The 54,655-nt window shown below is 42.5% G+C and carries 51 protein-coding genes and 1 pseudogene; 35 read left to right on the top strand and 17 right to left on the bottom strand.

Annotated elements, in window-relative coordinates; genetic code table 11:
* Positions 1–444 precede the first annotated feature (444 nt).
* From V7K38_RS11765 to V7K38_RS11755, 3 genes are all read left to right on the top strand, one after another.
* A complete protein-coding gene (locus V7K38_RS11765; RefSeq protein WP_334857938.1) occupies positions 445–1,290 on the top strand; it encodes a GNAT family N-acetyltransferase in 846 nt (281 codons plus the stop codon).
* 290 nt (positions 1,291–1,580) lie between these two features.
* On the top strand, positions 1,581–1,784 hold the full coding sequence (locus V7K38_RS11760) for a type II toxin-antitoxin system HicB family antitoxin (RefSeq protein WP_229494755.1): 204 nt from the start codon (positions 1,581–1,583) through the stop codon (positions 1,782–1,784).
* Positions 1,781–1,990 carry a type II toxin-antitoxin system HicA family toxin gene (locus V7K38_RS11755; protein ID WP_334857935.1) on the top strand — a complete coding sequence of 70 codons (210 nt, stop codon included), beginning with the start codon at positions 1,781–1,783 and terminating at the stop codon, positions 1,988–1,990. Before V7K38_RS11760 ends, V7K38_RS11755 begins: the two co-directional genes overlap by 4 nt.
* A gap of 7 nt (positions 1,991–1,997) precedes the next feature.
* On the opposite strand, the gene V7K38_RS11750 is transcribed toward V7K38_RS11755, so the two are convergent.
* The 4 genes from V7K38_RS11750 to V7K38_RS11735 all read right to left on the bottom strand — a co-directional run bounded on the left by V7K38_RS11750 (position 1,998) and on the right by V7K38_RS11735 (position 8,881).
* Positions 1,998–2,507 (bottom strand): DUF29 domain-containing protein, encoded by a 510-nt coding sequence (locus tag V7K38_RS11750; protein ID WP_334857934.1) that lies wholly within the window; start codon positions 2,505–2,507, stop codon positions 1,998–2,000.
* Between the two features lie 174 nt (positions 2,508–2,681).
* Positions 2,682–3,764, bottom strand: a complete 1,083-nt coding sequence (gene psbA, locus V7K38_RS11745; RefSeq protein WP_334857932.1) for a photosystem II q(b) protein — start codon at positions 3,762–3,764, stop codon at positions 2,682–2,684.
* Between the two features lie 458 nt (positions 3,765–4,222).
* Complete coding sequence (locus V7K38_RS11740; protein ID WP_334857931.1) at positions 4,223–5,722, bottom strand: MBOAT family O-acyltransferase; 1,500 nt, start codon at positions 5,720–5,722, stop codon at positions 4,223–4,225.
* Positions 5,723–5,869: 147 nt separating this feature from the next.
* Complete coding sequence (locus tag V7K38_RS11735; RefSeq protein WP_334857929.1) at positions 5,870–8,881, bottom strand: DUF1574 domain-containing protein; 3,012 nt, start codon at positions 8,879–8,881, stop codon at positions 5,870–5,872.
* Positions 8,882–9,317: 436 nt separating this feature from the next.
* Here V7K38_RS11735 and V7K38_RS11730 point away from each other — a divergent pair, with 436 nt between their 5' ends.
* From V7K38_RS11730 to V7K38_RS11705, 6 genes are all read left to right on the top strand, one after another.
* A complete protein-coding gene (locus tag V7K38_RS11730) occupies positions 9,318–9,554 on the top strand; it encodes a hypothetical protein (protein ID WP_334857928.1) in 237 nt (78 codons plus the stop codon).
* A 101-nt stretch (positions 9,555–9,655) separates the two neighbouring features.
* Positions 9,656–12,718 carry a phosphoenolpyruvate carboxylase gene (ppc, locus tag V7K38_RS11725; RefSeq protein ID WP_334857927.1) on the top strand — a complete coding sequence of 1,021 codons (3,063 nt, stop codon included), beginning with the start codon at positions 9,656–9,658 and terminating at the stop codon, positions 12,716–12,718.
* Between the two features lie 149 nt (positions 12,719–12,867).
* Positions 12,868–13,122 carry a hypothetical protein gene (locus V7K38_RS11720; protein ID WP_334857926.1) on the top strand — a complete coding sequence of 85 codons (255 nt, stop codon included), beginning with the start codon at positions 12,868–12,870 and terminating at the stop codon, positions 13,120–13,122.
* Positions 13,123–13,188: 66 nt separating this feature from the next.
* Positions 13,189–13,494 carry a small RNA NsiR4-regulated ssr1528 family protein gene (locus V7K38_RS11715; protein ID WP_334857925.1) on the top strand — a complete coding sequence of 102 codons (306 nt, stop codon included), beginning with the start codon at positions 13,189–13,191 and terminating at the stop codon, positions 13,492–13,494.
* Positions 13,495–13,772: 278 nt separating this feature from the next.
* Complete coding sequence (locus V7K38_RS11710; RefSeq protein WP_334857924.1) at positions 13,773–14,852, top strand: hypothetical protein; 1,080 nt, start codon at positions 13,773–13,775, stop codon at positions 14,850–14,852.
* A 730-nt stretch (positions 14,853–15,582) separates the two neighbouring features.
* On the top strand, positions 15,583–16,545 hold the full coding sequence (locus V7K38_RS11705) for an aldo/keto reductase (RefSeq protein WP_334857923.1): 963 nt from the start codon (positions 15,583–15,585) through the stop codon (positions 16,543–16,545).
* Here V7K38_RS11705 and V7K38_RS11700 read toward each other — a convergent pair.
* On the bottom strand, positions 16,537–16,785 hold the full coding sequence (locus V7K38_RS11700; protein WP_334857921.1) for a hypothetical protein: 249 nt from the start codon (positions 16,783–16,785) through the stop codon (positions 16,537–16,539). The two genes, V7K38_RS11705 and V7K38_RS11700, sit on opposite strands and share 9 nt — an antisense overlap.
* Positions 16,786–16,938: 153 nt before the next feature.
* Between V7K38_RS11700 and V7K38_RS11695 the strand changes: the two genes are divergently transcribed.
* The 4 genes from V7K38_RS11695 to mtnA all read left to right on the top strand — a co-directional run bounded on the left by V7K38_RS11695 (position 16,939) and on the right by mtnA (position 21,873).
* Entirely contained in the window at positions 16,939–17,310 is a 372-nt protein-coding gene (locus tag V7K38_RS11695; protein ID WP_334857920.1) for a hypothetical protein, read from the top strand.
* 265 nt (positions 17,311–17,575) lie between these two features.
* Entirely contained in the window at positions 17,576–18,022 is a 447-nt protein-coding gene (locus tag V7K38_RS11690) for a hypothetical protein (protein WP_334857918.1), read from the top strand.
* A 607-nt stretch (positions 18,023–18,629) separates the two neighbouring features.
* The gene (gene dxs / locus V7K38_RS11685; protein ID WP_334857916.1) at positions 18,630–20,537 is read left to right on the top strand and encodes a 1-deoxy-D-xylulose-5-phosphate synthase; all 1,908 of its coding nucleotides are present in this window, start codon (positions 18,630–18,632) and stop codon (positions 20,535–20,537) included.
* 250 nt (positions 20,538–20,787) lie between these two features.
* Positions 20,788–21,873 carry an S-methyl-5-thioribose-1-phosphate isomerase gene (mtnA, locus tag V7K38_RS11680; protein ID WP_334857914.1) on the top strand — a complete coding sequence of 362 codons (1,086 nt, stop codon included), beginning with the start codon at positions 20,788–20,790 and terminating at the stop codon, positions 21,871–21,873.
* 116 nt (positions 21,874–21,989) lie between these two features.
* On the opposite strand, the gene V7K38_RS11675 is transcribed toward mtnA, so the two are convergent.
* From V7K38_RS11675 to V7K38_RS11660, 4 genes are all read right to left on the bottom strand, one after another.
* Positions 21,990–22,328 carry a protein kinase domain-containing protein gene (locus tag V7K38_RS11675; protein WP_334857943.1) on the bottom strand — a complete coding sequence of 113 codons (339 nt, stop codon included), beginning with the start codon at positions 22,326–22,328 and terminating at the stop codon, positions 21,990–21,992.
* Positions 22,329–22,468: 140 nt separating this feature from the next.
* On the bottom strand, positions 22,469–23,599 hold the full coding sequence (locus V7K38_RS11670; RefSeq protein WP_334857913.1) for a CO2 hydration protein: 1,131 nt from the start codon (positions 23,597–23,599) through the stop codon (positions 22,469–22,471).
* 117 nt (positions 23,600–23,716) lie between these two features.
* A complete protein-coding gene (locus tag V7K38_RS11665; RefSeq protein WP_334857911.1) occupies positions 23,717–25,222 on the bottom strand; it encodes an NADH-quinone oxidoreductase subunit M in 1,506 nt (501 codons plus the stop codon).
* A 121-nt stretch (positions 25,223–25,343) separates the two neighbouring features.
* Entirely contained in the window at positions 25,344–27,200 is a 1,857-nt protein-coding gene (locus V7K38_RS11660) for an NAD(P)H-quinone oxidoreductase subunit F (RefSeq protein ID WP_334857909.1), read from the bottom strand.
* 659 nt (positions 27,201–27,859) lie between these two features.
* Here V7K38_RS11660 and V7K38_RS11655 point away from each other — a divergent pair.
* The 5 genes and pseudogenes from V7K38_RS11655 to V7K38_RS11635 all read left to right on the top strand — a co-directional run bounded on the left by V7K38_RS11655 (position 27,860) and on the right by V7K38_RS11635 (position 31,054).
* A complete protein-coding gene (locus V7K38_RS11655) occupies positions 27,860–28,168 on the top strand; it encodes a carbon dioxide-concentrating mechanism protein CcmK (protein ID WP_012410633.1) in 309 nt (102 codons plus the stop codon).
* A gap of 90 nt (positions 28,169–28,258) precedes the next feature.
* On the top strand, positions 28,259–28,603 hold the full coding sequence (locus V7K38_RS11650) for a carbon dioxide-concentrating mechanism protein CcmK (protein WP_010995041.1): 345 nt from the start codon (positions 28,259–28,261) through the stop codon (positions 28,601–28,603).
* Between the two features lie 6 nt (positions 28,604–28,609).
* The gene (locus V7K38_RS11645) at positions 28,610–28,912 is read left to right on the top strand and encodes a EutN/CcmL family microcompartment protein (RefSeq protein WP_265270762.1); all 303 of its coding nucleotides are present in this window, start codon (positions 28,610–28,612) and stop codon (positions 28,910–28,912) included.
* A 120-nt stretch (positions 28,913–29,032) separates the two neighbouring features.
* Positions 29,033–30,700: pseudogene (locus tag V7K38_RS11640) on the top strand (ribulose bisphosphate carboxylase small subunit); the annotation flags it as partial.
* A 96-nt stretch (positions 30,701–30,796) separates the two neighbouring features.
* Positions 30,797–31,054, top strand: a complete 258-nt coding sequence (locus V7K38_RS11635; protein ID WP_334857941.1) for a ribulose bisphosphate carboxylase small subunit — start codon at positions 30,797–30,799, stop codon at positions 31,052–31,054.
* Here the strand turns inward: V7K38_RS11635 and V7K38_RS11630 are convergent.
* Positions 31,038–31,172, bottom strand: a complete 135-nt coding sequence (locus tag V7K38_RS11630; protein ID WP_334857906.1) for a hypothetical protein — start codon at positions 31,170–31,172, stop codon at positions 31,038–31,040. The genes V7K38_RS11635 and V7K38_RS11630 overlap by 17 nt on opposite strands.
* On the opposite strand from V7K38_RS11630, the gene V7K38_RS11625 reads away from it, so the two are divergent.
* From V7K38_RS11625 to V7K38_RS11595, 7 genes are all read left to right on the top strand, one after another.
* Complete coding sequence (locus tag V7K38_RS11625) at positions 31,171–31,944, top strand: transferase (protein WP_334857904.1); 774 nt, start codon at positions 31,171–31,173, stop codon at positions 31,942–31,944. The two genes, V7K38_RS11630 and V7K38_RS11625, sit on opposite strands and share 2 nt — an antisense overlap.
* Positions 31,945–32,000: 56 nt before the next feature.
* Entirely contained in the window at positions 32,001–32,789 is a 789-nt protein-coding gene (locus V7K38_RS11620; RefSeq protein ID WP_334857903.1) for a BMC domain-containing protein, read from the top strand.
* 243 nt (positions 32,790–33,032) lie between these two features.
* Complete coding sequence (locus V7K38_RS11615; RefSeq protein WP_334857901.1) at positions 33,033–33,974, top strand: LysR family transcriptional regulator; 942 nt, start codon at positions 33,033–33,035, stop codon at positions 33,972–33,974.
* Between the two features lie 115 nt (positions 33,975–34,089).
* Positions 34,090–35,721, top strand: coding sequence for a mucoidy inhibitor MuiA family protein (locus V7K38_RS11610; RefSeq protein WP_334857899.1), 1,632 nt, complete (start codon positions 34,090–34,092; stop codon positions 35,719–35,721).
* A gap of 51 nt (positions 35,722–35,772) precedes the next feature.
* Positions 35,773–36,309, top strand: coding sequence for a hypothetical protein (locus tag V7K38_RS11605; RefSeq protein ID WP_334857897.1), 537 nt, complete (start codon positions 35,773–35,775; stop codon positions 36,307–36,309).
* Positions 36,310–36,325: 16 nt separating this feature from the next.
* Positions 36,326–36,586, top strand: coding sequence for a hypothetical protein (locus V7K38_RS11600; protein WP_334857896.1), 261 nt, complete (start codon positions 36,326–36,328; stop codon positions 36,584–36,586).
* 258 nt (positions 36,587–36,844) lie between these two features.
* Positions 36,845–37,534 (top strand): Uma2 family endonuclease, encoded by a 690-nt coding sequence (locus V7K38_RS11595; protein WP_334857894.1) that lies wholly within the window; start codon positions 36,845–36,847, stop codon positions 37,532–37,534.
* Positions 37,535–37,573: 39 nt separating this feature from the next.
* On the opposite strand, the gene V7K38_RS11590 is transcribed toward V7K38_RS11595, so the two are convergent.
* Positions 37,574–37,774 carry a hypothetical protein gene (locus tag V7K38_RS11590; RefSeq protein WP_334857892.1) on the bottom strand — a complete coding sequence of 67 codons (201 nt, stop codon included), beginning with the start codon at positions 37,772–37,774 and terminating at the stop codon, positions 37,574–37,576.
* 229 nt (positions 37,775–38,003) lie between these two features.
* Between V7K38_RS11590 and mnmE the strand changes: the two genes are divergently transcribed.
* The 3 genes from mnmE to V7K38_RS11575 all read left to right on the top strand — a co-directional run bounded on the left by mnmE (position 38,004) and on the right by V7K38_RS11575 (position 40,853).
* Positions 38,004–39,398: a tRNA uridine-5-carboxymethylaminomethyl(34) synthesis GTPase MnmE gene (mnmE, locus tag V7K38_RS11585; RefSeq protein WP_334857890.1), complete on the top strand. Its 1,395-nt coding sequence runs from the start codon at positions 38,004–38,006 to the stop codon at positions 39,396–39,398.
* 312 nt (positions 39,399–39,710) lie between these two features.
* Positions 39,711–40,481 carry an SDR family NAD(P)-dependent oxidoreductase gene (locus V7K38_RS11580; protein WP_334857889.1) on the top strand — a complete coding sequence of 257 codons (771 nt, stop codon included), beginning with the start codon at positions 39,711–39,713 and terminating at the stop codon, positions 40,479–40,481.
* A 51-nt stretch (positions 40,482–40,532) separates the two neighbouring features.
* Complete coding sequence (locus V7K38_RS11575; protein ID WP_334857887.1) at positions 40,533–40,853, top strand: hypothetical protein; 321 nt, start codon at positions 40,533–40,535, stop codon at positions 40,851–40,853.
* Positions 40,854–40,906: 53 nt separating this feature from the next.
* On the opposite strand, the gene V7K38_RS11570 is transcribed toward V7K38_RS11575, so the two are convergent.
* The 3 genes from V7K38_RS11570 to V7K38_RS11560 all read right to left on the bottom strand — a co-directional run bounded on the left by V7K38_RS11570 (position 40,907) and on the right by V7K38_RS11560 (position 44,761).
* Positions 40,907–41,824, bottom strand: a complete 918-nt coding sequence (locus V7K38_RS11570) for an alpha/beta hydrolase (protein ID WP_334857885.1) — start codon at positions 41,822–41,824, stop codon at positions 40,907–40,909.
* 44 nt (positions 41,825–41,868) lie between these two features.
* Positions 41,869–42,834: a class I SAM-dependent methyltransferase gene (locus V7K38_RS11565; protein ID WP_334857884.1), complete on the bottom strand. Its 966-nt coding sequence runs from the start codon at positions 42,832–42,834 to the stop codon at positions 41,869–41,871.
* Between the two features lie 277 nt (positions 42,835–43,111).
* The gene (locus tag V7K38_RS11560) at positions 43,112–44,761 is read right to left on the bottom strand and encodes a hypothetical protein (protein WP_334857883.1); all 1,650 of its coding nucleotides are present in this window, start codon (positions 44,759–44,761) and stop codon (positions 43,112–43,114) included.
* A gap of 87 nt (positions 44,762–44,848) precedes the next feature.
* Here V7K38_RS11560 and V7K38_RS11555 point away from each other — a divergent pair, with 87 nt between their 5' ends.
* Positions 44,849–48,085: an alpha-mannosidase gene (locus V7K38_RS11555; protein ID WP_334857881.1), complete on the top strand. Its 3,237-nt coding sequence runs from the start codon at positions 44,849–44,851 to the stop codon at positions 48,083–48,085.
* Between the two features lie 71 nt (positions 48,086–48,156).
* On the opposite strand, the gene psbN is transcribed toward V7K38_RS11555, so the two are convergent.
* The gene (gene psbN, locus V7K38_RS11550; protein ID WP_179068265.1) at positions 48,157–48,288 is read right to left on the bottom strand and encodes a photosystem II reaction center protein PsbN; all 132 of its coding nucleotides are present in this window, start codon (positions 48,286–48,288) and stop codon (positions 48,157–48,159) included.
* Between the two features lie 85 nt (positions 48,289–48,373).
* Here psbN and psbH point away from each other — a divergent pair, with 85 nt between their 5' ends.
* The 5 genes from psbH to V7K38_RS11525 all read left to right on the top strand — a co-directional run bounded on the left by psbH (position 48,374) and on the right by V7K38_RS11525 (position 51,069).
* Positions 48,374–48,577, top strand: coding sequence for a photosystem II reaction center phosphoprotein PsbH (psbH, locus tag V7K38_RS11545; protein WP_334857880.1), 204 nt, complete (start codon positions 48,374–48,376; stop codon positions 48,575–48,577).
* Between the two features lie 149 nt (positions 48,578–48,726).
* Entirely contained in the window at positions 48,727–48,999 is a 273-nt protein-coding gene (locus V7K38_RS11540) for a TatA/E family twin arginine-targeting protein translocase (RefSeq protein ID WP_265269869.1), read from the top strand.
* Between the two features lie 132 nt (positions 49,000–49,131).
* On the top strand, positions 49,132–49,773 hold the full coding sequence (gene pth, locus V7K38_RS11535; RefSeq protein WP_334857879.1) for an aminoacyl-tRNA hydrolase: 642 nt from the start codon (positions 49,132–49,134) through the stop codon (positions 49,771–49,773).
* 252 nt (positions 49,774–50,025) lie between these two features.
* Complete coding sequence (locus tag V7K38_RS11530; protein ID WP_334857877.1) at positions 50,026–50,154, top strand: hypothetical protein; 129 nt, start codon at positions 50,026–50,028, stop codon at positions 50,152–50,154.
* 72 nt (positions 50,155–50,226) lie between these two features.
* Positions 50,227–51,069: an SPFH domain-containing protein gene (locus V7K38_RS11525; RefSeq protein ID WP_334857876.1), complete on the top strand. Its 843-nt coding sequence runs from the start codon at positions 50,227–50,229 to the stop codon at positions 51,067–51,069.
* Here V7K38_RS11525 and folP read toward each other — a convergent pair.
* Positions 51,066–51,926, bottom strand: a complete 861-nt coding sequence (gene folP, locus V7K38_RS11520; RefSeq protein ID WP_334857874.1) for a dihydropteroate synthase — start codon at positions 51,924–51,926, stop codon at positions 51,066–51,068. The two genes, V7K38_RS11525 and folP, sit on opposite strands and share 4 nt — an antisense overlap.
* Before the next feature lie 53 nt (positions 51,927–51,979).
* Positions 51,980–52,711 carry a triose-phosphate isomerase gene (gene tpiA / locus V7K38_RS11515; protein ID WP_334857939.1) on the bottom strand — a complete coding sequence of 244 codons (732 nt, stop codon included), beginning with the start codon at positions 52,709–52,711 and terminating at the stop codon, positions 51,980–51,982.
* A gap of 239 nt (positions 52,712–52,950) precedes the next feature.
* Between tpiA and V7K38_RS11510 the strand changes: the two genes are divergently transcribed.
* The gene (locus V7K38_RS11510) at positions 52,951–54,432 is read left to right on the top strand and encodes a GTP-binding protein (protein WP_334857873.1); all 1,482 of its coding nucleotides are present in this window, start codon (positions 52,951–52,953) and stop codon (positions 54,430–54,432) included.
* Positions 54,433–54,655 lie beyond the last annotated feature (223 nt).

The raw sequence follows: 54,655 nt of genomic DNA, 5'->3' as shown, positions 1-54,655 counted from the left end.
TGTTAAATCAGGGAGAGTTAATAATTAAATGGGGAAGAAAAATAAAAAATAAAGGTAATGCTGCTATTGCAAACTAAATGTGGAACAGCTTATTAAGTAGACCTATTGCAAAAGTCCCTAACATCCACCCCCAACCCTCCCCTTAGCAAGGCTACGGTGTACACACAAGTCTTTGAGAGTGGCCTCATAGGCTTTTGATCCCCCCAACCCCCCTTCAAAAGGGGGGCAAAAGTCTCTTAAAGTCCCCCAATTTATCGGGGGATTTAGGGGGATCTCCAACGATTTTGGGTTTGTACAAAGATGTGTGTACACCCTAGCCTTAGCAAGGTGAGGTTCTTATATTTTTGATTTATGCAAGAGGTCTAGTATAAAAATGTTAAGAGTTATCATTATGGTTGCCAAAGCGACTTTAAATAATTGACAGCCCAGCAGTAAAAATATGTTATGACCACAGACAACTTCATCCTTCGCCCAATGAACAGATCGGAAGTGGACTTGGCGATTACTTGGGCAGCAGCCGAAGGCTGGAATCCAGGCAGGTATGATGCTCAATCTTTTTATCAAACTGACGAGCGCGGTTTTTTCTTGGGTGAGTTGAACGGTGAGCCTGTAGGGTGTGTTTCTGCCGTAGCTTACGATCGCTATTTCGGCTTTCTTGGTTTTTACATTGTGAAGCCGCAGTATCGTGGGCTTGGATTGGGTATACAAATTTGGAATCAGGCGATCGCTTATCTATCTACTGACCGTAACATCGGTTTAGATGGCGTAATAGCTCAACAAGATAATTACAAAAAGTCTGGTTTCCAAATTGCTTACAACCATATTCGTTATCAAGGGGTTGGCAAAGGTATTGTGCCTCCTGGTATTGTTGAACTAAGAACAGTACCTTTTGAGAAATTACTGGCTTACGATTGCCAACTTTTTCCCTCTGAGCGATCGCTGTTTCTGCGACATTGGATTGAGCAACCAGGAAGTGCTGCATTAGGGGTTCTCAAAGATGGGTATCTTACTGGTTATGGAGTTATCCGCCCTGCTTATACAGGTTTAAGGATTGGGCCGTTGTTTGCCAATGATGAGAAAATTGCTGAAGCCCTATTTCTTGCCTTGCTTGCACAAAATCCTGATGTTCCAGTCTTTATTGATGTGCCAGATATCAACTTACAAGCGATCGCTTTAGTTCAACATTATGGATTACAGCCAATCTCTCAAACTGCTCGGATGTATACCAAAGGAATGCCTAGCTTACCTATTAATCGTGTGTTTGGTGTGACAAGTTTGGAAGTCGGTTAGAAACAGTTGGTGAAGAAAACTAATTCAACAATTAACAGTGAGAAAAAAGATTTGTTAGAGATGTTGAGCAACACGATCTCAAAACATATCAAGAATATTTAGATTTTAAAAAAGGAAGAATAAATGATTATAATCTGCTGGGTCTGCTTGAACTTTAAAGAGAAGTATAGGCAGTCAGTTAGCATAGATTAACACTCTATTGAAGTGGACAACATTAATTTGAATAGCCACAGTTAAGAGCAAACAGTTATGGTTGTTAGCATATTCTCACAAACTAGCTCAACAGGCTTATGAAAATTAGAGCAATTATTCATCCAGCAGAAGAAGGCGGTTATTGGGCAGAGGTTCCCGCGCTTCCTGGTTGTATTACCGAAGGAGACACCATAGAAGAAGTGATGACTAATTTAAAAGATGCTATTGAAGGTTGGCTTGAAGTTGCAAACAGTCGTAATGCAATTGAGTCAACAGATCAAGTTGTCGAAATTGCTGTATGAAATCGATTTCTGGCAAGCAACTTTGTAAGATTGTGGAACAAAAAGGTTGGGTTTTGCAAAGAATTACTGGCAGTCATCATATTTATGAAAACCCGGAAGTACAAAAAATCCTGTCAATTCCTGTTCACCGCAATCAAAATTTGAAAGTTGGAACCTTGAAAGCCTTGATGAAAATAGCCCAGCTATCTGAAGAAGATTTACTTTAATTTCAAATTACTGCTCTGATTCATCCACTAACTTGCTTGGTTCACCAGGGTAAAAATCATAGTCCACAATCTCTGCCAAACTGTAGGGACACTCTACCGGAAAGGTTCGCTTGGACAAATCTGTTTCTCCAACAGCTAATTCGACACCTTTAAGGTAGGCTTTGCAAAGTGCTTCTTCAAGGTAAGGCTTTAGGCTAGGATTGTCTTCAAGTAGTTCAGCAATATCTAAGCGTTGAATACGAAGTGTTGCTAACCAGCTACGACTACGGCGTTGCGACTGGTATTGCCATTTTAGTAAATGTCCAATCAACACACTCAGACGGTTTCGCAGTTCTTGACGTTGCTGTTTACCCAAAGATTGAATCTCCTCAATTAGATTTTGCAGATCAATCTGACTCCACTGCTCATTACGAAGTAAAGTAACTTGTTCCTGTGTCCAAGCATAAAAATCAGTTTCGTAGAGGCTTGGTGAAGGCAAAGGGTTTGGTATCTTTGGGTTTGTTTCAGGTACACGCATTAGGTTAGTTTAACCTCAACGTCTTTGCTTTTATTGTATAACTGTCTCAAACTCCGGTAATTCTGCTATTAAGAGCGATCGCTATAAACTAAACTAGAAAAAAACTAATTCACCTAGAACAAAAAACGCCCCCCATTTCTGGGAGGCGTTTCTTATTTAGCTAAATCTTCAGAATTAACCGTTGATAGCAGGAGCAGTCATTGCTACAGGAGTAACTTTACCAGCAGCTAAGTCTAGGGGGAAGTTGTGAGCGTTACGCTCGTGCATTACTTCCATACCCAAGTTAGCGCGGTTGATTACGTCTGCCCAGGTGCTGATGGAGCGACCTTGAGAGTCAATGATTGATTGGTTGAAGTTGAAACCGTTCAGGTTAAACGCCATCGTGCTGATACCCAAAGCGGTGAACCAGATACCGATAACAGGCCAAGCTGCTAAGAAGAAGTGCAGTGAACGGCTGTTGTTGAATGAAGCGTATTGGAAGATTAAACGACCGAAGTAGCCGTGGGCTGCAACGATGTTGTAGGTTTCTTCTTCTTGACCGAATTTGTAACCGTAGTTAAGGGACTCGGTTTCGGTGGTTTCACGCACCAAGGAAGAAGTTACTAGAGAACCGTGCATCGCAGAGAACAAGGAACCGCCGAATACACCAGCCACACCTAACATGTGGAAGGGGTGCATCAAGATGTTATGTTCTGCTTGGAACACAATCATGAAGTTGAAGGTTCCAGAGATACCCAAAGGCATACCATCAGAGAAAGAACCTTGACCGATAGGGTAGATCAAGAATACTGCACAAGCAGAAGCCAAAGGTGCGCTGTAAGCTACGCAGATCCAAGGGCGCATACCTAAGCGGTAAGAAAGTTCCCACTGACGACCAAGGTAGCAAGCGCAACCGATCAAGAAGTGGAAAACTACCAACTGGTAAGGGCCACCGTTGTACAACCACTCATCTAGGGAAGCAGCTTCCCAAATTGGGTAGAAGTGCAAGCCAATAGCGTTGGAGGAAGGAACAACTGCACCAGAGATGATGTTATTTCCGTAGATTAAAGAACCTGCGACTGGTTCGCGGATACCATCAATGTCTACTGGAGGTGCTGCGATAAATGCGATTACGAAGCAAGCAGTAGCAGCTAGTAGGGTTGGGATCATTAGGACACCAAACCAACCGATGTAGATCCGGTTGTCAGTGCTGGTAATCCACTCGCAAAAGCGATCCCATACGTTAGCGTCGGAGCGCCGTTGTAAGGTTGTGGTCATTATTTTATAAGTGCTATTTTTTGTTAAAAATGGAACAAGCAAATATTGTTTTTGCCTATTGAATTAGAGTCTACATGAAATTACTTGGACAGGAGCTTTGACTTAATATTGTGTAATAAATTTCTTTAACAAGCCCATCAAAATGTAAAGTTTTCCTTAGATGGTTAATAGCTATCAAAGTAAGTAATTGAGGCTTTTCCAGAGATATTAAGCTATAGTTTTCAACTATGCGATCGCCTAGTTTATTGTCTTTACATTCTTTTACAAATAACCCCAACTAATTTGTAACGAAATAATAAGTTGTACGTTATCTTATGTTGCTGTAATTGTTTGTAAGTAGGTAGGCGTAATTAAATATAAGATCAAACCTCACCCTCAATCCCTCTCCAAAGTATCGGAGAGGGAAGCCGGAGGCAGGGTGAGGTTTGATATTTAATTTGACCCACTTACTTAGAAACTTAAAAATCAAAGTAGATGTAGGGCAAACTGCCTTCAGGAGCTAATAACCAAACAGCGTAGAAACAGATGGGAACAAAGACAAGCTTAATAGGCCAGTTAAACTCTAACTTCAGCATTCGGTTGAAGGCATAGACTACAGCCATAAGAGCAGCTAAAATTAGAAGTACCCAAGTGAGTTGGTATTGGCTGATATTTAAGGCATCCACATAGACTTTTTGAGCAAACTGGGCATCAGCAGGATAACCCCAAAGGTGTCGAATTACCAAAGAAGAGTCTTCGAGATTAGGTAGACGAAACCAAATCCAAGAGGTAAAAACCATGAGTTGGGTTAAGAACCAACCAAAGAAGATACCTAAAGGATTTTGCCAGAATTGCTCCAGATTTTCAAAGCGATCGCTCATTGCATCTGTAAGTCGATGAATCACCAAGGCTAACCCGTGGAATATGCCCCAAACTACATAACCCAAAGCAGCACCGTGCCAGATACCAGCTATTAGCATCACAGTAAATAAATTCCAGCAGGTACGGACTAAACCCTGACGCGAACCACCCAAAGGAAAGTAGACATAGTTTCTTAGCCAATCTCCTAGAGTGATATGCCAGCGCCGCCAAAATTCTCCAATACTGGTGCTAAAGTAGGGAAAGTCAAAATTTTCAGGTAAAACTAAGCCGAAAAGCAAAGCACTGCCACGGGCAATATCTACATAACCGTTGAAATCTAGATATAACTGCAAGCCGTAGGCGAATGTCGCTAACCAGAGATCGGTACTACCCGCCCGTTGTAAGTTACCAAAACATAAATCGACAAAAATTCCCAGATGGTCTGCAAAAATACCTTTCTTGACTGCGCCTCTAGCAATTAACCATAGCGCCTGTGCTACTCTATCGGCACTGGGAAAGTCTAGCGTATTGAATTGATTTGCTAAGTTGTGGTAGCGCGTAATTGGGCCGGAAATCAGTTTTGCAAAGAATAATTTATAGGTGGCAAATTTGAGAAACTGATCGCTAGCAGGCGCACCGCGATAGACATCTATTAAATAAGCAATGCATTCAAAGGTAAAAAATGAAATACCCAAAGGTGCAATCAATTTAAAAGAGCTATCTGGTGAGTTTGTTTGGATATTGAAAACAAACTTAAATAAAGGGGTAAAATACTTAAAAGCTAATAATAGTAAAACATTGAGAGTTATACCTAGCCACAAAACTTTTAGACGACGACGATTCCAATCACCTTGAGCAAATTGCCACTCTTCATTAGAGATTTGCCAGTCAAGGGAATGCTTTCCTGGTGATGTATTTTTACCAATCTCCAGCCCCACACGGAAATTGATAAACGTCAATGCTAATAGCAATGGTATGTACTGGATATGCAAAGATGAATAGAAAACTAAACTAGCAATTAGCAGCGTCCATAATCGTAATTTTTCTTGTGCTAAAGACCAGTAAATCCCTAAAACACTCAGCAAGAATAGCCCATAGAAAATTGATATAAAGTTCATTTTTTAGTCATTTGTCATTTGTTATTGGGCATGGGGCATTGGGCATGGGACATTGGCCAAACAGGGGCATGGGGTATTGGACAGAATTAAAATTAACTCTTTTCTCTTATTTCCTTCATCTTCCCCTGCTCCCCTGTCTCCCTATCCTTACTTCACTGGCCAAGGAATCATGGGATCGTTAGCCAGTTTTTTGGAAACTTCGTATGCTCCAAAGCGGTTGAGGTGGCTGGGATCGGAAAAGTAGTCATTGGCTTTTGGCCACCTTTGGCTCAAATCTCGATAGATAAAGTTGGGATTAGTCGCTTGACGCAACATATATTGCTGAAATTCTTGCTCATATCCTGTACGCACTGGATCTAAATAATCTGCCGTGAGAGGCATGTTGACAAACACTAAGGAAATTTTTTGAGACTGGGTAAACTGAAGCACTTCTTGGAAAGCAGTATCTTGCTGTCCTTCTATTTGAAAAGATTTATAGTCGTTGTCGTAATTTCCGGGAACTCTAGAATGTTTTTGATAGTATCTAGCAGGATTGAAGCGGATTGACAAAGCTAGAAAGCCATCAAAATCAACTGCTTGCTGGGAAGTACTCTCATCTGAGGTTCCGTCTGTTTGCTGTTTTTGTGATGCAACTGTTTGATTGTTACCAAATATAAGCAGTTGTTTTTGCAATAAACTTTTTATTTGATCGCGGTTTGCATAGCTACCAGAAAGAGATGCTAGAGCCTGATTTAATGAATCGTTGACAGCTTGATATGGGCTAATCTCCTGTTTTTCTTCTTTTACTTTCTGTTCACCGGAAATTTCCTGGTTTTCGGTTGAATCGCTGCTATTTGCAGTCGTTGGCGCTTTTTGGAATGCTTGTTTATAACCAGCTGATGCAGCAATGGATTTAAAGGTAATATCTTCGCGTCCACCGTTGAAAGCACGGGCCCCATCTGCCCAAACAATTATTTTAGGCAGTTCTGATGGTTCCAGTACGTGGCGAAGCAGAAAGTCTACAACTTGTGCAGTAGCACCATTGATTCCAAAGTTAAATACGTCAATATTTGGATAACCTTGAGTCGCTAAAGCTTTAGAAAGTTCTCCTGGATCTACTCCTCTGAGGGCGCGGGAGGAACCAATAACCAATACATCTGGCGGTGTACCATTTATAGCCAAACGCTGTTTATAGAGTGCCAGTTGCTCATCTAACTGCCTAACATTGAAACTTGGCATCTGCGATCGCGCTGCTAAAAGAATAGCTGTTGCGGTTGCTTTTTCCTTCAGTGGTGCGGCTGCCAAATTATTTATCGGAGTCTCATCACTTTGCGTAAACTCAGAGGCATTAAATACAGAACTCTGATTTGCAGGAGATTTTGTTTTAGAAGTGCTGCTAAAAAATGGCGTTTTCTCGGTTTGAGTTTTCCCAGATGTTAAAGATGCCTTTTGTCCAGATGGTGAAGGTAAAACACTGGCCACTTTGGGCAAGCTCGGTTTAGTCTGTGCAATAATTCGACCCAATACCCAATCAGTTTGGAGAGTGAGTAATAATCCAAGCATCCCCCAAACTAGAGCAATCTTAAGTCCTTGATCGTCAGGATTTTGTTCTGCTGACTGGTGGCTTTCGGTAAATAGCTGGCTTTTTAACAAGAATTTTTTCGCGGTTGCACTAGTCGTTGCTATCCAATCTCGCGCTACTTCTGTTACAAAACTTTGAACTTCTTGTGTGGTTAAATCGGGGCGCAAAATTGGCTCACTAGTCTCAGAGGTTACGAGATCGTCAATGTATTTAGAAGTAGCAGCGAATTCTGGGGTTGCTTCTGGTACTAAACGTTGGCGATGTTCGAGATCAACGCCATAGTTCCAAAAAGGTTCTTTATTCCCAGCCCGGCGACCGTATACACGTATTCCCATAATACCGGGAATTTTCAAATGGCGGATAAACTGCGTAATTTTACTTGCTACTTGTTGACGCGCTGGACAAACAGGCGCATCACATAAGATGTGCAGTAAATCATTTTTGTTCAGCAAAAGGACGCGAATTCCACCTGTCAATAAACGCCAATCCAAATCAGGATTGAGTATACGCTCCAGTAAAAATACGATCGCTGGTTCATCGCCAGTATTGGCCAAATCTAGGGGTGATGGGGCAAAGGCGGGATGGGTTGTGGCGGGTAAAGCTAGCCAATCAATCCAAGTGGGTTGTGTGTCGCCTGCTTTTTGTCCGTATATAGTGGCGGCAAGAATGCCTTGAGGTGCGATCGCTTCTAACTGGGGTAAAATCGCCTCTAAGCACACCGCTTTGTCGGGGATTGGGGCAGTTCCTAAAGGATCAAAAGCTGGTGTACAAAAAATATGTAGGGTTGATTCTTTCAGAGAAACTTGGACAGCAACTTTTAACTCTGACAATACCTCAGTTAATAATCGCGCGATCGCTTGGATATCTCCCCAGCGCGCCCATTCTTTGAGCATTACCTCTGCTGGTGTCAAATCAACCCGCAGCAGCCAATCAGGGGCAGTTTCACCCCTTACTTGGGAAACAATTACAGCATCTTGGTAGCCGGAAAGCTTGAGATAACGCAACTTTTGTGCTATTGGTTCCGCAAGCAAAGATGCATCAGGACTATAGCTCGATTGGCAAAATATCCACAGGCGATTTTCTTCCCCCTGAGAATTATTTGATTTATATGGCTTAATCTTTGCCTGTACCGATACACCCAAAGTACTCAGAGTTTCGCTGAGATATCTGGCGATCGCCTCTGGGTTCCCTTGACGTGCCAAACTTTCGTTAGAGACAATTAGCGCCCCAGCCGATTGTTTTAATTTTTGCGAGTCTGCTAGCAAGGCTTGCTCTACCTGCTCCAGATGCTTATCTATTTGATTCAAGTAAACCCGATGGCACCATTTAGGGCGCTGTTCCCCTTTTCTTCGGCCATAGACAAATACTTGATATATTGAGGTTTGTTCGCTGCTTGTGAGAGTATCTAAGTTTGTTTGCTGTAGTGCTTGCAGCAAATCAGACAAAGTACGCCAACGCTGTGGACATTCTGTACCTTCACAAAGAATATGAAGGTCATTTCCCCGTAACCGGACTTTCACCCCGAAAGTGTTAATCCCTGTGGCTTGGCTTACCCATTGGACTAAGGATTGCTGGCGATCTGGTAATACTGTTTTCATGGGAACTTAACTTTACAGTCAGCGATTGTTGGGGGATAGTGCCTGCACTTGTAAACTAGAACCATCTGTTTATCACACTCTGACGTTTTTTTTTAACAATTTTGTTACCTTCGTAGCTCACAAAATCGGCCAAGATAGTCTTGTACAGGTTGCAAGTCTGACTAATATTGAGTTTTGCGTTTATTTTACTAATAGGGAGTCAGAAGTCAGAAGTCAGAAGTCAGAATAATTCTATATGAGTAGCTGATGACTTGTCCTTTAATCCCGGACTCGTCTCTACTGCGCCTGATGGACGAAATAGACAACAAGCTTATCTCATTTCAACTCGATCCTTTTATGCTTGGAGTCATCTTAACTCCTCACTCTTGTACAGACGCGATTCATTGCGTCTCTCCAAACTCCTTTTGACTCATATTCCCATAACCAAAAATTAGCAATGACTCCTGCCAACCAAGAACCCGCAACTAACCCGCCATCCCATCTCGATTTATTTACCATTCCTAAATCGTTCCTTTTACAAGTAGGTACAGCGTCTATATTACTGTTGCTCATTACCGGAAAAACTACCGTAAAGGCACTAGAAAGCATAGGGGAAGCCAGCGAAGAATTGTTTCGAGGCGATCGCCTACCCATTCTCGACTTCCCAGAGGATAGTGAAACCGATCAAACTTAGAAAATATACACCAAAAAATTATTTGCTCAGGAATAACCCGATGAGCATTCAGTAGAAAACCTAGAAGCGTAAACAGTTATTAGCTTTACAAGATAGAGAATATGGGTTCCCTTTTATACTCTTCGTCTCAAACTGCGGATATATACCCGGTGTCGGAATTATTTTTGCGTCATCGTCTCCAGGTAGTGGAAGAATTGTGGGAGTCAGTTCTCCGGCAAGAATGCGGTCAAAACATGGTAGACTTATTGCGGCAACTGCGCGATTTGTGTTCGCCAGAAGGACAGGCAAGAAATGACCAAGCATCTTCAGCCGTCAAATTAATTGAACAACTAAATATCAACGAAGCAATCCGCGCGGCTCGGGCTTTCGCTCTGTATTTTCAGCTGATTAACATCATTGAGCAAGAATACGAGCAACGGCAGCAACTGAGTCGCTATGAGGCAGATACAGAGGCTATAGAGCCAGTAACACCATCCAATGCCAACTATTCGTCTAATCAAAGGGAAGATGATGCGCCGGTTAGTAAGGGAATAGCAACAGTCTTCCTGAGAAAAAATTATCTAGAAAAAGCGCAAGTCAAACCACAAGGGACTTTCGCTGCTTTGTTTCCCTATTTATTCAAATTGAATGTACCACCCCAGCAAATTCAACGTCTAATTGCTCATCTTGATGTGCGTTTAGTTTTCACAGCGCACCCGACGGAAATTGTTCGTCATACTATCCGCGATAAGCAGCGTCAGGTGGTGCAACTTTTGCAAAAGCTGGATGCTTTGGAAAACCATTCTGGTAATACACCAGGAGCATATCCTTGGGAAGCAGCAGATGTCCGCGAACAATTGCTCGAAGAAATTCGCCTTTGGTGGCGCACCGACGAACTTCACCAGTTTAAACCTACAGTGTTAGATGAAGTAGATTATGCCCTGCACTACTTCCAAGAAGTTTTATTTGATGGCATTCCCCAACTTTATAAACGTTTCAAACACACTCTATCTAGTACCTTTCCTTGGCTAGAACCACCGAGTAAAAACTTTTGCTCTTTCGGCTCCTGGGTAGGCTCAGATAGGGATGGAAACCCATCAGTTACACCAGAAGTCACCTGGCAAACAGCTTGCTATCAACGCAAAATGGTGCTGGGGAGATATATTCAGTCAGTGAAAAATCTGATTGAATTATTGAGTGTGTCGATGCACTGGAGTGATGTCTTGCCAGATTTGCTGGAATCTCTAGAGTTAGATCAATCCCAGTTGAGTGAAGTGTACGACTCACTGGCGTTGCGTTATCGACAAGAACCCTATCGGCTCAAACTAGCTTATGTACTGAAACGGCTCGAAAATACTCGCGATCGCAATCTTGCTTTGTACAATCGAGAAACGCCAAAAAATCAAGATAGTCCCCTGTATAGTTCAGGAGACGATTTTTTAGCAGAACTGCGGATGATTCAGCGCAACTTGACAGAAACAGGTTTAAGCTGTCGAGAATTAGAAAATCTCATCTGTCAGGTAGAAATTTTCGGTTTTAACTTGACACAACTAGATATTCGTCAAGAATCATCCCGCCACGCCGATGCGCTGAATGAGATCCTGGAATACCTGCAAATATTACCTCAGCCTTACAACGAACTCTCTGAGGAGCAAAAAGTTGCTTGGCTTACAGGAGAACTACAAACTCGTCGGCCGTTAATTCCGGCAGAATTGCCATTTTCGGAAAAAACCAACGATGTAATTGAAACTTTTCGCGTCGTGCGATCGCTCCAACAAGAATTTGGCCTCAACATCTGCAAAACTTACATTATCAGCATGTGCCGCGACGTAAGCGACGTACTAGAAGTCTTACTGTTAGCCAAAGAAGCCAGACTTTTTGACCCCGCCATAGCCGTGGGAACCATTCAAGTTGTCCCCCTATTTGAAACAGTAGAAGACTTACAACGCTCCCGAAGCGTCATGCGAAAACTGTTTGAACTCCCCTTATATCGGGCTTTGTTAGCCGGCGGCTACGAACAGATAAAGGCAGAAGATGTCGATGAAAATTCATCCCCCCCTGCCTCCCCTCTCCCCGTGAACTTACAAGAAGTAATGCTGGGGTATTCTGACAGCAACAAAGATTCTGGTTTTTTAAGTAGCAACTGGGAAATTCATAAAGCCCAAAAATCACTGCAAGAAATAGCAGAAAACTACGATCTAAGTTTGCGGATTTTCCACGGACGCGGCGGTTCTGTGGGGCGGGGTGGCGGCCCTGCTTACGAGGCGATTTTAGCTCAACCCGGTCATAGTATCAATGGGCGAATCAAGATTACCGAACAAGGAGAAGTTTTGGCTTCTAAATATTCCTTGTTGGACTTGGCATTATACCACATGGAAACCATTACCACTGCCGTAATTCAAGCTAGCCTGCTGCGGACAGGGTTTGATGACATTGAACCCTGGAATGAGATTATGGAAGAATTAGCAGCGCGATCGCGTCAACATTATCGGGCTTTAATCTACGAACAGCCTGATTTTGTTGACTTCTTCCACGAAGTAACTCCCATTGAAGAAATTAGCCAGCTACAAATCAGTTCCCGTCCAGCCCGCCGTCCATCTGGTAAAAAAGATTTAAGTAGTCTACGAGCTATTCCTTGGGTATTTAGCTGGACACAAACCCGCATTTTACTTCCTTCCTGGTATGGCGTTGGCACAGCTGTCCAAGAATTTTTGGACGAAGAACCAGAAGAACATTTGAAATTGCTCCGCTACTTTTACATTAAGTGGCCCTTTTTCAAAATGGTGATTTCTAAAGCCGAGATGACTTTGGCAAAAGTAGATATGCAAATGGCACATCACTACGTTCAGGAATTGTCAAAACCAGAAGATCAACTTCGTTTTGCTAAGGTTTTTGAGCAAATTGCCAGCGAGTTCTATCTCACAAGAGATTTGGTGTTGAAAATCACCGATCACAATCGACTGTTAGATGGCGATCCTGTTTTGCAGCGATCTGTACAGTTACGTAATGGCACAATTGTCCCCTTGGGATTTATCCAAGTTTCCCTGCTCAAACGTCTACGCCAATCTATGAATAGTAATGCTACTTCTGGAGTCATCCATTCTCGTTACAGCAAAGGGGAGTTACTCCGAGGAGCATTGTTAACTATTAATGGGATTGCAGCTGGGATGAGAAATACAGGGTGAATGGGGCAGGGGGCAGGGGGAGAGTAAGTTGTTTTGATTCGATGAAATTGGATAATTTATTTCTTGGAGTTCCCTAGAGTGAAGTTACAGTAAGTTTTTCCCCTCTGCTCCTCTACCTCTTATGCCCAATGCCCAATGCCCAATGCCCAATGATTAAAAACAGAGTTTTAGTTTGCACTTTTTTGGCGCTGTCATCAGGTTTTTTTGGTGCTTACATCAGTGGGCAAATCACCATAATGCTGCATAGTCAAAAGTGCCAAAATCAACCTTGGGGTTTCAAAGAGATGTGCAACGCTTGGATGACACCAGGAGCAATATGGCAAGGTAGCACAACAGGATTATGGACGGGAACTATTTTAGGCGGGTTTGTTGGGGGTTTGGTGACGCGGCAAGTTCGTGATTAATCTCGGCAGGAAAAAGGTGTCAGTAAGGCTGGTAAAATCTACCCATAGCCTTAAGAGCAAATCACTATGCCTACTGAAACTAACCCAGGGAATCCAACTACCACGGGTGCTGACGCTATTGATGAAGCGATCGCACAGGGAATTGATTTTGATGGTTCTCCCATTCCGCCTGCCAAATTAGAACTTTATGGTAAAGTCATGGCGCTAGAAGGTAATAGACAGCGCAGTGGCGTATCTAATACTATGCGCTCGCGCATTGTGCGAATTGGTGCAAAACACATTCCCCAACCAGAACTCGACCAATTACTTGTAGATGCTGGTTTCGCACCCCTAAAAGAAAAAGAAATTGCCTTTTTTTATAGCGGTAAATAAATATAGCAGCGCAGCACAGCCAGAACTCATATAATTCGCAGCTATACAAACATGTAAAAAAACGAACTATTAACCCATCCATAACCTATCTATCCTCAGCAATCCGTTAATCTAATTTCCTAACTGAAATGGCGTGAGCAGGGGCTAATTTACCAAAATACGCTCCCGAAGCCAAAGAATAATCGAGGATATAGGTAATGGCAAAGTTTGGGTACTCAGTGTTTCAACACATCACCACTGCGCGTTTGCTGCGTAAAATATGTTTACTGGCGCTGACTGTGCCCTTTCTGGCAAGTTCTACAATCGGTTTAGCGACTGCTGGCGAGAGGAAGTACGAGTACGAATACGAGGGCGAAAACGAGACATACGCTATCGGACTTTGGGGGGATCTACCCTACTCAGATATCCAGGCGACAAAGGGAGTCCCGAATCTCATCGCTGATATGAACGCGCAAAACCTGGCCTTCACTGTCCACGACGGCGACTTGAAGGGGGGCAACTCTACGCCTGGTTCGGTAACACCTACCACGTGCAGTAATGAACTCTACACCCAGGCGCTCGGCTTCTTTAACTCCTTGAAAGCACCAGCAGCCTTCACCCCAGGCGATAACGATTGGACTGACTGCGATCGCCCCTCAAACGGTGGATTCAACTCACGCGAACGCCTCGACTACGAGCGTCAGGTATTCTTTAACACGAATTTTTCCCTTGGGCAGCGTCGCCTAGCCCAAGAGGTACAGACAAGACCACTGTGTCTTGGTGCAACTGGTGCGACACCATGTGTTGAGAACCGCCGATGGACAGTCGGAAAGGTTACTTATGCGACACTCAATATCCAGGGTTCTTGCAACAACCTATGCGATACTGCACCTGACCCAGATGAGTACGCAGCAAGAAACACGGCTAATATTGCATGGATGAAAAAGACCTTTCAAGTGGCAAAGGTACGCAATTCAGTGGCAGTTATGTTTATCTCCCAAGCCGATCCAGGGTGGGATCTGACCGACGGAACCAGAGCGCCTTTACGCGATCCGAAGACACTGGCGCAAACCGATGGTCAGCCTGATGGCTTCCAGGACTTTTTACTAGCGTTCCGCGATGAGGCGATCGCTTTTCGTAAACCCATTGCCTATGTATACGGCGACTCGCACTACTACCGCATTGACAAACCATTTCTGGATGCTCAAGGTAGACGCATTGAGAACTTCACTCGTGTCGAGACATTTGGTGACAATGCGGCGAACGGCACTAACGATGTTAATTGGCTCAAAGTGACCGTAAATCCCCGTAGCCGAGAAGTGTTTTCTTATCAGCCACAGATTGTTCCCGGCAATCGAGTAGCGGTTCCGTCTCCGTAATCTATAGGGCTTCTCGAATGGAAGCAATACACTTTGACCTCTCTCCAAACCTCTCCCCTTGTAGGCTACGGTGTACACACATCTCTGTACAGACCCAAAATCGTTGGAGATCCCCCTAAATCCACGCCACTTGCTTCACTTAGGGAGACCCCAAGACCGCAGTGGCTCCCCTTAAAAAGGGGGACTTTAAGAGACTTTTGCCCCCCTTTTTAAGGGGGGTTGGGGGGATCAAAAGGCTCTGGGGCAACTCTATAAGAGTTGTGTGTACACCGTAGCCTTGTAGGGGAGAGGCTTTGAATCTTACTCCCCAACGCTAGTAGAGAAGGGGCAGGGGGTTAGGTCTGTATTTCGTGCAATTGAGAACCGCTATATACGGTTTCTAATTGTTTCAAACACATAAAGGCAAAGCTCAAAACCAATATTGTTCGGTTAAGGCAAGAGACGCGATAAATCGCCGTCTTTACAATAATCAGTCCTTCGTCCTGACTGCGATTTATCGCGGATTTGATATCTGTTATTTTTATCAAATAATCTTAACCAAACCGTATTGGCCTAAGTCCTATCCTTACCTCACACATTCCAAATTGCCATCCGTATTTTGGCTTCTTCAGTCTTTTCCCAATCGGTTCAAAACTATATCTTCAGCAAGATATTGTCAACTTTCCCTTGCATTTTGAATTGGCACACAGCTATATGTACTTAAGTAATAGCTGAAAGACTTGGAGAACAGATGTCAGGAACTACGCCAAATTCAGAAATGTCATACCGAGTTCTTGGTAGTACAGGAGAGAGAGTTTCTGCGATTGGATTGGGTGGTTGGCACATTGCTTTAAAACACGTTGATGAGCAACTGGCGATCCGAATTGTTAGAACAGCGATCGATCGCGGCATCAATTTTATGGATAACAGTTGGGATTACAACGATGGAGTCAGCGAGATTCGGATGGGAAAAGCTCTGCGCGATCGCTACCGTGATAAAGTTTTCCTGATGACGAAAATCGATGGACGCTCTAAAAAAGCAGCAGCAAAACAGTTAGACGAATCACTTCAACGTCTGCAAGTGGATTGCATCGATCTGGTTCAGCACCACGAAATTATTCGGTACGAAGATCCGCATCGAGTTTTTGATGAAGAAGGAGCGAATGCTGCCTTAATTGAAGCACGGGAAGCTGGCAAACTCCGATACATTGGTTTTACTGGGCATAAAGATCCCCATGTTCATCTCCACATGTTGGAAGTTGCCGCCGCTCAAGGGTTTAAATTTGATACAGTGCAGATGCCGCTCAATGTCATGGATGCCCACTACCGGAGCTTTGAAAAGCTGGTTGTGCCAGAACTAGTAAAACAAAACATCGGCGTTCTGGGAATGAAAAGTATGGCAAACGGTATTCTTTTACGGTCAAATACTGTAACACCAATAGAGTGTTTACACTATGCTTTGAATCTCCCGACATCAGTTGTAATTACTGGAATTGACAGCATGGAGATTTTAGACCAAGCCTTTGAAGCAGTACGGACATTCCAGCCCATGAATGACGAGCAAGTGCGATCGCTCTTAGCAAAAACAGCACAAGCAGCATCACGCGGCGAGTTTGAGCCTTTCAAAACCTCATCAATATTTGATAGCACTGCTCAAAATCCAGACTGGCTAGGAGAGGAGCCACAGCGCATTCAACAATTGATGTCAGCGTAATGCTAGGGTACTCTGTTCATTTTCTGTAATTTCGATAGCCACGCTATCTAATGCAACCTCCTGCAATGCGATTGTTTTGACTAACAATGGCATTGTTTCGGCTTGCAATGGCATTGTTTCGACTTGCAATGGCATTGTTTCGACTTGCAATGGCATTGTTTCGACTTGCAATGGCATTGTTTTGACTTGCAATGCGATTGTTTTGACTTGCAATGGCATTGTTTTGACTTGCAATGCCATTGTTTTGACTTGCAAAAATTAACTTACGTTTTCTCTAACTTTGTTTTATCTAAAAACCTTTCTATCTCCGGGGCGTACAAATATGCGCCCTTACTGTTAATTTTATTGTTTAAATGGGTACATTAATAAAGTACCTTGTATCAGTATCCATATATGCCCGCCCAAGATAAAACACGCCGTTTACCTTCTCAATTAATTAGTCAAGATATAACCTCATTACACGGTTTGCAAACCATCAGCACATACAATACAACCCGCACTGATGCGTCTGTAGCAAATTTACAGCAAGTTTATCAAACGATGTTGGCGCAGCAACAAGCCGAAACTGAAAAACTAGCTTTATACCGTGCTGCTGCTGATGCTGCGCGATTAGCAGAATGGGAATTTCATAATGCTGTATTGGCCATGAAAGAAGTTGTGCGCGGACAATATGGATCGGATAGCGATCAAGCCCAAGCAATTGGACTGAAGAAGAAATCAGAACGCAAGCGTCCCAATCGTAAAAAGTCAGTTGCGATGGCGTAACCGCCCGATGGAAGCGATCGCTGACTTTCTGCAAGCGCGATGTCTAACGACAAGCGGCTACGCGTCTACGCCCATGTCTAAAATCTGTAACTTGTTTAATTCAATCTTAATTCCTACCAAAAAAATCTTTACTCAAAATTCAATCTATCAAAATAGTGAACTTATTTTATAACTAATGACGCAAAAAATTCTATCTAGGGATCGATATAGTGAATCAGCTAAATAAAGTAAAAATAGTATGCTAAATCAGATGAGACTGTATTGCATGAAATTAAATTATTTGACAAAACAGCTTTCCAACATCAAAAGCTGGATGGCTACAACACTGCTTTGTATGTTAGCGATCGCTTTTGTTTGGCAAGGTGCATTTTTCTCGAACACCTCAGCAATGGCCGATCCTGCTGGAACCTTGATCGCATCAAAAGACGCGGGCGATCAAGTTCAAGAAAAAACCAGTAAAGATGCTGGACGAGCCAAGAATTTCATCGAAGATACGAAAGATAAAGTTAAAGAAGCTGCCAAGAGCAACGCCAGTAAAGTTGATCAAGCAACAGACAGTGGTAGTTTTATCGAACGCAAAGCCAAGAAAGATGCGGCTACAATTCAGAAAAGAGCAAACGAAGATGCAGATCGCACACAGAAAGCAGTAGACAACACAAAGAACGCTGTTGAACGTACTGTTGATAGCATCAAGGACGCTTTTGGTAAATAGTAATCCTATTTGATTTCGTTCAAATCTAAACACAAGATCCCCGACTTCTTTGAGAAGTCGGGGATCTTGTGTTTACGAAAATTATTAGCATCTATAAGAACTAGCGATCGCAGAGAAAATTAACAAAGATATTTGCCAGCAATTATCCTGAACATCTAGCTGGAAATGAGATATTTAACTCTTTCAGAACTTACGCAAAAAAAAGTTCTGAAGTAGCGGTAATTTATGAATTACCGCTACGACAAATCAGGCTTTTGAGACAATTTTGCGTAAGTCCTATCTTTTTTAAAATTGCTTAAAAAGAGAAAACTGAGTGTTCCACTTCAGGAATTTCCGCAACATGCTTCTGAAAGTTTGATTTTATATACAAATACTAGAGTGTATTTAAGTGGCATTACTTATTGACAAATATGCTGTGACTTTATGTAATTGCAACCTCCTTTTGACAAATTGTTAATGGTTAACAAATTTTTCACCATTATTAATTACGAAGTTATACTTTCCGCTACAACTTAGTAACAATGTAAGAGTGTGATTATCAGGACAACCCGACCGTGGGAAAATCAAAATACTGAAAACGTGGAATTAGAGAGGAAAACACTATAATATGCATCTGAGCGAAATCACCCATCCTAATCAGTTGCACGGTTTATCTGTTCGCCAACTACAACAGATTGCCCGTCAGATTCGAGATAAGCATCTCCAAACCGTAGCAGTTAATGGTGGACACTTGGGGCCAGGGTTGGGTGTTGTAGAATTAACACTAGGACTTTACCAGACGCTAGACTTAGATCGGGATAAAGTGATTTGGGATGTCGGACACCAGGCTTATCCCCACAAACTCCTTACAGGACGTTACGATCGCTTCCACACCCTCAGACAAAAGGACGGAGTTGCAGGTTATCTCAAACTCGGTGAAAACAAGTTTGACCATTTCGGGGCTGGACATGCTTCTACAAGTATTTCCGCAGCATTGGGCATGGCTTTAGCGCGAGATTTGAAAGGCGAAAAATTTAAAGCCGTCGCTGTGATTGGGGATGGGGCGCTGACTGGGGGTATGGCTTTAGAAGCCATCAACCATGCGGGACACATGCCGAAAACTAACCTATTGGTTGTTCTCAACGACAACGACATGTCTATCTCTCGTAACGTCGGCGCGATTCCCCGCTATCTCAACAAAATGCGCCTCAGTCAACCGGTGCAATTTATTAAAGATAATCTTGAGGAACAATTTAAGCAAATTCCCTTCGTGGGTGAGTCTCTCTCTCCCGAACTCGGACGCATTAAAGAAGGTATGAAACGTTTGGCTGTTCCCAAGGTAGGGGCAGTTTTTGAAGAACTTGGCTTTACCTACATCGGGCCAGTAGATGGGCATAATCTCGAAGAGTTGATTGCTACCTTCCAGCAAGCACATCAGATACTAGGGCCAGTTTTGGTACACGTAGCCACAATTAAGGGTAAAGGTTATGAAATTGCCGAACTAGATCAAGTTGGCTACCATGCCCAAAGCCCCTTCAACGTTGCAACTGGCAAAGCTATTCCTTCCACCAAACCCAAACCTCCAGCTTATGCCAAAGTCTTTTCTCACACTCTGGTGAAACTTGCCGAACAAAACCCCAAAATCGTTGGGATTACTGCGGCTATGGCAACGGGAACAGGCTTAGATAAACTTCAAGCCAAACTGCCCAATCAATATGTTGATGTCGGCATTGCTGAACAACACGCAATCACCCTAGCCGCAGGACTTGCAACTCAAGGGATGCGCCCCGTAGCCGTTATTTATTCTACCTTCCTGCAACGCGCTTATGACCAGATAATTCACGATGTCTGCATCCAAAACCTGCCAGTATTTTTCTGCTTAGATCGCGCGGGAATTGTCGGTGCTGATGGCCCCACCCACCAAGGGATGTATGACATCGCTTATCTGCGTTGCATTCCCAACATTGTAATCATGGCACCGAAAGACGAAGCAGAACTGCAACGCATGGTAGTAACTGGCATTAACCATACCAGCGGCCCGATCGCTATGCGTTACCCTCGTGGCAATGGCTACGGTGTCCCCTTGATGGAAGAAGGTTGGGAACCTTTGGAAATTGGTAAAAGCGAAATTCTCCGCACTGGCGATGACGTGTTAATTGTCGCTTATGGCACAATGGTCTATCCAGGAATGCAGGCTGCCGAAATTCTCAGCGAACACGGTATTGAAGCGACTGTGATTAATGCGCGTTTCGTTAAGCCCTTGGATACGGAGTTGATTTTGCCTTTAGCTAAGAAAATCGGCCGCGTCATCACCTTAGAAGAAGGCTGTATCATGGGTGGCTTTGGTAGTGCGATCGCTGAAGCTTTAATGGATGCAGAGATTCTCGTTCCTGTCAAGCGATTTGGTGTCCCAGATGTATTAGTAGATCATGCTGAACCCGATGAATCTAAAAGAGAACTCGGTTTAACTAGCGATCAAATAGCAGAGAGAGTTTTGTCAGCTTTCTTTAAGCAGCAAGTATCTGCTGTCGTCTAGTTAATTCTTTGTCAAATGAATCGCCCACACTTGTAACTTAGGTGTGGGCGATCGCTTATAAAACTTTAAATCGAAAAGTAGAAATTAAAATGTCACCTAAAGAAGTTGCTTAAAATCTAATCCGGTTCAGTGAAGACTAAAAACTTGCCTTCTTCAGATACCTTTTGACTAACTATAGCAATCCTAAATCATTCGCCATCAAGGTGAATTAAAGTAAAAAATATTGCTTATCCACTAACTACCTTTTCCTATGACACTTTCCACAAACCATGTTTATCCAGTTATTTGGCACAACGATAACGATTCAGTGTCACTAATCGATCAAACGCGCTTACCCAACGAATATACATTTGTGGAAATCCACCACAGTGAAGATATGGCGCGGGCGATTAAAACGATGATTGTGCGAGGTGCGCCGGCAATTGGTGTAGCGGCGGCTTATGGAATGTATCTTGGCGCAAGGGAAATTAAAACTAGCGATCGCACCGAATTTTTGCAAAACTTAGATAAAGTAGCCCAGTTATTGCGTTCTACTCGTCCGACGGCAGTAAATTTATTTTGGGCAATTAGCCGGATGCTCAAAGTCGCCTACGAAACCCTGGGAACGGTAGAAGGGATTAAGCAAAGCCTTTTCCAAACAGCCCAAGCAATTAATATTGAAGATTTGCAAACCTGTCAGGCGATCGGTGACAATGGTTTAGCAGTTTTACCTACTACCCCAGAAAAGCTGACACTGCTTACTCACTGTAATGCTGGGGCGCTAGCTACAGCTGGTTACGGTACAGCCTTGGGTGTTGTGCGTTCCGCTTGGAGGGAAGGACGTTTAGAACGTTTATTTGCCGACGAAACCCGTCCCCGCTTACAAGGCGCAAAACTTACGACTTGGGAATGTGTGCAAGAAGGTATTCCAGTGACATTAATTACTGATAATATGGCAGCCCATTGCATGAAACAGGGTTTGATTCATGCTGTAGTTGTGGGTGCTGATCGCATTGCTGCTAATGGCGACACTGCTAATAAAATTGGTACTTATGGTGTTGCGATCGCAGCTAAAGCTCATAATATCCCCTTCTTTGTGGCTGCACCCCTTTCCACCGTTGATTTTGAATTAGCCGATGGCAGCAAAATTCCCATTGAAGAACGCGATCCAACAGAAATTTATCAAGTTGGTGATACTATTCTCACACCTGAAGGTGTAGATTTTTACAACCCAGCTTTTGATGTGACTCCGGCTGAGTTGATTACAGCCATCATTACAGAAAATGGAGCGATCGCACCTGATAAATTAGCGAAATCACAGTTAAAGCAATTACCCATTGGGTTAAATCCGAATTAATGGAGAACTTGCGCCGAGTTCTTGATAAATCTAAATCCGAATAACGGAAACTTTATAGGGGATTGCCACAAAAAAATCTCCGACTTTTTAGAAAAGCCGGGGACTTTGTTTTTTGACTAGTTTTCTAGAGGATCTAGTTTCATCCCTGTTAAAATTGCGCGGTTGGTGCGATCGCTAATCTGAGGATTGATATCTTTGGGAGCGATTAAAGGAGCATTGTCTACCTTGCGTTTCAATGCACTGACTGGTGTTTTTCCAGTAACAAGTACATAAAGAGTTGCTGCTAAAGAATAAATATCGCTATATGCCCCAGTTGGCTTAGTATGTTGAGCGTAAAGCTCAGGGGGTGTAAATCTCTCAGAAGTTTCTTTAGTTCGAGATGTGGTTAATATATGGTCAAAATCCAAAGCTAAACCAAAATCGATCAGCACAGCTTCCGGTTGTCCTTCTCGCACCCGCAAAAGATATTTCCTGGATGCACATCTCGATCAATCAATCGATTTTCGTGTACTTTGATCAGCACTTCTCCAATTTGTTGAATGTAGCGTAAAGCCTCTGGTATCGCTCGGCATTGAACCAGAAGCCTAATCTTTACTTATTTATTCACATTCAGCAACTGCGAAGTTTCTAACCGACTCATCCACTTCTCTAAATAAACTCGATTATTTTTCTCTTCATTTGGATCTTTAGTATCCAAAGGATGAGGCATCAGTCCCAAAATCGTTGCTGTGGTAACACAAAACATCGATTTTTGGAAACTCATGCAAATTTGGACTCGCAAATCATCTTCACCCCGGAGGCTGCAACGATATATTTCGTGCAAATACTCTGGAAGATAATGACGCATATCTTGCATCAACAAGGTGGGAGGAATACCCGCCCCGCCGATAGGTAAAGGATCGGCATACAATGCGCCATATTGAAATCGCGTTTGATCTGGAGGAATTTGATAACCTTGGGCGTTGTATGAAACTGTACCGTGGAAAGGAGTTCCCCGAAAAAAGACTGCTTCTACATAAGGTATTGCTGTATCTGCTAAGAATGTCAAACCAACGCTTTTAGGAATGATTTCATAGACTTCACCTCGAATTTTGACGGCGTAGGTAATTGGGTTTGACGCATTTGCCACTAACACTGTTTTAATGTGGTCTACAACTTCGGGAATCGATTTAATTTCACCTTGGTCGTAGAGGTCTGATAAGCTGAGGAACATATCAGCCATTACTCGCCAGAATTGACCTAAACCTGTGTAGTAAGCAGAGACACGCAAGTATTCTGTTAAGAAATCTGGAAATAGTTGGTTAATACCGGGAACTAAGGGATTATTTTTAAACTTTGCAGCGATAACAGCTTGCGCTCTTTCTTTAAATTCTGTTGTATCTAAATACGTATCTAGTCCGCCGCCACCGTGCCACATCATGGCTTTCATGCAATATTCGGCATATTCAAAATTAATGCGATCGTGCCACCAATGACGGAGTAATTTTTGAAAAGAAACTTCCCCATTAAAATATTTAAAAAATGGGAAAAATATTAAAAACTGATGCTCGGCAATATAGTTAAGATTATTCGAATAAGCATCTAAAACTACACCATAGCTTTTAAGAATACCAACAACTTCTAGTACATTTTCTGGACTATCAGGGAGTAGTGCTTCTCCTTTTTGCAGACGTTCAATATACTCAGCTAAAGGATTGTGAGCAGCTTTCTTTTTAATAGTTACCATTATCATCTCTCCAAAAAGTATAGGGATTAGGGCATTGGGCATGGGGCATTGGGCATGGGGCATGGGGCATGGATATTTACTCCTCTGCTGCTTGTTTCCCTTGCTTTTTAAAAGACCCTAATCCCTAGTCCCCATTGCTTTATCTAAGGACACTGCTACCACTACGTTTTGGCTATTCACCATTGCTGTAATTGTTGGTTCAGTCCAGCGTGCTAACCAAGCGGGTTGAATGCCGAAAATCACAATCAGCACAGCTAAAATTGCAGCCGGGATGCGATCGCTCCAATAGACACGTGGTAAGTTAGTAACTTGTGCAGACAAGCGGCCAAAAAAGGCGCGGTCGAGGAGTATTAGGAAGTAAACCGCAGTTAAACCGGTACCAAGCATTGATAGTAGGGTTTGCACTGGAAAAACTGGGAAACTGCCCCGGAAAATGATGAATTCGGAAATAAACCCAACCATTCCTGGTATCCCTGCGCTAGCCATAACTCCCAAAACCATGAGGCTACCAATTACGGGCATACCCCTTTCTGGATTCAACAATCCTTGGAGAACATCTAAATCTCGGCTGCCGGCTTTGTTATACACAACCCCTACCAGCAAAAACAGCATGGCGGAAATCAAGCCGTGGCTAATCATCTGCATAACAGCACCCAATACGCTTAATGGTGTAGCCGCCGCCGTTGCTAACAGCACATAGCCCATGTGTCCAATGGAACTGTATGCTACCATTTTTTTCATATCAGTTTGAGCGATCGCGCAGGATGCACCATACAGTACACTTATCACTGCCCAAGTCGCTAACCAAGGAGCCAGATAAGCCCAAGCTTCTGGTAACAAGTTCATGCCAAACCGTAGTAAGCCGTAAGTTCCCAACTTCAACAGCACCCCAGCCAATAGCAGAGAAATTGGTGTGGAAGCTTCAACGTGAGCATCTGGCAACCAAGTATGGAAGGGAACTAAGGGAATTTTAATCCCGAAACCAATCAAAATCCCCGCTAGCAGTAAAAGCTGTGTCGCTAAAGGTAAAGTCGTAGTGTTTAAGGTTGCTAGTGCAAAGTTAGAGGAACCACTCAGCCAAACCATGCCGAGGAAACTTGCTAAAACCAAGATTCCAGAAACGGCGGTATAAATGAGAAATTTGGTAGCCGCATAACCCCGCTTTTCCCCACCCCAAATAGCTATCAATAGATACAGAGGAATTAGTTCCAATTCGTAAAACAGGACAAATAACAGTAAATCCTGTGCCAGAAAAGCTCCAGTTACCCCAGCGCTTAATAATAATATCAAAGAATAATAAAATTTAGGACGCTGAAGAGATTCATCGCTGCTGTAGATGGCAATAGAAGTTAAGAGTCCATTCAAAACCAGCAGAGGCAAAGATAAACCATCGATTCCCAGGTTATAGTTTAAACCTAAGACATCTATCCAAGGGACAGACTCGGCAAATTGTTGAGTGGTTTCCCCTGGATGGAACTGAATTGCTAGTACGATTGTCCACAAGAAAGCGATAGTGGCAAAGACTAAAGCTACCCCACGGGCAAATTTCCCATTGATCCCAGAGGGCGAGAAACCAATTAAAGCCGCACCGATTAACGGCACTAGAATTAAAACACTAAGCATAAGCAAGTGGAGAATTGGGAATGGGGAATTGAGAATGGGGAATTGGGAAGAGTTTCCCAATGACAAATGACCAATGACAAATGACAACCCCCACTAATTAACTTTATTGATGCCAACCTATTTAAAAAGGCAATTTATCTAGTAAACCCGATGACCAGCCGATGAAGAAAACCAGGACGCTGACAACTGCTAGGATGGTCAACATATAGCCCTGAGATTGCCCAGAAATGCTGTACTTTAAAGTTTGTCCGCCCAGAATTGTCGCAAATCCAACCAAGTTTACTAGACCATCGACTAAATAGCGATCGCTCCAAGCAGAAATTTTAGATAGGAGTGCGACTGCACTCACTACCGTTAGGAGATAAAGTCGGTCAATATAAAAATCATAACCTAATAAGTCTTGCACAAATCTCCACGCTAAAAATCTCGATCTTGACCAAGCTTTGTGCAGATAAACTGTAGATCCGATAACTACTCCCAGCACTGTAGAAGCAAATAACGCTAATGCTACATACCAATTAATACTTTCCCAATTTGGTAGTAAGTACCATTGCTGTAACATCAAAGGCAAAAGCAGAGTCAAAACTGTAAGAGTCACCATCGGTAAGGCCATTTGCCAACCAACTTCCGGTGTCCGACGGGTCTTTTGTTGCGGTTTCCCCCAGAAGACTAATCTGAATACTCTAGTTAAGTTCAATGCTGTCAAGCAATTGACTAATAATAAAACGCCAATCACCCAAGGGCTAATATTCACGAAACCGTCAGCCCATGCTAGCATTGCCCAGAAGCCTCCTAATGGTAGCACTGTCACCATCCCTGCCGAACCAACAATAAAGGCGGTGGTGGTGGCTGGCATCCGCGACCAAAGTCCACCCATTTCTGTTAGGTCTTGGCTTTGGGTAGTTAAGATGACTGAACCGGAACTCATAAATAATAATGCTTTAGCGATCGCATGAGTTAACAGCAACATCAAGCCTACACCCCCTTGCTGTAACCCCACCGCCAAAAACACTAACCCCATGTATGCACTGGTGGAATGAGATAGCGATCGCTTAATATCAATTTGAGCTATAGATACTAATGTCGCCCCAATTGCCGTTACCGTACCCATAATTACCAAGGCATTTAAGGCAACTGGCGATAGTGCTAACAATGGTTGAAATTTATACAGTAAATAAGCACCGCCAGCCACTACCAGCGAGTTTCGCATTACCGAAGCCGGGTTTGGCCCTTCCATCGCCTCATCTAACCACAGGTGCAGGGGAAATTGAGCGCATTTCCCCGCCGGGCCAGCAATTAACGCCAACCCCAGCAAGGTTGATGTGACTGGGCTTAAATTAGCTGTTTGCGCCCACTCATATAAATCCGAGAAGTTCAAACTCCCGGCTAAAGTAGAAAGCGTCACCACAGCCATCAGCAGCAACAAGTCTCCTACCCGTTTAGTCCAAAATGCATCTCGCGCCGCCGTCACTACTAGCGGTTGAGCATACCAGAATCCCACCAGCAAATAAGTTGAAAGCGTCAAAACTTCCAAAAGGGCATAGCTGACAAACAAAGAATCACTGATTGCTAGACCACTCAACGCTGCTTCAAAAAATCCCATCAGCCCAAAAAAACGCGCCAGCGACCAGTCTTTTTCCATGTAACCCAGAGCGTAAACTTGTGCCAGTAAGCTTAAACCTGTAATTAAAACTGTTGCCCCAATACTGACTGCTGAGAGTTCCAAGGTAAAAGATAAGTCTAAATCAGCAGCTTTGAACCACGGCACGAGTAACTTTTCTGGTTCTCTATCCCAGATATTTTTAAATACAAACAGACTATGGACAAAAGCCACAACAGTTGTCAAAAAGTTGATGTATGCCGCAGGTCTTGGCCCTGTTCGCCGAATTATTCCTATTCCCCAGGGCAACGTTAAAACTGCGCCTAATAAGCTATATAAAGGCACAAACCAACTTGTTGAAAATAGAAATTGATCCATTTAAATTTACCTTGAAGACTCAACCTTTATTTTAAAAAATCTTTCAGACAATTATTTATTTAAAATAATTAATCTTCTAAAATATCAACATTTTTTTATTATTGTTTCAACTAAATTATCAAAAGTATTCTTACTTGAGTTTCCCCTAATAAACTTCGATAAAATATAACTTTACATACGCAAAAGCATTTACTTGCCTTAACCTTACCTCTGTTTTTACATTTGTATTTCTACTTGCAACAGAGTACTTTATACGATATATATGAAAATATTATATACTTTTCACCTAGTCGTTGTGCATACCGCAAAATCAGAAGAAAGATATATACAGCAAAAGATACAGCCGCCGATCTTCCCTCCCCAGATAGAATTAACCTTGGTTATGAATCTCGTTTTGTAAATGTGATAAAGAAATTATAAAGCATAAGTGGCTGCTCAAGTAATCAGTAAACTTTAATTGCTCAGAATGCCCGGATAAATATTTGTTAAGTTTTTTAAAACTTTCTTATCATAAACTATTATAGTAATTTATATTGCCAGGAACGCCAAGCTTTCCTATGCTTAAATTGGAAGTGTTTTCTTAGCTATAAGATCAGGCTCTCCCCGTCAAAAAATTCAGACGACAGTACAGATTGCATTAATTTTGTAGGAGTTCTGCGATGCCAATTGCAGTTGGAATGATTGAAACGAAAGGCTTTCCAGCAGTTGTTGAAGCTGCTGATGCGATGGTGAAAGCCGCCCGTGTCACTTTAGTAGGGTATGAAAAAATTGGTAGCGCTCGCGTCACCGTGATAGTTCGGGGAGATGTATCGGAAGTGCAAGCTTCTGTAGCTGCTGGGGTTGAAGCCGCGAAAAGAGTCTTTGGTGGTGAAGTTTTATCCACTCACATCATTGCTCGTCCTCACGAGAACCTAGAATACGTCTTGCCGATTCGTTACACAGAAGCTGTGGAACAGTTCCGTACCTAAAAGCTGTTTAAAAAAAGTAATTAACGCTCTTTGCTTTTTTGAGCATCACTTTTGTCCAAAGCTAAAAACTTTAAATAGGGATTAAAACTAATGTCAATTGCAGTGGGAATGGTTGAAACGCTGGGCTTTCCAGCAGTAGTGGAAGCTGCTGATGCGATGGTGAAAGCTGCTCGTGTAACTCTAGTAGGCTATGAAAAAATCGGCAGTGGTCGAGTTACCGTAATTGTTCGGGGTGACGTTTCGGAAGTGCAAGCTTCTGTAGCCGCAGGTGTTGAATCAGTGAAGCGAGTCAACGGTGGACAAGTGCTGTCTACTCACATCATTGCTCGTCCTCACGAAAACTTGGAATATGTCCTACCAATTCGTTATACAGAAGACGTAGAACAATTCCGGGAAAATGTGAACGCAATTCGTCCTTTTGGTAGAAGACCGTAATTTTTAATGCAAGTCGCCAAAGTTCGCGGCACAGTAGTTAGCACCCAAAAAGATCCAAGTCTCAGAGGTGTGAAACTACTGTTGTTACAATTTGTAGATGAAGAGGGAAACATCCTCCCACAATATGAGGTAGCAGCAGATAGTGTGGGAGCAGGTGTAGATGAGTGGGTACTTGTAAGTCGTGGCAGTGTTGCTCGTCAGGTTATTGGCAACGAACAGCGACCACTAGATGCAGTGGTCGTAGCGATCATAGATACAATTTATGTTGAAGATCGCATGATTTACAGCAAAAAAGATCAATATCGATAGTCATTGGTCATTAGTCATTGGTCATTAGTCATTAGTCATTAGTCATTTACAAAAGGACAAATGACAACGGACAAATGACAACGGACAAATGACTTATGACAATATAGGAGGAATCTCGCAATGGCAGTCCGCAGCACGGCAGCACCCCCAACTCCGTGGTCAAGGAATTTAGCTGAACCCGACATCCATAAAACTGCTTTTGTACATTCATTCTCCAATGTGATTGGGGATGTACGAATAGGTGCAAATGTAATCGTTGCTCCGGGGACTACGATTAGAGCGGATGAAGGCACACCTTTTTATATTGGTGAAAACACCAATATTCAAGATGGTGTAGTCATTCATGGGTTAGAGCAAGGTCGAGTAATTGGCGATGACCAAGAGAAATACTCGGTATGGGTAGGTAAAAATGCTTGCATTACCCACATGGCTCTAATTCACGGGCCAGCTTATGTAGGCGATAATTCCTTCATTGGCTTTCGCTCTACAGTGTTTAATGCCAGGGTAGGCGCAGGTTGCATCGTGATGATGCACGCTTTGATTCAAGACGTAGAAATTCCCCCAGGTAAATATGTACCTTCGGGAGCGATAATTACTAGCCAACAGCAAGCTGACCGCTTGCCAGATGTGCAAGATCAAGATAAGGAATTTGCTCATCATGTGGTTGGGATTAATCAGGCGCTACGGGCTGGTTATCTTTGTGCTGCGGATAGCAAATGTATAGCACCCATCCGGGATGAAAATGCTAAATCTTATACAGGTAATGGTATTACTGTTTTAGAGTTGGAAAGGAGTAGTGAAGTGGCGAGCAATAGCTTGGGTGCAGAAACAATAGATCAGTTACGCTATCTATTGGAACAAGGGTATAAAATTGGTACAGAACACGTAGACCAGAGACGGTTCCGCACGGGTTCTTGGACTAGTTGCCAACCAATTGAACCAAGATCCCTCGGTGAAGCGATCGCAGCGTTAGAAAGCTGTGTAAGTGACCATAGCGGCGAATATGTCCGAATATTTGGTATTGATAAAGATAGACGACGTGTGTTAGAAAACATCATCCAACGCCCGGATGATGATGCTAAACCACCTACCAGCTTTAAAGCTCCTAATAGTAGTCATAGCAATGGCAGCTACAGCAAAGGTAATAGTAACGGTAACAGTTCTAGCAATGGCAAAGTCAGTAGCGACATTCTAGAGCAAATCCGCCAACTGTTGGCGGGTGGTTACAAAATTGGTATGGAACACGTAGATGAACGGCGCTTCCGCACAGGTTCTTGGACTAGTTGCAAGCCAATTGAAGGAACTTCCACCAATCAAGTAATCTCTGCCTTGGAAGAATGTATCGCCAACCATCCAGGTGAGTATGTACGTTTAATCGGCATTGATACCAAAGCTAAACGGCGGGTATTAGAAACCATTATTCAACGTCCAAATGGTCAATCAGCCATCTCTAGTAGCCAAAAATCATCATTTAGTAGTGGAAGCTCTAGCGGAAGCTATGGAAGTGCTACGGCAACAGCTACTAGTACTAAGTTGAGTGCTGAAGTAGGAGACCAACTACGGCAATTATTGGCTGGTGGGTATAAGATTAGCCTTGAACACGTAGACGAACGACGGTTCCGTACAGGTTCCTGGACTAGTACTGGTCAAATTCAAGCCTCCTCAGAAAGAGAAGCGATCGCAGCTATAGAAGGACACCTTGGCGAATACCAAGGCGAATATGTGCGCTTAATTGGAATTGACCCCAAAGCCAAGCGTCGGGTATTAGAAACGATCATCCAAAGACCAAATGGTCAACCAGCGTCCTCTGGCAGTCATAAATCATTTACTAGCAGTGCGCCTTCTGCAACAGCAACACCAACAGCTACAGCTACCAGTACCCGGTTGAGTAGTGAAGTTGTACAGCAACTCCGACAATTATTGGCTGGCGGCTCTAAAATTAGCCTTGAGCACGTAGACCAACGGCGGTTCCGTACTGGTTCTTGGACTAGTACCGGTCAAATTCAAGCCTCCTCAGAAAGAGAAGCGATCGCAGCCGTAGAAGGACACCTTGGCGAATACCAAGGCGAATATGTGCGCCTAATTGGAATTGACCCCAAAGCCAAGCGTCGGGTATTAGAAACGATCATTCAAAGACCATAGCAGTAAGTGGGGCATTGGGCATTGGGCATTGGGCATTAATCAATAATTCTTCTTTCCCTGCTCCCCTGCCTCCCCCGCTCTTCATCCCCATTCCGGCTTCCGAGGTTAAAACTTCCATGTCTGTGCTGTCACTGCGCCTCAGCAATAATTTTGATTCTTATATTAGTGGTGAGGTGACTATTCATCCAAGCGCAGTACTTGCACCTGGGGTCATCCTCCAAGCGGCTGAAAACAGCAAGATCGTAATTGGCCCAGGGGTATGTATTGGGATGGGAGCAATTCTCCAAGTCCATGAAGGAACTCTAGAGGTAGAAGCAGGGGCAAATCTGGGAGCCGGTTTTTTGATGATTGGCAAAGGCACAATTGGAGCAAATGCTTGCATTGGTTCAGCAACAACAGTTTTTAACTATTCAGTTGAACCTGGACAAGTAGTTGCATCTGGTTCGGTTTTAGGAGACACCAGTCGGCAAATTGCTCAAACAAACCAGCCGGAACCATCTACAAATAACCCCACGGCTACAAGTGCGCCACCGCCGAACGAAGAAGAAAATGGCTCAGGAGGAGTTAAGGAAAAGGTAAGTTCCTCAACTAAATTCTCAGCTGCGGCTTTTGTGGATTTTAAACAAAATAAGTCGATTTCTTATTTTAAATCTCCAGCCACTCCTGAAAGCCAGCCTCCTCCAGTGGAGGAACCCGATAAGGATGCTGAATCCCCCTTGCAAGAAGCCGTTCAAGAGCCGACAAAACCTGACTCAGACCCCAACAATCAGCTAACTACAGAATCCCCTAACGGTTTCGGGACTCAAATTTATGGACAAGGGAGCATAAGCAGACTGTTGACTACATTGTTTCCTCATAGACAATCCTTGAGCGACCAAAATGACGATTAGTTCGAGTAAGTGTTAATTGTAAGTTGTCGGCTTTGTGATTATCTAGGAAAGTTCACATGGAAACATCTAATCAACGGTCTCTCAAAGGTATCGAAGGAACGAGTCATCGAGAGACCTTCCAGGATACTGCTTTGGGTTTAGTTTCTACCCGCAGCTTTCCAGCAATAGTTGGGACGGCGGATATGATGCTGAAATCAGCAGGAGTCCATCTAGTTGGGTATGAAAAAATTGGTGGCGGTTATTGTACTGCGATCGTGCGGGGTGGCATTGCTGACGTGCGTCTGGCTGTAGAATCGGGTGTGCAAACGGCTGAACAGTTTGGTCAGTTGGTTTCTAGCTTAGTGATTCCCCGCCCTTATCCAAACCTAGATATAGTACTTCCCATCACAACCCGTTTTACTAAATTGATGGAGGAGGGCAATTCTAGCCGTCTGAGTAATCAAGCAATTGGTTTGGTAGAAACGCGAGGATTTCCAGCGATGGTAGGCGCGTGTGATGCCATGCTCAAAGCTGCTGATGTTCATTTAGCAGCCTACGAAAAAATCGGTGGGGGTTTGTGTACAGCCATTATTCGTGGTTCCGTAGCAAATGTGGCGGTAGCAGTGGAAGCGGGAATGTTTGAAGCAGAACGGATTGGAGAGTTAAATGCAGTGATGGTAATTCCCCGACCACTAGACGAAATGGAGCAAACCTTACCATTAGCAAGTTGCTGGATAGAAACACAGCAGCCTTTAAACTTGCCAGTCAACATTAAAGAACAAGTTGCCGAAATAGAAGTATTAAGATTACCAGATTTAACCAAGCTACCGACAAAAATTGTAGAAGAATTATGGAATGATGAATGATGATAGAAGAATTTGAGAAAATCATCATTCATCAGGAAGAAGTGAAAGGGATCTTACGCTTTTCTTGTTGTTTTGATAATAGCTTCTTAAATCCATAAATAAAATACCTTTATTTTAATAGAAGTAATAGAGTTTTATCTATAATAAAACTCGTAAATTTCTATGAGTATCGCTATACCTTTTGCAACTGTTCAGTAATACTAGTTTTATATAGATGAATAGCTATATAGAGGAGAAGCACATTTGAAACAAGCGACGCTGCACCAGTTAAAGGTTTTCGAGGCTGCGGCACGACACAGTAGCTTTACTCGCGCTGCTGAGGAATTGTTTCTCACTCAACCTACCGTTTCTATGCAGATTAAGCAACTCACAAAATCGGTAGGGTTGCCATTATTTGAGCAAGTGGGGAAGCGGTTGTATCTCACCGAGGCAGGACGAGAATTATTTGCCACTTGTCGGCAGATTTTTGAAAATATAGCCCAGTATGAAATGAAGGTGGCAGATTTAAAAGGGCTAAAACAGGGACAATTACGCTTGGCAGTGATTACAACAGCAAAATATTTTATCCCACGTTTGTTAGGGCCGTTTTGCGAACTTTATCCAGGGATTGATATCTCTCTGCAAGTAACGAATCACGAACAAATTTTGGAACGGATGAGTCAGAATCTGGACGACTTATATATTATGAGTCAAGTTCCAGACAATATGGATGTGAATTGTGAAGCATTTTTAGAAAATCCTTTGATAGTCTTTGCACCGATTAATCATCCGTTATCTAAGGAAAAAAATATTCCGATCCAACGCCTGTCAAACCAACCTTTTATTATGCGAGAACCAGGTTCAGGAACTCGTCGCGCCGTCCAAAGCTTATTTGAAGAACAAGGGGTAACAGTAAAAGTAAAACTGGAATTGGGAAGTAACGAAGCAATCAAGCAAGCGATCGCAGGTGGTTTAGGAATTTCGGTTTTATCTCGTCATACTTTACTATCAGATGTCTCAGATTTTAGCATTTTAGATGTCCAACACTTCCCCATTCAGCGAAATTGGTACATGGTTTACCCAGCCGGGAAGCAGCTATCTATCGTCGCTCGCGCCTATTATGACTATCTTCTCGCTGCTGCAAGGAATTTTGTAGATCAAAACACTGATACCACTTCTAGTAAACTTGAACTAATTAACGGGTAAAATAATTCATAATTGATACTTACGAATTACGAATTCCCTAAAGGGGTTGACTGTTAGACCGGGAAACATTGACAATTAACCAGCAGAATCAATTAAAAATGGGGGAAAACTGGCAATGGTTAACCCGGAAATACCATCTTGGCGCAAAACAGTACAAAGCGAGATTGTAGCTGTTACAGTGTATGCTGACAGAGCATTGGTTACACGACGGGGTGTAGTTGATTTAACAGGAATTGAACAGGAATTAGTAATTACCTCAGTGCCAGAGACTCTAGAAACCGAGTCTGTCAGGGTTAGTGGTGCAGGCACTGTGGAAGTGCGTTTGATGGGGGTGAGTAGCGATCGCATCTACACCACTGAACCTGTAGCGGAGCGAGTCGCACATTTGACAAGGCAAATTGAGCAGTTAGAGGCAGAAAAACGCCATTTACAAGCCCAAGTCGATGCTTTAGCATTGCAGTCTAGTTTTATCGCTGGGTTACGTGAAAAAACAGAAGAACCCTTTGCCCAAAGTTTGTCTCGGAAAAATCTCAGCCTGAGCGAAACTTTAGATTTTTTGAACTTTCTCGGAAGCCAGTATAGTGAATATGCGATCGCATCTGGAGAGTGCAAAACCCAACAGCAAGAATTAGACAAAGAACTACAAGTACTCCGCGCCTCATTACAAAAAATTCAAACACCCCATCCCAAAGAGAGTTTAAGCATAGTTGTAGGTGTTGAAGTCGCAGGTGAAGGCGAATTTGAATTAGAAGTGTCTTACATCGTAAATCGTGCTAGTTGGACTCCACTTTATGACTTGCGCTTCAGTACTAACAGCGATATTGTCCATTTGGGCTACCTGGCAGAAATCACTCAAAGCAGTGGCGAAGATTGGATTGGTGCAAATCTCACCCTTTCTACGGCTAAACCAGGATTAGGTACTCTCCCACCCAAACTTGATCCCTGGTATATTGATGCGCCACGTCCACAACTAGCAACGCGACGACGATTTGCTGCCCAGCCACCACTGCTGCCTAGCATACCAGATCCACCTGCTGCTGCCGCGAGAGCAGATTGGCAGGAAGAAGATGAAGATGTAGAGGATGTTCTAATTCAAGCAGAAACTGTTACAGCAGAAGTATCCAAAGAAGGGAGTGTAGTTACCTTTAAATTAAATAGTGGTGGTAACATTCCCAGTGATGGCGCACCTCATAAAACGACAATCTTTAATGACGATTATCCTTGTAACTTTGATTATCTGGCAATGCCGCGTTTGGTAAGTTTTGCTTATCTGCAAGCAAATGTGAAAAATAATCCCAACGGTGCGACTTTGTTACCTGGTAAAGCGAATATTTTCCGCAACAATGTTTTTATTGGCACAACTCAGTTAGAGAATATTGCACCCGGACAAGAATTTAAACTAAATTTAGGAATAGATGAAGGTTTAAAAATTGAGCGAGATTTAGTTGAACGTCTGGTTGACAAAAGATTGATTAGCAATCAGCGCCGGATTACTTATAGTTATCGGTTGATAATTACGAACTTACTTGATAAAGAAGTAAATCTGAAAGTAACTGAACAATTGCCAGTTAGCCGCAACGAGCAAATTAAAGTGCGCCTCAGCCGCAGTAATCCACAAATTCAACTGGGTGAAATGGGCATTTTAGAATGGCAGTTAACTCTTCCAGCACAGGAAAAAAGGGAGATATATTACCAGTTTAATGTTGAACATCCGCCTGAGTTAATGGTTGTTGGGTTAGATATTTAAACAAGATCGCCAACAAGGATTTTTAATTTAAAAAACTAAATATTAACAAGCATGATCGAGAATTGGGAGAATCTAAAGAATCCGATTGAAGAATATCTTCTGTTCATAGAAATCTCTGCTTCCGAACTAAGTAGTAGTGAGAAGAAAGATCAAATACTGGAAGCTATCAAGCAACGTACTAAAGAAGAAAGACTACAGAAATACTTTAATGACCTTCAGCGCTTAGTTGAAGAGTCTGGCGATTCACCTTACGCTCAGTTAGCGCAGAGAATTCCAAACGAAGCATTAGTGGTTCGAGGAGGTCGCAATCGTCCAGAAGATATTAGGCGTGCAATGGGAACTCACCCCTGCGGAATTACTGGGATTTCTGTAGAATGTGCTTTAGGATTATCTGTAAAAGAACTGGCAGTAAATATTCCTCATGGGCAGGTTGGTGTTACAACAGTAGGTGAGGTTCGCAAAACAGAAGGAGATGTAATCCGAACATCAGGAAGAAGCCCACATCATGCTACCTTAAGTGGCTTGACTCCTGAACAGATTAGCAATCTTCTTACGCCCACATATCCGAATCCAGCAAGAGAACAATAGTTATTACAGAAAGCTTATGAATATGCCTAGAATCTTTGCTGATTTTCATAATGCTGATAATCAGGGTCGCCTACGTCTAAACTGTATTGGCACAGTTGAAGACCTAGCTTGTCAAAACATTGAATTGCAAGACGGAAAATTGCTTACATTATACAGTGAGGATTTAGAAGTAGAGGGAATGGTACAGTATTCAACTGAAGAAAATTTGTGGGTTGCTGCGATTGATTGGAATGCAATCAAACAAATGGATGACCTTGCAGTTCAGGCAAAATACTAAATCTTTTGGTGTGGCATAGCCAACAATTGCACAGTAACGATTACTCAATTTATCAGATAAGTTGCAAAACCTATCTGCGAAGCATAATTAGCAGAATATTAGTCAGAAGCGATCGCCAAGGCATAAATCCTTAATTGAGACTTGGTTGTGAGGTTGTCATCAAAGTAGCGATCGCTTGGCGGCAAAACTGCCAGAATTAAATATAGATCCAGATGCTATTTAGCCCTCCACACTTAAAGTACCTAGACACTTGCTGCCATGTCTATAGCCCAAGATTTAGAAACTCCAGAAGATGGTATATTTCCCCCAGGGGATTTATATAGTGACGAACCGCCTTTGGAAACTGACTTACATCGACTACAAATGACTCTGCTAATTCAATGCTTAGAGTGGTTGTGGCGAAATCGCAACGACTTTTATGCATCGGGTAATCTCACCATCTACTACAGCCCACGCCAGCGCAAATCAGAGAACTTCCGGGGGCCAGATTTTTTTGTAGTATTGGGGACTGAACGCAAACCCCGGAAAAGTTGGGTTGTCTGGGAAGAAAATGGTAAATATCCTAATCTAATTATAGAAATTCTCTCAGATAGCACAGGCGACACTGACAAGGGACTAAAAAAACAAATTTACCAAGATATTTTTCGTACACCAGATTATTTCTGGTTTGATCCAGAAACGTTAGAATTTGCAGGGTTCCATTTACTTGATGGTGAATATCAACCGTTGCAACCAAATCCCCAAGGCTGGTTGTGGAGTCAACAGCTAGGTTTATATTTAGGTGTTTATCAAGAAAAGTTGCGCTTTGTTACTCCTAGTGGAGAGGTAATTTCTACACCACAAGAAGTTGCTGAACATGAAAAGCAACGTGCTGAACACGAAAAGCAACGTAGCGATCGCCTGGCAGCAAAACTGCGAGAATTAAATATAGATCCAGATACTATTTAAGCTTCTCGCTGTCTTGCTTATAGCCTGTTAACAGTAATGTTATGGATCTTCAGGAAAAACCCATTTTGGCGGTTCCGTCATTTTTTTCCGCAGACGTTCTTGTGCCAATTCCAACATTTTGTCTAGGGGAGTCTCTTCAATAAATTTTGCAGCCGCCTCTCTAAACTCGACGTTGGGGCATTTATCTTCTAAAACACACCCGTTAACACAGGCTACAGCGCAGTTAATCTTTTGCTCCACAGTAAATTCCTCTCTCTAAAACTTATGAGTTATAAAGTTGTGATTTCTAATATTCACCCCTAACTCTTTACTATCAGGCACTAACCTCTAGCTAAATTTTACCTTGCCAGTTGCTATCCTATTAGAAAGTTATGAGTTATGAGTTATGAGTTATGAGTTAGGAGTTATGATTTTTACTCCTGTACAGACGCGATTAATCGCGTCTCTAACTATCTTATAAAGGGCGCTCATGTCAGAAGTCTTTGCTACTACTGGAACTATAGCTGCGATCGCAACTGCTATTGTCCCCCAACAGGGTAGTGTTGGTATTGTGCGGGTGTCTGGTTCTCAAGCAATGGCTCTAGCCCAAACTCTTTTTCACGCACCAGGGCGACAAGTTTGGGAAACTCACCAGATTCTCTACGGTTACATTCGTCATCCCCAAACGCGACAGTTGGTAGATGAAGCCCTATTGCTGATCATGAAAGCACCCCGTTCTTACACCCGTGAAGATGTGGTGGAATTCCATTGCCACGGGGGAATTATGGCAGTGCAGCAAGTATTACAACTGTGTTTAGAAAATGGTGCTAGACTAGCTCAACCCGGAGAATTCACACTCCGCGCCTTTTTAAATGGGCGATTGGATTTAACTCAAGCCGAAGGTATTGCTGATTTAGTGGGAGCTAAATCGCCTCAAGCTGCCCAAACTGCTTTATCTGGTTTACAGGGAAAATTAGCTCATCCGATCCGGCAGTTACGCGCTAACTGTTTAGATATTTTGGCAGAAATCGAAGCTCGAATTGACTTTGAGGAAGACTTACCACCTTTGGATGATAAAGCAATAATATCAGAAATCGAGAAAATTGCTGTGGAAATAACTAGATTATTGGCAACCAAAGATAAAGGTGAGTTGTTACGCACAGGTTTAAAAGTGGCAATTGTTGGGCGGCCAAATGTGGGTAAGTCGAGCTTATTGAACGCTTGGAGCCAGAGCGAGCGCGCGATCGTCACAGACTTACCTGGTACAACCCGCGATGTGGTGGAATCCCAGCTAGTTGTCGGGGGAATTCCCGTACAAGTGCTAGATACAGCCGGGATTCGGGAAACAACAGATCAAGTGGAAAAAATTGGCGTAGAGCGATCGCGCCGTGCCGCCAATGCAGCTGATTTAGTTTTGCTTACCATCGACGCTTCAGCCGGTTGGACGGAAGGCGATGGAGAAATTTACGAACAAGTGCAACACCGTCCATTAATTTTAGTTATTAATAAAATCGATTTAGTAGAAGAAATTGAAAGAAAAAGTCTTGAATCTAAAATGCCAAATTCCAGATATAAAATTTTCACAGCAGCCGCCCAGAATCAAGGTATTGATGCTTTAGAAATAGCAATTTTAGAGATAGTTAACACCGGGAAAGTCCAAGCTGCCGATATGGATTTAGCCATTAACCAAAGGCAAGCAGCAGCCTTAACTCAAGCTAAAATTTCTTTGGAACAAGTACAAGCAACAATTGCCCAGCAACTACCCCTTGATTTTTGGACAATTGATTTACGCGGTGCAATCCAGGCGCTAGGAGAAATTACTGGTGAAGAAGTTACAGAATCAGTTTTGGATCGGATTTTTAGCAAGTTCTGTATTGGTAAATAAACCAAAAATATTCGACTTTTGCTAATTTGCATAGGTTGTGTGAAGCGAAGCAAAACCTAATATTTTTACCCCCTATTTAACTAATCTAAAATTACCAACTAAATGTACATCTCAATCCGCCAAGCAAACATACAAGATACGGTGATAGTTTCAGATTTGTTATTTTATGGCTAGCTTGCGATGCTTCTCGTCCGCGCCTGAGAGCAGTATATGAAGGCTTTGGTTTCTGTTATCATAGCCACAGACAAGTTGGTGCTTATTTTGTTTCTCGCTACGAATATGAAATATTTCCACAAGTAACCTAATATTAATATGTCTTTTATTGATGAAATTAATCCTGTAAATACATTAATTGTCGGAGCTAACCAAGGCATTGGCTTAGGTTTTGCAAAAAAGTTGCTTCAAGATGAAAAAATAGCTAAAATTTATGCTACATATCGCCAAAAAAATGCTGCTGAAGAGTTACTATCTTTAGTAGATAAACACTCTGACAAGTTAATTTGTTTGGAGATGGATATTACTGATGAGTTACAGATTGTTGAAGCTGTTCAAAAAATACGTAATCAAGTTGACAAACTGCATTTAGTAGTCAACTGTGTAGGACTGTTGCATGAAGAGACTTTGCAACCTGAAAAAAGCTTAAGAGAAATTAATTCAGAAAACTTGCTGCGCTACTTTCAGATAAATAGTATTGGTGCTATCTTGCTAGCTAAACATTTATTGCCTTTATTGCGTCATAGAGAACGCAGTGTGTTTGCTAGTATTTCTGCTAAATTGGGCAGTATTGGCGATAATCAACTTGGTGGGTGGTATGGCTATCGTGCTTCTAAAGCAGCACTTAATATGTTCATGAGAACTGCGGCCATTGAGTATAAAAGAAGTTGTCCGAAAGCATTAATAGTGACATTACATCCTGGTACAACTGATACGCGCCTTTCCCGTCCTTTCCAGAAAAATGTACCTGCGGAAAAATTATTCTCAGTGGAACGCACTGTTAGCCAATTATTGGCTGTGATTGAACAGCTTCAAGAAAGCGATAGTGGGCAGTTTTTCTCTTGGGATGGGAGCAGATTGCCTTGGTAACTACGTTACGTTGGTGCTAATGTAAACTCACGTTACTTGTAACCTCAGCCTATGAAGTTTTTTGTGCCAGCAGCCAAGGATGATATCAAAGCAGAGCAGGTGTATAGTGCGATCGCTAAGTCACTCAAAGCACCAATAGCCGAAAAGCGTATTTGGAAGTTACAGTGGCGCGATCGCGAAATTGATATGGAATGCGAGGTAGGTAAACCCTTACCATCCTCTTATCAAACCGGAAAAGAGCTAGTTATGGCAATCTTTGAGTGCGAAAACCTTTATAAGATTTGTACTCTTACTCGTGGAGGAATAAAGGGAGAGCCTATCTTGGTTAGCAAAAACTCTCTATCCTCAGCAACATATTTTTCAGATAACTGACTCTGCTTAATATGCGATCGCCTGTTTGATAGAAGTAGATGCGATACTAAAACCTAAGAATTAGGAAACTCTAACTCACCACTTCCCCTTCTTAACTGCGCTGTTTCAGGTGATAGATGTCGCTCTAACCAATTTTCCAAATCAGCCATTACCTCTCGATAATTGAGGTCACGCTGAATTTCATGATAGGCTCCTGGATACTCAATTCTCAGCTTATCTGTATAATTTACCCGTTGATAAAAAATTTCACTTCCCGCAGGTAAAGCCACTCGATCTGCACTACCGTGGAGAATCAACAATGGTAATTGCCAATCACCTGCCTTAGCATTAATCCAATCAAGTGTTGCAAAAAATTCTGTAGCTAGACGGGCAGTAGCTAGGGTATGTCGCAGTGTATCATGAGCGATCGCGGCTAAAACCTGCGGATCTCGTGAACCAGCACTGATGTCAATACCTGTATTCAGGGTAAAACGCGGCCACACCCGTGAGAGCATTTTTCCTAAAAGCACTCGAATCGGTGAAATCCCAACTTTCCCCAAGGTTGGCGCAAGAGCGATCGCACCTTGCAAAACTGATGCTTGTTGGGGATAACGCAGAATATAATCTAAGACAATCACCCCGCCTAAACTATGACCCAAAAGAAAAATTGGGCATCCAGGATTCTGAGTCTGAATTAACTCTAAAAAGGCTCCCAAATCTTCTCGAAACTCACTCCAAGCATTGATATAGCCTTGCTGACCTGGTGAGCGTCCATGACCACGCAAGTCTAAGCCATAGATAGCATATTGTTTGGGTATCAAATGCTGAATTACATTACTGTAGCGATCGCTGTGCGCTCCAAGTCCATGCACAATCGCTAATATTGCCCGTACTTTACCCTCTGGATGCCAGCTTTGGTAATACAGGTCAAGTCCTCCAACACCTGGAAATCTGCCTTCTTTACGAGATACGATGCGATCGGTGTTAATCATCTGGTTAATTTTTTACGTATTTTTCAGAACAAAGAAGAGAAATTCTATTTGATTTTTGAGCAGAGCTTTAATTCCACTAATACAATATCTGCGGCAACACTTCTATTAACTCGATCGCGCCTTAATTGCTCAAAGAATATTTTCAAAAATAAAGTCGGGTTTTTTATAATTTCTTGGAATAACTTCAACTTAGATACTGTTTGATTTTTTCCAAATTTAGATAAACTAAAATTGTTTGTTGCTCTTGCTATTACAGAGTTTGCAGGTGGCATATAAAATTTTATCTCACAACCCAATTGATGTGCTAGTTCTTCGTAAGATTTTTTACTCCAGCGTAGCAGATGATGTGGTGGGTGATTTAATATATCAAACCAGTCTGACTCAACCGACATAGGTGAATAAGGAGTGCTGATAAATATGCTACCCATCGGTTTAAGAACGGAAAACATTGACGCAATAAACTCCTTTGGTTGACTAATATGTTCTAAGCAATGAAAAGACAATATATAGTTAAACCTTTCATGAGAAAATTTATTGTAAAAACTCTCAATTGTTTCACAGTAAACTTCAAATCCTCTAGCCTGACATTTTTTAACAGATCCTGGAGTTGTATCCAAGCCAACTATACGAGTATTTGAAAGTTTTTTGGCAATTTCAAGAAAGTTACCTCCTCCACAGCCGACATCTAAGATAGAAATCAAATTCTGTTTTTCTTGCTGATTTATTTGTTCAATTACAGGCAACCATTCCCATCTAGATTCTGGATAATAACCTACTCTAGTAGTAACCCATTGGTAAAATGACTGGCTACCTGCTTTCAAAGGGAAAGCATATTCAAGTGAGCAATTTTTACATTGCTGTATCTCATAGTTTATTATTTCAATTTTTTCTGGAGGCTTTTCGGCAAAATAATCTTCTAATTCGCTCATAATATTGTTTCTAGACAATGAACGGATATGGATTCCTTCATTACCACAAATAGGACATTTATTTAAAACATTTTCAGTCATTATCGTGATTCATATATTGATTCATCAAATTTTATCCTGATTCTTTCACATTGACTGTAGCCGAATATTTTAAAATATTCGACAAAACGCTCACACCAAAGTAATCTTCCCGCAAGGAGGCTTTAATTATTCTGGCTCTTGAATTCTGAATAATTCTGAATATTATAATAGGTTATTAAAAAATATCTTCTAGCTTATACCAATTTTCCAAAACTAGGTTACAGATATAAAGCTGTAAACCAGGATTAAATCTGCTGTCTTAGATTACGAACTAGTATTATTTCCCCTGCCATAGTTGTCGTAAAGACTGAAAAATTCTTACAAATCTTTCTTCTAACCAGAGCATACCATAATCAACCCATTCTAGAATTTGTTCTAAGGGATGTTTCTCATAGCCTGTTGAAGTTGCTTTAGTTTCTATCCAGTCTGGTTGTGCTTCAACTTGGCTGCTTTGTTGATGAAACTGCTGTTGCAATTCCCCTTTACCACTCTTGCTTTTAGTCTTAGAAATGCCGGCTTGGGTTTGTTTTGCAGAAGCAATTTTTCTAGATGTTTTTTGGCTGGAAGCAAGATTACTAGTTGCTTGTTTTCTTTGCAGCAAACCAGATCCGATTTTAGGCTGTTTTACAATTAAATTCTTTTGTGGAAAAGGCCCTGCTGATAAACTTGCAGCTAAAGCAGGATTTTGAATTTGAGAAATTCTAACTGATTTGTCAGCAACGGTTTCAGTATCCCCAAATAAATCATTCCATGTTAGCCAAGGATCAATACCTAAATCCTGGTTATTTATCACAGAGCTTTTTGGCAAAGCTTTTCTAAAGCTTGATGAGAATAGTTTATCTGGCAATTGCTCATCATTAGCTGTTGGCTCAAGTGTTCTTTTATTACCAACGCCAAAAAAGTAATTAAGTGCCGCTTCAATCAAAGCCTGAATATTTAGTGTATGAGTTTCCAATCCATCAACAGTGGTTGCTATTTCTCGCCTAGCCGCTAATTGCTCTTTGCCATAAAGAAATATGTTTAACTGAGTTTGGGCAACTTGAACAATTTCCTGGCTACGTTCTTGCACAGGTACTAAAGCATTTGATTCCAATTTAGCAACAGCTATATCTAGAAATGCTAATAATCTCTCTGTATTAAGTAAATCCTTTGATATCCCCTCAGATAAAACTGGAATTTTAGTTGTATTACCGTCAGTAAGTTTTGCCAATAAACGGTCAATTTGTGGTAATAGCTCTGTTTCTTTTTTAGCTATAATCGACTGCCACGATTGCCAGTAATTAGCAACTTCGTTAATAATTCTATTTTCTAATTTTGCTTGCTGCTGGGGTGTCAAAACATCTAGAATTTCATTGTCGATACTAACAAGCACTAAACTACGATTGCTCAAATTTGTAGCAATACCTCGTACTACTGGAAAATGCGGAACAAGGAAACTTTCTAAGTGTGAAGGGTTGAGAATTTCCGCTTTATTTTCTGTAATCGTTGAGGCTTGAGTCAGGCTTAGGTTATTTGTGAAATTATTATTAACGAATTTCAGCCGTAAAACTCCCAATAAAGCCAAAGCATTGAAAGGTTCAGGTGTTTTTTCAGGAGTAGAGACGGTTTCATCTGACAACAGAAAATTAGCGGCTTCTAGTACTTTTTGAATAGGACTGTCAGCATTTGGAGTTTCGGGCTGGAAATCGGTATCATTTGGTTGTAACTTTAGTCTAGTTTGTGGTTCTTTGGTCTGTAGCGTTTTGCCAGATGATTCAGATGACTGAAACAGTAGATACACTGGGTAAAGTAGTACCTCCACACCCCACTTAGTGGCAACTTGTAAATGCCGGAAGGTGTGTTCCCACTGTTGTGTCACCCGCCGAGATTGCTGGTGGACAAAGTTAAATAGTCTGCTTTGATAACGACCAGAGGAACCAGAAGACATAGTAGTAATTTTTTAGTTCAAGTCTTGTTAAGTTGTGAGACTCGCGCCAAACAATAAAAACAACCAACACCTAATCTTAGCGAATATATGACCCCGACTGTCTCTCAATCTCATACCAAAATCATCTCACAAGCAATTGAGCAACTGCGCTCTTTTTGTCAAGTTAATGTTCAGTCTAGTTGGCTATACCAGGAATCTGACCTGATTATTACTGATGTTGTGGCTGATAATTTGTCTCATTGGCAACCTGTTCAGTTGAATGCTAAAGAACATATCGCTTGGACAGGCGGGAAAAAAGTGCTATGGCTAGTGCAAAAATTGGTAGTACCCCAAGATTTACAGGGTTATCCTTTAGCTGGGTTATCTTTGCGGTTGTCCCTGCTTTGGTGGGCAGATTCTGCCGAGATTTATGTGAATGGCGAGTTGGTGCTGGAGGGTGATTTATTTGATTGTTCGCCTAGAGTGCTTCTCAGTCAGGGGGTGACACCAGGGGAAGAGTTTATTGTGGCTTTACGGTTAGTGAGTCCGGTACATTGTGATGGTGCTTTAGTGCGATCGCTCCTAGTTTATGAGTCTACTATTGATAATAATCCCGATCCGGGTTTTGTTGCTGATGAATTAGCTGTGGTGCAACTTTATTTAGAAAGGTTTGCGCCGGAGAAGTTGGATGTTTTGGCGATGATGGTGGGGGAGGTTACGAACCGCCAAGGCGCAGAGGACACGGAGGAAGAGTTAGTAAGATCGTTTTTGTCGCTACGCCAAAATTTAACTCAATCGGACATTTTAGCCCCCCTTAAAAAGGGGGGTTGGGGGGATCAAAAATCTAAAATTTACTTATTGGGTCATGCTCACTTAGATTTAGCATGGTTATGGCCTGTGAGTGAAACTTGGAATGCGGCGCAAAAGACGTTTGAGTCGGTTCTGAAGTTGCAAGAAGATTTTCCTGAGTTAATTTTCTGCCATTCCACTCCCGCACTTTTTGCTTGGATTGAGGAACATCGCCCAGATTTGTTTCAGGCGATTCAAGCACAGGTAGCTGCTGGACGTTGGGAAGTTGTCGGCGGGATGTGGGTGGAACCGGAACTCAATTTAATTTCTGGCGAATCAATAGTCCGTCAACTATTGTATGGTCAACGCTATATTCAGGAAAAGTTTGGCCAGCTTTCAACTATAGTATGGGTTCCAGATTCTTTTGGCTTCTGTGCAACTTTACCGCAGTTTTTCGCTAATGCCGGAATTGAGTATTTTGTTACTCAGAAGTTGCGGTGGAATGATACTACTAAATTTGATTATGGGGCTTTTTGGTGGCGATCGCCTGATGGTAGCGAAGTCTTTAGTTTGATGTCTGCACCCATCGGTGAAAGCATTGACCCTGTTAAAATGGCATCTTATGCTCTGGAATGGCAATCCCAAACTGGTTTATCACAATCACTCTGGCTTCCTGGTGTCGGCGACCACGGTGGCGGCCCCACTCGTGATATGTTAGAAATCGCCCAACGCTGGCAAAAGTCGCCTTTCTTCCCAAATTTAGAATTCATAACGGCTGAAAAGTATTTACAGCAAATCGCAGAGACGCGATTCAGCGCTTCTATCAGTAGTGATAATTCTCTCCCATCCTCCCATTCCTTCCCTACTTGGAATGACGAACTATACTTAGAATTCCATCGCGGTTGCTACACTACCCACGCAGATCAAAAACGTTGGAATCGTCGTTGTGAAAATTTATTATATGAAGCTGAATTATTTGCTACCTTGGCAACCGTAAGCTGTGGCTTGACATATCCTAAAGCGGAAATCGAAGCAGCTTGGAAACAAGTGTTATTTCAACAGTTTCACGATATCTTACCTGGTTCTTCAATTACTCAGGTTTACACAGATGCATTACCCCAGTGGCAGCAAGTGGAACAAGTCGGAACGAAGATATTACAAGAATCACTTTTTGCGATCGCATCTCACATTACCCGATCAGAACCACCAAAACCAGATAGTTTGCCTATTTTCGTTTTCAATTCTCTCAATTGGCAGCGTTCGGAGGTAGTCTCTCTAGCCTTACCCACACCAGAGAAATGGCAGATTTACGATACTTCAGGAAACCAGCTTGTCTCCCAATTATCTGAACCATCAACCCTACTATTTCTCGCCAGCGAAATACCACCCGTAGGCTACCGCATATTTTGGCTTTCCCCCTCATCCCCCTCATCTCCCCCATCTCCCCCACTCCTCCCAGACTGGATTTTAGAAAATGAATTCTTACGAGTTGTCATCGATCCTGATACGGGAGATTTATCAAGTGTTTTTGATAAAACTGATCGACGAGAAGTTTTGAGTGGTGTGGGGAATCAACTACAAGCTTTTAAAGATAGCGGTCAATATTGGGATGCTTGGAATATAGACCCCAATTACGCTCAACATCCCTTACCCTCAACAAATCTTCAATCTATTCAATGGTTACAACAAGGGCCAGTACAAAGTCGTGTGCGCGTGGTGCGTCAGTTGGGTGAATCGGAATTTTGTCAAGACTATATTCTGCAAGTTGGTTCGTCTCTGCTGAAGATAGCTACTACTGTCAATTGGCAAGAAAATCATGTATTGGTGAAAGCTGCTTTTCCTCTTAATATCGAAGCAGATTTTGCTACTTATGAAATTCCCTGTGGTGCTATTCGCCGTTCAACTAAATTACAAACCCCCGCAGAACAAGCAAAATGGGAAGTCCCCGCTTTGCGTTGGGCTGATTTGACAACAGAAACACAGGAGGGTATTTACGGAGTTAGTTTGTTGAATGATTGTAAATATGGTTACGACAGCAAACCAAATCAACTCCGTTTGACACTCTTACGCAGTCCTAATTGGCCAGACTCAGAGGCTGATAAAGGTTTTCATGAGTTTACATATACTTTGTATCCTCATACTGATAGCTGGGAATCAGCCCATACGGTACGGCGTGGCTATGAATTGAATATACCGTTACAAGTCATATTGAATCCTATTAATGAAAACCCACCTGAAAATCCTCTCCTCTCTGCTGGTAAAGATGGGTTGGGGGTGAGTTTCCTAGATTTATCATCTGAAAATTTAATCTTGATGGCCTTGAAGCCATCCGAAGATGACGCACAACAGTTAATTCTGCGGTGTTATGAATGTCACGGAGAAACAGCCGAGTTATCTTTGCAAACTGATTTAGGATTGTATCTAGGAGATACAGTAGATTTGTTAGAGCGTTCTTCTACCACTGAATTCTCATCTCAGCAACAAATATTAACAATCCAGCCTTGGAAAATCGCTAGTTTCAAGGTAATCCCAGAGATTAATCCCAGACTGGAGTAAGCCACTATTGCTGTATCAGTAACCAGTTGTGGTTTTCCACAAACCACAAACCACAAACCAATGACCAATTTTTAATCTTCGTGGTCATCAAATGGATCGTTCAATTGCTTGCTAGGAGGGCCAAAGGAGGTATAAATCGACAGTACAGTGATGACAACCACCACGGCAGCCATAGAAATGCTAAGAACTATTGCGGGTTCCATAATTGAGAGATAGATGATGAGTGCTATTCTTATAGAATATTACAGAAGATTAAAAAAAGCTTTGGCAAGTAATATTAGGTGAACTATGGCACAAAGGACTAGGTTGGGAGATATCCTAAAACCACTTAACTCTGAGTATGGAAAAGTGGCTCCAGGTTGGGGTACTACCCCTGTGATGGCTGTTTTTATGGCGCTATTTTTGGTATTTCTCCTAATTATTCTGCAACTTTACAATAGATCACTGTTAATTCAGGATGTAAATGTTGATTGGCGGAGTTTAGGACGCTAACACATATACCGCTATCAAATTTGGATAACAAGTTAAGTTACACCCGGTTCTTCCGGGTTTTTTTGTTAATGCTCAGTCCACACTAACCATTGAGTATTCTTATAATATATGGGTTTCTGTAGTGGTTCTATAGTTTACAGGAGACAAAAATGAATATATTTGGTATCGGTCTGCCAGAAATGGGTGTAATTATGGTGGTAGCGCTGTTAATCTTTGGCCCAAAGAAGCTACCAGAAATTGGTCGGAGTGTGGGCAAAACAATTCGTAGTTTTCAAGAAGCTTCTAAGGAGTTTCAAACCGAGTTTCAAAAAGAAGCAGAACAGTTAGAAGAAGCTGTCAAGACTACTGCTGAATTGGAACCTAAGCAAATCTACCCTGCTAAATCGGAGCAGGATACTACTAGTTCTTCTCAACCTAGCTAGTAATCTGTCAAGTTCGTAGTAAGGACTAAAGTCCTGGATTTTTTTAAGCACTTAAGTGCTTACTACAAACTCATCAAAATTAATCAGACAGAGTACTAGAAGAATGCTGCATATCAATTGACTGTAGGCAAAATGACAGAAGCTTCTACGCAACCAGCTTTGGTGATTCCCCAGCTAATTGTCGGGTTGGGGAATCCAGAAAGCAAGTACGACCAAACTCGCCATAATATCGGCTTTGCTGCTGTGGAAACTCTTTGCCGTTCTTGGCGCATTTCCTTGGGAGAAAACCGCAAGTTTCAGGGTGAGTATGGCGAGGGTATCGCCCCAGGTGGAGGTAAGATTCGCTTACTAAAGCCGTTAACTTATATGAATCGCTCAGGGCAAGCAATCCAAGCGGTGACAAGTTGGTATAAATTGCCGCCTGAGTCAGTGCTGATAATTTATGACGATATGGATTTGCCCTTGGGAAAAACTCGGCTGCGTTTATCTGGTTCGGCTGGGGGACATAACGGCATGAAAAGCGCGATCGCACATCTTAGTACCCAAAACTTTCCCCGTTTGCGAATCGGTATTGGAAAACCCAAAGTTGCAGTTAATAACGATGATTCTGATACTGTCTCCCACGTTCTGGGGCGATTTTCCGCCGCCGAAAATCAGCAGATGTCATTTGTACTTCAGTTCGTGGTTGAGTGTATTGAACTAAGCCTCAAGCAGGGAGTAGAAAAGGCGATGAATGTTTGTAATAGCCGCACCATTAATAATTCTGAGTCTTAGGTTTTTAAATAACTACGAGATTTTACGTTCGTTAAGTTCAGTACTTACGTAAAAAATAGCCCAACCGCTTATTCTCAGGTAGGGGCAATTCATGAATTGCCCCTACCGCGTGTAGTTTTGCGTAAGTCCTATTAATTAAATTTCAGTGAATATACTGCATGTAATTAGAGCCTGTCTGAAGATATCAGTACAAGTAATGTTGATTACATGAATTAATCCTTGCCAGGGTGCGATCGAGATGCTTTAATAGCGATGTCTAACGACAAGAAGCAGAGCTTCTACGCATTCCGCAAAATAGTTTTACTTACAAAATATGTACAAGACGCGCAGCGACTCGACATCGCTGCTAGCGTTCATAAAATTACAGGCTTAAAACATTAAACTCTAAAGATATGACAAGCTAGTAGCATATCTTTGACACTAAATTCTCCCGAAAGCTAAATAGGAGCATACATGGAGCCAATTATTGCTATAGTTTTAGCCCTTATAGGTTATGCATTAGGTTCTGCAAAACTGATTAATCAAGGTAATGAAGCCCTAGTCGAACGCTTGGGGCGGTATCATCGGAAACTTAAACCAGGGCTGAACTTTATTGTTCCCTTGGTAGATCAGGTTGTGATGGAAGATACTACACGAGAGCAAATTTTAGACATTAAGCCTCAAGAGGTGATCACCCAAGATAATATTTCTGTGGAAGTGGACGCTGTTGTGTACTGGCGTATTAAAGATATTGAGAAAAGCTTTTATGCTATTGAGGATCTGCAAGGGGCGCTGACACAGGTGGCTACAACAACGCTCCGGGAAGTCATTGCCCAGAACACCCTGGAGCAGACCAATGTCTCTAGACTAGAGATGCACTCAGCCCTCTTATTCGAGTTAAATGGTATAACGGCAGATTGGGGAGTTGAGATTATGCGGTTAGACCTTCAGAGAATTACCCTACCTGAGAGTGTACGAAAGTCTAGGGAAGAGGAGCAAGCGGCTGTAATCAAAAAACGGGCGGTGATTACCGAAGCAGAAGGGGAAAAAGAAGCTGCTATTAAGAAAGCAGAAGGAACTATGGCTTCAGTGCAAATCATTTCTCAAGCTCTCCGTTCCAATCCCGATAGTAGAGATATTTTGCGGTATCTTGTGGCTCAAGATTACGTAGATGCCAGCCAAAAACTTGGTGAGAGCAGTAATGCCAAAATTGTCTTTGTAGACCCAGCTAACTCAACAGAAATGTTTCAGGAATTGATAGCTGAGTCGGCAATTACAGAAGGTAACGGCAAAAAACACGAAAATGGTAATACTTAAGAGTCAAGGTGTGCTGTTTGTCTCAGTAGGGCATCGGCTACTAGGGAAACATCCCGCATTTCTTGAACATCGTGAACTCGAAGGATATCAGCGCCATTGAAAATAGCAGCACAACAAGCTGCTGCCGTTCCCCAAACTCGTGCTTTGGGATCTGGTTGATTTAAAATGCGACCAATGAAACTTTTACGAGATGCTCCTACCAAGATAGGGCAGTTGAGTGTCGTTAGCGATCGCAAGCCGCGAAAAATTTCTAAATTTTGCTCATAGTTCTTAGCAAAACCAACACCAGGATCGATAATAATTTTATCCCGGTCAATGCCCGCAGCAGTTGCTACCTCAATTTGTCGAGCCAAAAAATTAGAAATGTCTTTGAGCAAATCTTGATAATCAGTCTGTTTTTGCATCGTCTGTGGTGTCCCCCGGATGTGCATTAAAATAATCGGCACACTTAACTCTGCAACTGTTGGCAACATTTCTGAGTCAAAAGTGCCGCCAGAAATATCATTAATAATATCTGCTCCAGCTTCTACAGATGCCCTGGCTACAGCCGCACGGGTTGTATCTACAGAAATCGGGACTGAAATTTCTGGTCTTAGCACCTGTAGCACCGATAACACCCGCTCAAGTTCCTCAGTCAGAGTTATTTGTTTTGCCCCTGGCCTCGTTGATTGGCCGCCCACATCGATCATGTCAGCACCAGCCGCTACCAGTGCTTGCGCCTGTACTAAAGCAGCAGAGGTAGTGTTAAACTCACCCCCATCACTAAAACTATCAGGCGTTATATTCAAAATACCCATTAAATAAGTTTGCTGTCCCCACTCGAAACAGCGTTCTCGAATTATTAAGTTGCTTGGCATAAATACTACATTAGGCATTCCCATGCAAAGCATGGGAACGAAAAGAAGGCATATTACACTAAATGAAAATTCACAATCCGAGCGAAACTTTCAGGTTCTAAACTTGCTCCTCCCACTAAAACGCCATCGATTTCTGGTTGAGCCATGATTTCATCAATATTATTTGGCTTGACTGAGCCACCATATTGAATTGATACATTTGGATTACTCAACTGGCTCCGAATTAAGCCAATTATTCGATTAGCTTCCACCGCTTCACAAGTTTCACCAGTGCCAATTGCCCAAATTGGCTCATAAGCAATCACCAAATTATTCTGATCTATATCTACCAAACCTTTGTCAAGTTGGAGAGCAATCAGTGATTCGGTTTCTCCTGCATCTCGTTGTTGTTTAGTTTCGCCAACACAGAGAATTGGAGTCAAACCAAACCTTTGAGCAGTTCGGAGGCGCAGATTAACGGTTGCGTCCGTTTCACCAAAGTATTGCCGTCGTTCACTATGACCGACAATCACAAAGCGCACACCACTTTCTCTCAGCATTGGGCCAGAAATTTCACCCGTATAGGCTCCAAATTCTTCCCAATGGATATTTTGTGCGCCCAGTTGGATGAGGCTACCGTGCAAAGTCTTGGACAAAACACTTAAATCAGTGAAAGGAGGGCATAATATCACTTCTCGCCCTTGGGGGGTTTCCTCTAAGTGGGGCAGAAATCCTTGTAAAAACTCCTGGGTTTCTGCCTGGGTTTTGAACATTTTCCAGTTGCCGGCAATAACGATTTTCCGCACAGGTAATTTAGTCAAGATTCTAACGTGCTATTTAGATGCATTTTTCAGTTTATGACTTTTTGTTAGCCATTAGTCTATAAATTGGGCATTGGGCATTGGGCATATTTAATTCCCCTTGTCTTCTTTGTCTGCATCATCTCGCTAAACCCCTCATAAAAATAACTAGGATAGTAAATGAACTGTATCTAAAATTTAAAAATCTAAAATTTAAAATCTAAAATCTAAAATCTAAAATTAATATGACTTCGATATTGCCTGTGCCTGAACCTCATCAAAGCGATTCTGCTAACACTGAAGCAAATTCTCCTAGTTGGGAGGAAGAACTAGATAATGCTATTTTCAGTTTTGAAGACATTCAGACAGAACTGAATTATAAACAAGCACAAACGGCGCTGCGAAACTTGGTAGTCAATCTCGACCTTACCCCCCAAGAAAAAACCGGATTGGAAACGGAAATTGCTGATTTGGAAACCATGTTGGGGAAGTTAGACCGGATGGTGGTGCAAATTGCGGCTTTTGGCATGGTAGGACGTGGTAAGTCTTCGTTACTCAATTCTTTGGTTGGACAAACAGTATTTGAAACAGGGCCGCTGCACGGTGTCACCCAGATTGCACAAACTGTTAATTGGAGTATTAGTGAGGAAGCGATTGGAGAAACTGAACGGACTTTCCGGGTTACTCTCCCTGGTGTAGGTCAATCGCAGGTGGAATTAATTGATACTCCTGGGTTAGACGAAGTTGATGGTGCAACCCGTGCCGCTTTAGCTGAACAGATTGCCAAACAAGCAGATTTGATTCTGTTTGTGATCTCTGGGGACATGACGAAGTTAGAATACGCCGCTCTTTCTCAGTTGCGCGAAGCAGGTAAACCGATCGTGCTGGTGTTTAACAAAGTAGACCAGTATCCAGAAGCAGACAGAATGGCAATTTATCACAAAATCCGGGATGAAAGGGTGCGGGAATTACTCACACCTTTAGAAATTGTCATGGCTGCGGCATCGCCATTGCTGAAAACGGCAATTCGTCGCCCTGATGGTACTAGAGGCATACAGTTGCGTACAGGAAACGCCCAAGTAGAGGAACTGAAGCTGAAAATCTTGGAGATTTTACATCGTGAGGGTAAAGCCTTGGTTGCTCTTAATACCATGCTTTATGCGGACGTTGTAAATGAGCAGTTGATAGAACGAAAACTGATGATTCGGGAACAAAATGCTAATCAGTTGATTTGGAAGGCTGTGATGACTAAGGCATTAGCGATCGCACTTAATCCTGTAACTGTGGTAGATATTCTGAGTAGTGTGGTTATTGATATTGCTCTGATTTTGGGTTTATCTAAGCTCTATGGCTTCTCTATGACCGAAGCCGGAGCCGTACAACTGCTACAAAAAATCGCCCTGAGTATGGGCGGAATTGGTGCTAGTGAACTACTGGCAAATTTGGGCTTGAGTGGATTGAAAACTTTACTTGGGATCTCTGCAACAGCTACCGCAGGTGTTGCCCTTGGCCCTTACATATCAGTTGCGCTGACCCAAGGGGGAGTCGCTGGTGTTTCTTCTTACGGTATTGGACAAGTTACCAAAGTTTATTTAGCCAACGGTGCGACTTGGGGGCCTGATGGGCCGAAAGCAGTGATTAATCGCATTTTGGCAAACCTGGATGAAACTTCAATTCTCAACCGGATTAAAGATGAATTGCTCCATAAAGTAAAACTGAGGAAATAAGGTGAGTGGGGAGTGGGGACTGGGGATTGGGGATTGGGGATTGGGGACTCTCTCGGTATTCAGGGTTTATTATTACTTTAGCGATCGAAGCCAAGTTTTTGAGCAGAGAACTTGGCAGTCCGACCTTTGAACTTGGCAGTCCGACCTTTGAACTTGGCAGTCCGACCTTTGAACTTGGCAGTCCGACCTTTGAACTTGGCAGTCCGACCTTTGAACTTGGCAG

Source organism: Nostoc sp. (assembly GCF_036917465.1).
Classification (GTDB): domain Bacteria; phylum Cyanobacteriota; class Cyanobacteriia; order Cyanobacteriales; family Nostocaceae; genus Nostoc.
The sequence above is the reverse complement of the archived record's forward strand: the minus strand, read 5'-3'. Positions and strand labels throughout refer to the sequence as shown.

Coding starts and splice junctions, on each gene's coding strand:
- psbA (WP_334857932.1), bottom strand. CDS start 3,764: ATGACCACAACCTTACAACGGCGCTCCGACGCTAACGTATGGGATCGC.
- mnmE (WP_334857890.1), top strand. CDS start 38,004: ATGTCAGAAGTCTTTGCTACTACTGGAACTATAGCTGCGATCGCAACT.
- V7K38_RS11510 (WP_334857873.1), top strand. CDS start 52,951: ATGACTTCGATATTGCCTGTGCCTGAACCTCATCAAAGCGATTCTGCT.
- V7K38_RS11730 (WP_334857928.1), top strand. CDS start 9,318: ATGACTCCTGCCAACCAAGAACCCGCAACTAACCCGCCATCCCATCTC.
- dxs (WP_334857916.1), top strand. CDS start 18,630: ATGCATCTGAGCGAAATCACCCATCCTAATCAGTTGCACGGTTTATCT.
- V7K38_RS11555 (WP_334857881.1), top strand. CDS start 44,849: ATGACCCCGACTGTCTCTCAATCTCATACCAAAATCATCTCACAAGCA.
- V7K38_RS11705 (WP_334857923.1), top strand. CDS start 15,583: ATGTCAGGAACTACGCCAAATTCAGAAATGTCATACCGAGTTCTTGGT.
- psbN (WP_179068265.1), bottom strand. CDS start 48,288: ATGGAACCCGCAATAGTTCTTAGCATTTCTATGGCTGCCGTGGTGGTT.
- V7K38_RS11575 (WP_334857887.1), top strand. CDS start 40,533: ATGAAGTTTTTTGTGCCAGCAGCCAAGGATGATATCAAAGCAGAGCAG.
- V7K38_RS11560 (WP_334857883.1), bottom strand. CDS start 44,761: ATGTCTTCTGGTTCCTCTGGTCGTTATCAAAGCAGACTATTTAACTTT.
- V7K38_RS11620 (WP_334857903.1), top strand. CDS start 32,001: ATGGAAACATCTAATCAACGGTCTCTCAAAGGTATCGAAGGAACGAGT.
- V7K38_RS11605 (WP_334857897.1), top strand. CDS start 35,773: ATGATCGAGAATTGGGAGAATCTAAAGAATCCGATTGAAGAATATCTT.
- V7K38_RS11715 (WP_334857925.1), top strand. CDS start 13,189: ATGCCTACTGAAACTAACCCAGGGAATCCAACTACCACGGGTGCTGAC.
- V7K38_RS11720 (WP_334857926.1), top strand. CDS start 12,868: ATGATTAAAAACAGAGTTTTAGTTTGCACTTTTTTGGCGCTGTCATCA.
- V7K38_RS11565 (WP_334857884.1), bottom strand. CDS start 42,834: ATGACTGAAAATGTTTTAAATAAATGTCCTATTTGTGGTAATGAAGGA.
- V7K38_RS11690 (WP_334857918.1), top strand. CDS start 17,576: ATGAAATTAAATTATTTGACAAAACAGCTTTCCAACATCAAAAGCTGG.
- V7K38_RS11645 (WP_265270762.1), top strand. CDS start 28,610: ATGCAAGTCGCCAAAGTTCGCGGCACAGTAGTTAGCACCCAAAAAGAT.
- V7K38_RS11525 (WP_334857876.1), top strand. CDS start 50,227: ATGGAGCCAATTATTGCTATAGTTTTAGCCCTTATAGGTTATGCATTA.
- V7K38_RS11540 (WP_265269869.1), top strand. CDS start 48,727: ATGAATATATTTGGTATCGGTCTGCCAGAAATGGGTGTAATTATGGTG.
- pth (WP_334857879.1), top strand. CDS start 49,132: ATGACAGAAGCTTCTACGCAACCAGCTTTGGTGATTCCCCAGCTAATT.
- V7K38_RS11695 (WP_334857920.1), top strand. CDS start 16,939: ATGCCCGCCCAAGATAAAACACGCCGTTTACCTTCTCAATTAATTAGT.
- V7K38_RS11630 (WP_334857906.1), bottom strand. CDS start 31,172: ATGGAAGTTTTAACCTCGGAAGCCGGAATGGGGATGAAGAGCGGGGGA.
- V7K38_RS11570 (WP_334857885.1), bottom strand. CDS start 41,824: ATGATTAACACCGATCGCATCGTATCTCGTAAAGAAGGCAGATTTCCA.
- V7K38_RS11650 (WP_010995041.1), top strand. CDS start 28,259: ATGTCAATTGCAGTGGGAATGGTTGAAACGCTGGGCTTTCCAGCAGTA.
- V7K38_RS11610 (WP_334857899.1), top strand. CDS start 34,090: ATGGTTAACCCGGAAATACCATCTTGGCGCAAAACAGTACAAAGCGAG.
- V7K38_RS11765 (WP_334857938.1), top strand. CDS start 445: ATGACCACAGACAACTTCATCCTTCGCCCAATGAACAGATCGGAAGTG.
- psbH (WP_334857880.1), top strand. CDS start 48,374: ATGGCACAAAGGACTAGGTTGGGAGATATCCTAAAACCACTTAACTCT.
- ppc (WP_334857927.1), top strand. CDS start 9,656: ATGGGTTCCCTTTTATACTCTTCGTCTCAAACTGCGGATATATACCCG.
- V7K38_RS11595 (WP_334857894.1), top strand. CDS start 36,845: ATGTCTATAGCCCAAGATTTAGAAACTCCAGAAGATGGTATATTTCCC.
- V7K38_RS11660 (WP_334857909.1), bottom strand. CDS start 27,200: ATGGATCAATTTCTATTTTCAACAAGTTGGTTTGTGCCTTTATATAGC.
- V7K38_RS11735 (WP_334857929.1), bottom strand. CDS start 8,881: ATGAAAACAGTATTACCAGATCGCCAGCAATCCTTAGTCCAATGGGTA.
- V7K38_RS11755 (WP_334857935.1), top strand. CDS start 1,781: ATGAAATCGATTTCTGGCAAGCAACTTTGTAAGATTGTGGAACAAAAA.
- V7K38_RS11740 (WP_334857931.1), bottom strand. CDS start 5,722: ATGAACTTTATATCAATTTTCTATGGGCTATTCTTGCTGAGTGTTTTA.
- V7K38_RS11670 (WP_334857913.1), bottom strand. CDS start 23,599: ATGGTAACTATTAAAAAGAAAGCTGCTCACAATCCTTTAGCTGAGTAT.
- folP (WP_334857874.1), bottom strand. CDS start 51,926: ATGCCAAGCAACTTAATAATTCGAGAACGCTGTTTCGAGTGGGGACAG.
- V7K38_RS11530 (WP_334857877.1), top strand. CDS start 50,026: ATGTCTAACGACAAGAAGCAGAGCTTCTACGCATTCCGCAAAATAGTT.
- mtnA (WP_334857914.1), top strand. CDS start 20,788: ATGACACTTTCCACAAACCATGTTTATCCAGTTATTTGGCACAACGAT.
- V7K38_RS11760 (WP_229494755.1), top strand. CDS start 1,581: ATGAAAATTAGAGCAATTATTCATCCAGCAGAAGAAGGCGGTTATTGG.
- V7K38_RS11655 (WP_012410633.1), top strand. CDS start 27,860: ATGCCAATTGCAGTTGGAATGATTGAAACGAAAGGCTTTCCAGCAGTT.
- V7K38_RS11600 (WP_334857896.1), top strand. CDS start 36,326: ATGAATATGCCTAGAATCTTTGCTGATTTTCATAATGCTGATAATCAG.
- V7K38_RS11625 (WP_334857904.1), top strand. CDS start 31,171: ATGTCTGTGCTGTCACTGCGCCTCAGCAATAATTTTGATTCTTATATT.
- V7K38_RS11665 (WP_334857911.1), bottom strand. CDS start 25,222: ATGCTTAGTGTTTTAATTCTAGTGCCGTTAATCGGTGCGGCTTTAATT.
- V7K38_RS11580 (WP_334857889.1), top strand. CDS start 39,711: ATGTCTTTTATTGATGAAATTAATCCTGTAAATACATTAATTGTCGGA.
- V7K38_RS11700 (WP_334857921.1), bottom strand. CDS start 16,785: ATGGCATTGCAAGTCAAAACAATGCCATTGCAAGTCAAAACAATCGCA.
- V7K38_RS11750 (WP_334857934.1), bottom strand. CDS start 2,507: ATGCGTGTACCTGAAACAAACCCAAAGATACCAAACCCTTTGCCTTCA.